The sequence below is a fragment of the Wolbachia endosymbiont of Oryzaephilus surinamensis genome, assembly GCF_025617515.1.
Classification (GTDB): Bacteria; Pseudomonadota; Alphaproteobacteria; order Rickettsiales; family Anaplasmataceae; genus Wolbachia.
This window is the reverse complement of the sequence record NZ_CP092526.1, coordinates 1326443-1384113: the sequence shown is the minus strand read 5'-3', so window position 1 is coordinate 1384113 and position 57671 is coordinate 1326443. Positions and strand designations below refer to the sequence as shown.

The 57671-nt window shown below is 34.0% G+C and carries 55 protein-coding genes, 2 tRNA genes and 2 pseudogenes (2 of these 59 running past the window's edge); 34 read left to right on the top strand and 25 right to left on the bottom strand.

The features are described 5' to 3' along the window. The 5 genes from MJ631_RS06460 to MJ631_RS06440 all read left to right on the top strand — a co-directional run. Window positions 1-380, top strand: the final stretch of a protein-coding gene (locus MJ631_RS06460; protein ID WP_214303238.1) for a TrbL/VirB6 family protein. Its footprint begins 2521 nt before the window's first position; 380 of the gene's 2901 nt are visible here — the last part of the coding sequence; its start codon lies beyond the left edge, outside the window; it ends in the stop codon at window positions 378-380. An 81-nt stretch (window positions 381-461) separates the two neighbouring features. After that, a complete protein-coding gene (locus MJ631_RS06455) occupies window positions 462-3716 on the top strand; it encodes a TrbL/VirB6 family protein (protein WP_214303239.1) in 3255 nt (1084 codons plus the stop codon). Further along, on the top strand, window positions 3700-4329 hold the full coding sequence (locus tag MJ631_RS06450; protein WP_012481862.1) for a WD_0853 family protein: 630 nt from the start codon (window positions 3700-3702) through the stop codon (window positions 4327-4329). Before MJ631_RS06455 ends, MJ631_RS06450 begins: the two co-directional genes overlap by 17 nt. Before the next feature lie 104 nt (window positions 4330-4433). Further along, the gene (gene rsmD, locus MJ631_RS06445; RefSeq protein ID WP_007302024.1) at window positions 4434-4982 is read left to right on the top strand and encodes a 16S rRNA (guanine(966)-N(2))-methyltransferase RsmD; all 549 of its coding nucleotides are present in this window, start codon (window positions 4434-4436) and stop codon (window positions 4980-4982) included. An 87-nt stretch (window positions 4983-5069) separates the two neighbouring features. Continuing rightward, window positions 5070-5216, top strand: a complete 147-nt coding sequence (locus MJ631_RS06440; RefSeq protein WP_164819305.1) for a hypothetical protein — start codon at window positions 5070-5072, stop codon at window positions 5214-5216. A gap of 484 nt (window positions 5217-5700) precedes the next feature. On the opposite strand, the gene MJ631_RS06435 is transcribed toward MJ631_RS06440, so the two are convergent. Beyond that, window positions 5701-6231 carry a hypothetical protein gene (locus MJ631_RS06435; protein ID WP_214303240.1) on the bottom strand — a complete coding sequence of 177 codons (531 nt, stop codon included), beginning with the start codon at window positions 6229-6231 and terminating at the stop codon, window positions 5701-5703. 134 nt (window positions 6232-6365) lie between these two features. Between MJ631_RS06435 and MJ631_RS06430 the strand changes: the two genes are divergently transcribed. Together MJ631_RS06430 and MJ631_RS06425 are read left to right on the top strand one after the other, a co-directional pair. Next, entirely contained in the window at window positions 6366-6974 is a 609-nt protein-coding gene (locus MJ631_RS06430; RefSeq protein WP_007302021.1) for a superoxide dismutase, read from the top strand. A gap of 1 nt (window position 6975) precedes the next feature. Further along, the gene (locus MJ631_RS06425; protein ID WP_214303241.1) at window positions 6976-8250 is read left to right on the top strand and encodes a M16 family metallopeptidase; all 1275 of its coding nucleotides are present in this window, start codon (window positions 6976-6978) and stop codon (window positions 8248-8250) included. On the opposite strand, the gene MJ631_RS06420 is transcribed toward MJ631_RS06425, so the two are convergent. The 3 genes from MJ631_RS06420 to nuoE all read right to left on the bottom strand — a co-directional run bounded on the left by MJ631_RS06420 (window position 8247) and on the right by nuoE (window position 10380). Then, window positions 8247-8564, bottom strand: a complete 318-nt coding sequence (locus MJ631_RS06420) for a WD_0736 family protein (RefSeq protein ID WP_019236662.1) — start codon at window positions 8562-8564, stop codon at window positions 8247-8249. The two genes, MJ631_RS06425 and MJ631_RS06420, sit on opposite strands and share 4 nt — an antisense overlap. Before the next feature lie 103 nt (window positions 8565-8667). Further along, window positions 8668-9879: a tRNA guanosine(34) transglycosylase Tgt gene (tgt, locus tag MJ631_RS06415; RefSeq protein WP_007302018.1), complete on the bottom strand. Its 1212-nt coding sequence runs from the start codon at window positions 9877-9879 to the stop codon at window positions 8668-8670. Next, the gene (gene nuoE, locus MJ631_RS06410) at window positions 9880-10380 is read right to left on the bottom strand and encodes an NADH-quinone oxidoreductase subunit NuoE (RefSeq protein WP_007302017.1); all 501 of its coding nucleotides are present in this window, start codon (window positions 10378-10380) and stop codon (window positions 9880-9882) included. It lies immediately after the preceding gene. Between the two features lie 255 nt (window positions 10381-10635). Here nuoE and MJ631_RS06405 point away from each other — a divergent pair, with 255 nt between their 5' ends. Then, window positions 10636-12336 (top strand): hypothetical protein, encoded by a 1701-nt coding sequence (locus MJ631_RS06405; RefSeq protein ID WP_262986282.1) that lies wholly within the window; start codon window positions 10636-10638, stop codon window positions 12334-12336. A 497-nt stretch (window positions 12337-12833) separates the two neighbouring features. Here the strand turns inward: MJ631_RS06405 and MJ631_RS06400 are convergent, their stop codons facing one another. Continuing rightward, window positions 12834-13853 (bottom strand): IS110 family RNA-guided transposase, encoded by a 1020-nt coding sequence (locus MJ631_RS06400; protein ID WP_214303242.1) that lies wholly within the window; start codon window positions 13851-13853, stop codon window positions 12834-12836. Window positions 13854-14046: 193 nt separating this feature from the next. Here MJ631_RS06400 and mnmA point away from each other — a divergent pair, with 193 nt between their 5' ends. From mnmA to MJ631_RS06365, 7 genes are all read left to right on the top strand, one after another. After that, window positions 14047-15153 carry a tRNA 2-thiouridine(34) synthase MnmA gene (mnmA, locus tag MJ631_RS06395; protein ID WP_007302211.1) on the top strand — a complete coding sequence of 369 codons (1107 nt, stop codon included), beginning with the start codon at window positions 14047-14049 and terminating at the stop codon, window positions 15151-15153. Between the two features lie 112 nt (window positions 15154-15265). After that, window positions 15266-16564 (top strand): WD1261 family protein, encoded by a 1299-nt coding sequence (locus tag MJ631_RS06390; RefSeq protein WP_012481917.1) that lies wholly within the window; start codon window positions 15266-15268, stop codon window positions 16562-16564. An 80-nt stretch (window positions 16565-16644) separates the two neighbouring features. After that, window positions 16645-17151, top strand: coding sequence for an inorganic diphosphatase (ppa, locus tag MJ631_RS06385; protein ID WP_019236780.1), 507 nt, complete (start codon window positions 16645-16647; stop codon window positions 17149-17151). Window positions 17152-17481: 330 nt separating this feature from the next. Further along, window positions 17482-17572: transfer RNA gene (locus tag MJ631_RS06380), tRNA-Ser, on the top strand. A 118-nt stretch (window positions 17573-17690) separates the two neighbouring features. Beyond that, window positions 17691-18818, top strand: coding sequence for a SurA N-terminal domain-containing protein (locus MJ631_RS06375; RefSeq protein ID WP_052264888.1), 1128 nt, complete (start codon window positions 17691-17693; stop codon window positions 18816-18818). Between the two features lie 33 nt (window positions 18819-18851). Continuing rightward, window positions 18852-19481: a ferredoxin reductase domain-containing protein gene (locus tag MJ631_RS06370; protein ID WP_019236782.1), complete on the top strand. Its 630-nt coding sequence runs from the start codon at window positions 18852-18854 to the stop codon at window positions 19479-19481. Continuing rightward, window positions 19465-20016: a 5-formyltetrahydrofolate cyclo-ligase gene (locus tag MJ631_RS06365; protein WP_019236783.1), complete on the top strand. Its 552-nt coding sequence runs from the start codon at window positions 19465-19467 to the stop codon at window positions 20014-20016. The genes MJ631_RS06370 and MJ631_RS06365 overlap by 17 nt, the downstream gene beginning before the upstream one ends. A gap of 544 nt (window positions 20017-20560) precedes the next feature. On the opposite strand, the gene MJ631_RS06360 is transcribed toward MJ631_RS06365, so the two are convergent. After that, a complete protein-coding gene (locus MJ631_RS06360; RefSeq protein WP_214303180.1) occupies window positions 20561-21574 on the bottom strand; it encodes a hypothetical protein in 1014 nt (337 codons plus the stop codon). Between the two features lie 141 nt (window positions 21575-21715). Here MJ631_RS06360 and elbB point away from each other — a divergent pair, with 141 nt between their 5' ends. The 9 genes from elbB to dapA all read left to right on the top strand — a co-directional run bounded on the left by elbB (window position 21716) and on the right by dapA (window position 28479). Continuing rightward, on the top strand, window positions 21716-22414 hold the full coding sequence (elbB, locus tag MJ631_RS06355) for an isoprenoid biosynthesis glyoxalase ElbB (protein WP_214303179.1): 699 nt from the start codon (window positions 21716-21718) through the stop codon (window positions 22412-22414). A 129-nt stretch (window positions 22415-22543) separates the two neighbouring features. After that, complete coding sequence (locus MJ631_RS06350) at window positions 22544-22852, top strand: hypothetical protein (RefSeq protein WP_052264887.1); 309 nt, start codon at window positions 22544-22546, stop codon at window positions 22850-22852. 58 nt (window positions 22853-22910) lie between these two features. Further along, window positions 22911-23837 carry a 4-hydroxy-3-methylbut-2-enyl diphosphate reductase gene (gene ispH / locus MJ631_RS06345; RefSeq protein ID WP_007302221.1) on the top strand — a complete coding sequence of 309 codons (927 nt, stop codon included), beginning with the start codon at window positions 22911-22913 and terminating at the stop codon, window positions 23835-23837. A 270-nt stretch (window positions 23838-24107) separates the two neighbouring features. Continuing rightward, window positions 24108-25547, top strand: a complete 1440-nt coding sequence (locus tag MJ631_RS06340; RefSeq protein ID WP_179943893.1) for a hypothetical protein — start codon at window positions 24108-24110, stop codon at window positions 25545-25547. Between the two features lie 4 nt (window positions 25548-25551). Further along, the gene (locus MJ631_RS06335) at window positions 25552-26160 is read left to right on the top strand and encodes a hypothetical protein (RefSeq protein WP_010406999.1); all 609 of its coding nucleotides are present in this window, start codon (window positions 25552-25554) and stop codon (window positions 26158-26160) included. Next, window positions 26157-26945, top strand: coding sequence for a hypothetical protein (locus MJ631_RS06330; RefSeq protein ID WP_052264933.1), 789 nt, complete (start codon window positions 26157-26159; stop codon window positions 26943-26945). The genes MJ631_RS06335 and MJ631_RS06330 overlap by 4 nt, the downstream gene beginning before the upstream one ends. A 12-nt stretch (window positions 26946-26957) precedes the next feature. Further along, window positions 26958-27031, top strand: a tRNA-Arg gene (locus MJ631_RS06325). A gap of 68 nt (window positions 27032-27099) precedes the next feature. Further along, a complete protein-coding gene (ssb, locus tag MJ631_RS06320) occupies window positions 27100-27582 on the top strand; it encodes a single-stranded DNA-binding protein (protein ID WP_006014313.1) in 483 nt (160 codons plus the stop codon). 9 nt (window positions 27583-27591) lie between these two features. Then, complete coding sequence (gene dapA / locus MJ631_RS06315) at window positions 27592-28479, top strand: 4-hydroxy-tetrahydrodipicolinate synthase (RefSeq protein ID WP_214303177.1); 888 nt, start codon at window positions 27592-27594, stop codon at window positions 28477-28479. Window positions 28480-28558: 79 nt separating this feature from the next. On the opposite strand, the gene MJ631_RS06310 is transcribed toward dapA, so the two are convergent. Both MJ631_RS06310 and MJ631_RS06305 read right to left on the bottom strand, forming a co-directional pair. Beyond that, on the bottom strand, window positions 28559-29125 hold the full coding sequence (locus MJ631_RS06310) for a hypothetical protein (RefSeq protein ID WP_214303176.1): 567 nt from the start codon (window positions 29123-29125) through the stop codon (window positions 28559-28561). Between the two features lie 611 nt (window positions 29126-29736). After that, window positions 29737-30714 (bottom strand): quinone oxidoreductase family protein, encoded by a 978-nt coding sequence (locus MJ631_RS06305; protein WP_007302226.1) that lies wholly within the window; start codon window positions 30712-30714, stop codon window positions 29737-29739. A gap of 119 nt (window positions 30715-30833) precedes the next feature. On the opposite strand from MJ631_RS06305, the gene MJ631_RS06300 reads away from it, so the two are divergent. Beyond that, window positions 30834-31535 carry an ankyrin repeat domain-containing protein gene (locus MJ631_RS06300; protein WP_214303448.1) on the top strand — a complete coding sequence of 234 codons (702 nt, stop codon included), beginning with the start codon at window positions 30834-30836 and terminating at the stop codon, window positions 31533-31535. Window positions 31536-31581: 46 nt separating this feature from the next. Here MJ631_RS06300 and MJ631_RS06295 read toward each other — a convergent pair whose 3' ends face one another. The 3 genes from MJ631_RS06295 to MJ631_RS06285 all read right to left on the bottom strand — a co-directional run bounded on the left by MJ631_RS06295 (window position 31582) and on the right by MJ631_RS06285 (window position 34231). Further along, window positions 31582-32118 (bottom strand): cytochrome c oxidase assembly protein, encoded by a 537-nt coding sequence (locus MJ631_RS06295; RefSeq protein ID WP_214303175.1) that lies wholly within the window; start codon window positions 32116-32118, stop codon window positions 31582-31584. Further along, window positions 32119-32841 carry a Bax inhibitor-1/YccA family protein gene (locus MJ631_RS06290; protein WP_214303174.1) on the bottom strand — a complete coding sequence of 241 codons (723 nt, stop codon included), beginning with the start codon at window positions 32839-32841 and terminating at the stop codon, window positions 32119-32121. It abuts the gene before it with no gap. Between the two features lie 208 nt (window positions 32842-33049). Then, window positions 33050-34231: a cysteine desulfurase family protein gene (locus MJ631_RS06285; RefSeq protein WP_262986280.1), complete on the bottom strand. Its 1182-nt coding sequence runs from the start codon at window positions 34229-34231 to the stop codon at window positions 33050-33052. A gap of 135 nt (window positions 34232-34366) precedes the next feature. On the opposite strand from MJ631_RS06285, the gene MJ631_RS06280 reads away from it, so the two are divergent. Next, entirely contained in the window at window positions 34367-35065 is a 699-nt protein-coding gene (locus tag MJ631_RS06280) for an alpha/beta hydrolase (protein ID WP_214303173.1), read from the top strand. A 247-nt stretch (window positions 35066-35312) separates the two neighbouring features. Here MJ631_RS06280 and MJ631_RS06275 read toward each other — a convergent pair whose 3' ends face one another. Both MJ631_RS06275 and MJ631_RS06270 read right to left on the bottom strand, forming a co-directional pair. Next, the gene (locus tag MJ631_RS06275; RefSeq protein WP_214303172.1) at window positions 35313-35987 is read right to left on the bottom strand and encodes an ABC transporter ATP-binding protein; all 675 of its coding nucleotides are present in this window, start codon (window positions 35985-35987) and stop codon (window positions 35313-35315) included. Window positions 35988-36013: 26 nt separating this feature from the next. After that, entirely contained in the window at window positions 36014-36460 is a 447-nt protein-coding gene (locus tag MJ631_RS06270; RefSeq protein ID WP_019236790.1) for a HesB/IscA family protein, read from the bottom strand. 47 nt (window positions 36461-36507) lie between these two features. Between MJ631_RS06270 and MJ631_RS06265 the strand changes: the two genes are divergently transcribed. Together MJ631_RS06265 and ribD are read left to right on the top strand one after the other, a co-directional pair. Beyond that, complete coding sequence (locus MJ631_RS06265; protein ID WP_214303171.1) at window positions 36508-37689, top strand: deoxyguanosinetriphosphate triphosphohydrolase; 1182 nt, start codon at window positions 36508-36510, stop codon at window positions 37687-37689. Then, the gene (gene ribD, locus MJ631_RS06260; protein WP_149168718.1) at window positions 37689-38939 is read left to right on the top strand and encodes a bifunctional diaminohydroxyphosphoribosylaminopyrimidine deaminase/5-amino-6-(5-phosphoribosylamino)uracil reductase RibD; all 1251 of its coding nucleotides are present in this window, start codon (window positions 37689-37691) and stop codon (window positions 38937-38939) included. Before MJ631_RS06265 ends, ribD begins: the two co-directional genes overlap by 1 nt. Window positions 38940-38993: 54 nt before the next feature. Here ribD and MJ631_RS06255 read toward each other — a convergent pair whose 3' ends face one another. Next, the gene (locus MJ631_RS06255) at window positions 38994-39671 is read right to left on the bottom strand and encodes a hypothetical protein (protein ID WP_214303170.1); all 678 of its coding nucleotides are present in this window, start codon (window positions 39669-39671) and stop codon (window positions 38994-38996) included. A 134-nt stretch (window positions 39672-39805) separates the two neighbouring features. Between MJ631_RS06255 and truB the strand changes: the two genes are divergently transcribed. From truB to pnp, 3 genes are read left to right on the top strand one after another with little or no spacing between them, the layout of a single operon-like run. Next, a complete protein-coding gene (gene truB / locus MJ631_RS06250; protein WP_214303169.1) occupies window positions 39806-40867 on the top strand; it encodes a tRNA pseudouridine(55) synthase TruB in 1062 nt (353 codons plus the stop codon). Between the two features lie 7 nt (window positions 40868-40874). After that, a complete protein-coding gene (gene rpsO, locus MJ631_RS06245) occupies window positions 40875-41147 on the top strand; it encodes a 30S ribosomal protein S15 (protein WP_007302237.1) in 273 nt (90 codons plus the stop codon). A gap of 14 nt (window positions 41148-41161) precedes the next feature. Then, a complete protein-coding gene (gene pnp / locus MJ631_RS06240) occupies window positions 41162-43438 on the top strand; it encodes a polyribonucleotide nucleotidyltransferase (protein WP_262986279.1) in 2277 nt (758 codons plus the stop codon). A gap of 100 nt (window positions 43439-43538) precedes the next feature. On the opposite strand, the gene rpe is transcribed toward pnp, so the two are convergent. The 6 genes from rpe to MJ631_RS06210 form a co-directional block, all read right to left on the bottom strand. Beyond that, a complete protein-coding gene (gene rpe, locus MJ631_RS06235; protein ID WP_262986278.1) occupies window positions 43539-44213 on the bottom strand; it encodes a ribulose-phosphate 3-epimerase in 675 nt (224 codons plus the stop codon). Between the two features lie 153 nt (window positions 44214-44366). Further along, a complete protein-coding gene (locus MJ631_RS06230; RefSeq protein ID WP_007302240.1) occupies window positions 44367-45842 on the bottom strand; it encodes an N-acetylmuramoyl-L-alanine amidase in 1476 nt (491 codons plus the stop codon). A 74-nt stretch (window positions 45843-45916) separates the two neighbouring features. Beyond that, entirely contained in the window at window positions 45917-46744 is an 828-nt protein-coding gene (locus tag MJ631_RS06225; protein WP_012481925.1) for an EndoU domain-containing protein, read from the bottom strand. A gap of 49 nt (window positions 46745-46793) precedes the next feature. Next, window positions 46794-47981: a phosphoglycerate kinase gene (locus MJ631_RS06220; protein WP_179943647.1), complete on the bottom strand. Its 1188-nt coding sequence runs from the start codon at window positions 47979-47981 to the stop codon at window positions 46794-46796. A gap of 79 nt (window positions 47982-48060) precedes the next feature. Then, window positions 48061-49338 carry a serine hydroxymethyltransferase gene (gene glyA, locus MJ631_RS06215; RefSeq protein ID WP_214303168.1) on the bottom strand — a complete coding sequence of 426 codons (1278 nt, stop codon included), beginning with the start codon at window positions 49336-49338 and terminating at the stop codon, window positions 48061-48063. After that, window positions 49310-50545, bottom strand: coding sequence for an MFS transporter (locus tag MJ631_RS06210; protein WP_007302244.1), 1236 nt, complete (start codon window positions 50543-50545; stop codon window positions 49310-49312). The genes glyA and MJ631_RS06210 overlap by 29 nt, the downstream gene beginning before the upstream one ends. A 388-nt stretch (window positions 50546-50933) precedes the next feature. Between MJ631_RS06210 and MJ631_RS06205 the strand changes: the two genes are divergently transcribed. Continuing rightward, the gene (locus MJ631_RS06205) at window positions 50934-51446 is read left to right on the top strand and encodes a hypothetical protein (protein ID WP_214303167.1); all 513 of its coding nucleotides are present in this window, start codon (window positions 50934-50936) and stop codon (window positions 51444-51446) included. A 16-nt stretch (window positions 51447-51462) separates the two neighbouring features. On the opposite strand, the gene MJ631_RS06200 is transcribed toward MJ631_RS06205, so the two are convergent. The 3 genes from MJ631_RS06200 to hemE form a co-directional block, all read right to left on the bottom strand. Further along, complete coding sequence (locus MJ631_RS06200) at window positions 51463-51780, bottom strand: DMT family transporter (RefSeq protein ID WP_010403511.1); 318 nt, start codon at window positions 51778-51780, stop codon at window positions 51463-51465. 48 nt (window positions 51781-51828) lie between these two features. Next, a complete protein-coding gene (locus tag MJ631_RS06195) occupies window positions 51829-53022 on the bottom strand; it encodes a pyridoxal phosphate-dependent aminotransferase (RefSeq protein ID WP_017531947.1) in 1194 nt (397 codons plus the stop codon). 438 nt (window positions 53023-53460) lie between these two features. After that, window positions 53461-54477, bottom strand: coding sequence for a uroporphyrinogen decarboxylase (gene hemE, locus MJ631_RS06190; RefSeq protein WP_007302249.1), 1017 nt, complete (start codon window positions 54475-54477; stop codon window positions 53461-53463). A gap of 402 nt (window positions 54478-54879) precedes the next feature. Here hemE and MJ631_RS06185 point away from each other — a divergent pair. After that, window positions 54880-55248 (top strand): annotated as a pseudogene (locus MJ631_RS06185) (hypothetical protein); the annotation flags it as partial. A gap of 94 nt (window positions 55249-55342) precedes the next feature. Here MJ631_RS06185 and MJ631_RS06180 read toward each other — a convergent pair. Further along, window positions 55343-57097: a reverse transcriptase domain-containing protein gene (locus MJ631_RS06180; RefSeq protein ID WP_214303292.1), complete on the bottom strand. Its 1755-nt coding sequence runs from the start codon at window positions 57095-57097 to the stop codon at window positions 55343-55345. A 255-nt stretch (window positions 57098-57352) separates the two neighbouring features. After that, window positions 57353-57484 (bottom strand): hypothetical protein, encoded by a 132-nt coding sequence (locus MJ631_RS06175; protein ID WP_255521118.1) that lies wholly within the window; start codon window positions 57482-57484, stop codon window positions 57353-57355. A 63-nt stretch (window positions 57485-57547) separates the two neighbouring features. Here MJ631_RS06175 and MJ631_RS06170 point away from each other — a divergent pair. Then, window positions 57548-57671: pseudogene (locus tag MJ631_RS06170) on the top strand (transporter associated domain-containing protein) (its annotated part continues 326 nt past the right edge of the window); the annotation flags it as partial.

Below are 57671 nucleotides of genomic sequence, written 5' to 3'. Positions count from 1 at the left end.
TAGATCTAATCCAGGCATTTATATATCTCATCATTGCTAGTGCAATGGAAGCTTTTGTTTCTATATCAGAAACTATGGCGCAGGCGTTGTTCAGCTCTGGTTATGGAGTTGCTCAAAGTGTTAGTCATATTTCTAGGAGCGCATCACAAGCTATGCTGTCAACTGTTGGCCTTGATGATAGAACCCAAAATATGATACATAACATCAAGCAGGGAATGAGTAAAGATCGTAGCAAAATTGAAGCTAAATTGCCTGATACACCAAAGCAAGCAGATGGGAAAGGGAGTGCTGGCAGAGAAATGAGCAAATCTGAAACACTAAGCCAGCCAGATAAGCAAAAGGATTCTGATAAAACAAAAGGACAAGTCAAGGAAGATTGATGAGATATATGGAGTAACTAATTAAAAAGATATTTGAAGTAAGGTTTTAGAAATTTATTCTGTATTGGAAAAAGTTTAGGTATGCAATCACGCTTAGGCAAATGTTGGTTTAGGTTATTAATTTTGGTAATCTGTGTTCTGGTTACAGGTTGTAGTAAGAATGATATGCCTTTTCCAAGATGTATATCTGCTGATTATTTTGGTCCTGAACCCATTGCAATTGGTGCTCATTTTCCAATCGGTCATGATGCGTTTTTTCCAGAAGGTGAAAGTGGAGAACCTATTGATCCTGAAACCGGAGAAATCAATTATGGTTTTCACCCTAATCAAGTAGTGAAGTGGAAGGATACCGGCCTTGAAACCAATGGAGATAGTTTAGTAGTACGAGTAAATGGTGCATGGACATCTTGGAGCAATAGTAATAAGAAGAAATCTCAAAGTAGTTATAGTTTGGAAAGTTTGGAGCAGTTAAAATATGCAACCAAATTTGAAAGAGGGAAAGGTGACAACAGTCTGCCTGACTTTCACTTAGTTTGTAATGATTATAAACCTAGCATACAAAAATTTTCAAGTAAGCCTAAAGAAAGTTGCACTGTAAAGTGCAAGTGCATTAATGAAGATGATAGCGCAAATACAGTATCACGTGGTGCTCCATGTTGGTTTACTAACGGCCATGGTGCTTATCTTTTATTTAAAAGGCCTAGCGATTCTAGTCCTAACGAAAATTTAAAATCCATGCGTAACCCTGAGTCTCCTACTGTACATCTAGGTTACAATTCCGTAGCGGAAGATGGAAGTGGGCTTTTTACTTTAGACAGAGATAACACCACATTACAGGACAGGAGTTGTAATACGGTGAGGTTAGAAAAAGGATGGAAAATATATGTAAAGATATTAGATAGATATTATCTAGATAATGCAGGTGGCTACTCTTTTGAATTTTTGAGCGGAGTGCAGAAACCAAGTAACTTTGGATTTTTTGATTACATTTATAACTATCTAAAATGTGTATTATTGATTAACGAAAATTGTAAAAAGCATTTTGATAGCAATGATCCTGCAGCTGCACAGGCGATGTTCGAAAATATAGCTGAAAAAAGTACGAGCTTTCACAATTTTGTTCTTTCCTTGCTTGTTCTATTTATAGTGATTTCATCGCTTCTTTATCTTTTTGGAATGATAAGAGAAACTAAGCATGATATGCTCATCAGAATGATGAAAATCACTCTAGTAATAGTGCTTATATCTCCTGGAAGTTTTAGATTTTTCTATGATCATTTTCTTGTTTTATTTGTTAAAGGTCTTGAACAATTGATAAGCATAATTACTAATTTTGCTCCCAACATGAACACCGGAGGTAATTCAAACGTTGCTCAAGGAAATGAAGCTAAATTGTTTAGCTTCATGGAGGATATGTTTAATAAGTTTTTTGCTTACTCTGTTTGGAAAAAGTTTGCAGCATTTTTACATTATCAAATGTGGGCAAGTCTCCTTATGATACCGGCAATTTTTATAGGGATTGTCTTATATTTCCTGCTGTGTATGTATGCTTACATAATATTCCTTTCTGGTTTTATGGGTATAGCTTTTCTTGTAGCTATAATGCCGCTATTCCTAATCTCTATTTTATTTTCACCACTGAAAAGTCTATTTGAGGGTTGGATAAAATTCTGTATTAGTTTCTGTTTGCAATCAATTATGATATTTACCCTGCTGTCATTACTTGCTGCGATGATAATGAATACCTTTTATAAACAGTTAGGCTTTACTGTGTGCTATAATAAATGGCTTGAAATAAAGTTATGTGCTCCAAAATGGGTATTTGGTGGTTTTTGTATAATTGATAAAGAATACTTTAGCTGGACTCCAGGGCAAATTTTTGTACCTTATGCTATTGGAGAGGCTTCTACATTGAACGTAGATAAGAATATAGAAGGTATAGAAAAACTAAGCAGAATAGGTGGTACAGTAAAGTTTACTGGTGGCGCTGGATATATCCCTCTTCCACCAGATTACATTAATAAAGGTTTTCGTTATATAGATTATCCTTTCTTTAATCCAATTCCTGGAACTAAAGATAATCCAGCAGACCACTATATTGCGGAAAGTGATATGATAGTTAGTAATGGCTGTAGTGCAAAAGATCTAGTACGCTTAACAAATAGTTTATCTCATGCATCAGAGAGGGCTGACATTATATTACTGATCAACAATATAGAGAAAAGGATAGGTGATGTTAGTGAAATAATAAAACGCTACTGTCAAGATATAAATAAATGCAATAGTTATAGGGAAATAATTAATGAAATAAGATCTTTAGTGCGGAGTGCGATAAAAAAACAAGGTTGTAGAATACTGAAACTTCATGATTTATATAAGGATCCCAACAGTGAATACTGTCAGAAATGTAAAGATTGTGAGGATTGCAAAAATTATAAAGAAAATAGTGATTACCAAAGGGTGCAAGACATACAGAGAGGTTATTTAATCAACGCAGGAGAGATCTTTGTATTGTTCTTGCTTTCGTTTTTGATGTTTTCTTTGAAGGAGTTTGTACAACAGATGGGCTCAAGCATTGCCGGTGGTGGGTTTGGTGTTTACAATATATCTAGTATGTATCAAGCATCACCTGTGACTGGTTTAATGCAGGGATTAAAACAACAGATGCAAGATAAAATTGGTGGAGGGCTAGAGTCTTTAGGTAATTGGGCTACTCATGTACCGGACAGATTAGCTGGAGGTACAGCTAATTTGCTAGGTAGAATACCAGGAGTTGGGGGTGTGCTGAAATATGCTATTAATGTGCCACGTAAGCTTGTAGGTGCTACTATTGAAGCAACAAAATTTGCAACATCACCTAAAAATGATGTTGATAAGCTTGAGGAAAAAATCTACAGGGCGTTTGGAATTGATAAAGAAGATATTGCACATAGAAGAATTGATAAATATTTAGAATATTATAAAGGATATGTAGGATCACATTTGGGCTATACAATAGAAGATGCTATGAAGTTTACTTGGGAACATGGTCTCGACTCTATAGGAATTAACCCTGCTACAGGAGAAAAGGATGGTTACCAGCATAATCTACTCTATAGAGCAAAAACATATAGACGGGAATTTCTTGAGAAGCTTCATGACTACACTATTGGCCGCAAGAGAGAACCAGAAGAAGATGAATCATCAAAAGAAAATAAGCCTAATCAATCAAATCGAAAATTAGGTACGGAACCAGAAACCCTAAAAAACACTACAGAAGCTATACGTGCCGGAGAAGATAGAGAGCGTCAAGATAATGAAAGGAATGAGAACATAGAGAATGATGAAGAATCGTAATTTCAAAGGGCTAAGTTATTATGGTCTTCAGCAAGACGAAGATGGTAATATCAAGTTAAACGATTACAATGATGTTTTAAATGCGCGCAGAGCGAGGGTAGATTTGTTACTAGATAGCACTAAGCAAGGTGATGTTAGTCTTTCAAAGCTAAATAAAGCTCTGAATGAGAGACTTATAGATGATAAAGGGCTATCGTCAGAATTTGACAAAGAAGACAAAGAAATTGCACAGAAGGAGCTTAAGATGTTCTCTATTTTAGACGATCTTGATAATCTTGCAAACATTGAAAGTGAAGATCTATTAGAGGTTAGTTTGTTACTATCAGATCTTAGTTTTATAGAGAGAAATATTGTGTTGAATGCCGATCAGAGTTCTGATCTAATAGGGTTCAAAAATCTATTTATAGAAAAAAAAGCATCTGGTGAGGAATATAGTGATGAAGAGTATCACAATTTCCTCGATAGTATAGAGAAAATCAATACTTTAATTAAGTTAGAGTTAGAAAGTAGAATTGAAGGGATGGGTCATGATGAAAAAAACAACCATGATGATTTACAAGACGAGATTGGTCGTGCAATCAGTATAGAAAATAAATCAAAGAAAAGCGATTGATCTTGCGTTCCTCCACAAGCAAACTTCTTTCTATTAGACTGCTGAAGCTATGTTGACATTAAATGTGTATTATAAATAATTAGTTAACTTCGAACTTGTTTTATATGTTACGTGTTATTGCGGGTAAATATCGTGGAAGAAAAATAACTACAGGCAAGAATTTAGCTGCACGGCCCACTATGAGTAGTGTCCGAGAAGCAATATTTAGTATACTTTCTTCAAGAAAACCTATTTATAACCTAAATGTACTTGATTTATTCTGCGGAAGTGGCTCTTTTTCATTTGAAGCACTTTCTCGAGGTGCTAAACATGCATTCATGGTAGATTCAGATTATTACAATTTGCAACTGCCTAAAAAAACAGCAGAAGATTTTGGAATTACGAACGATATCACGTTAATTTGTTGCAATGCTAACGGATTACCAAGACCTATTTCAAAGTGCGATATAGTTTTTATGGACCCACCTTATAATATCAATCTGGTTAACTCAACTTTAGACGAGTTAGCTCACTCAGGCTGGTTAAATGATAATGCGTTAATAATTCTAGAAATGAGGAAAAATGAAGGTTTTGAGTGCAATAAAAACTTCAATATAATTGTGGAGCGTACCTACGGTATTGCAAAAATAATTTTTCTTTCTTCACTCACTTGAATTTCTTTTGTAAACATCTATAGCTAAGCTAAGTAAGATTTTTCCGAGGACTGAAAGAAAAAATCAATTCGTTTTGGTGGGAATACGGTGTGTAACAGCAAATCAATACGAGTTGATATACTAGAAGAAGCAGTATGGAAAGAAATGAAGATGGTACTCAAAGAACCAGAGGCAATGACTAAGGAATATCAGCTCAGACTCGTAAAACATGAAAGTACGCAAGCAAAGGATTAACTTGAAAAGCGTGCAAGTAAAATAGAACAAGGTATAGAAAAATTAGCTTATGTATATGCAAGGGGTCATATAACGAAGGAAAAGTATGACTTAGAAGTTGAGAGCATGGAAAAGGAGTTAAAGGAATCAGAGATCAAAGGGAAGAAGCTATCGATGAAAAGAGTCTACAGAGAGAATTAGATTTTATCACAAACAGTGTAGAAAGTTTTTCCTCTGAGAGAGCTTAATCAAGCAGACTATGAAACTAAACTTGATATAATAAGAAAGTTAGTTCAACGCATTGAAATTGACGATGATAACGTACATATAGTGTTTCGATTGAAAGAACTTACTCTCGAAAGGCAAAAAAAAGTGTTCAACATTGTATCGGGATGCCAGTGTCAGCTACTTGCATGACATCCTCTTGCTTCTATAGGTGTCTTTATCTCGTCTACTTTATTTTGCCACACAGATACAATGGTTTCACATGCACTTGGTAGGCTATCTATTTTGACAAAGAAGGACTACCAACACCTTCAGCGTTTGCATCACTAAACTTACTTGCTACTTTATCAATAGTCCAAACGAGTGGCGTAACAACGAGCGCAGCAGCCCAAATAACAGCACTAACAACATAACTCAAAACTGTGTTAACAAATTGAGCTAATGCACTACTATGGACACGTGCCTTACCTGACAACATGGATGAATAATCTATCAACGATTTTGTACTGTACTTAAGATCACAACCATCTGTTACTTTCGCTAACCCTTTTGCCGGCCAATATGATAGATACGCCAATGCTAGATATAAAGGTTGTAGGGCTATATTAGCTAATGTATAAGTAGTAAGATAAGTCAGAGAATGACACCTCAAACTACCAAAAGCTACATTTTTCACTGGCTCAATAACACTATTAATATAATAAACGGACTTATAGAAACTATTTTGTGGAACTTCGTTACCTTCAACGCTTTTTCTAGGAATATCTCCGAACTTAGCATATCTACTAAAATTCTTGAATAAACTTGACATATTACCCCTCTAAAAATAAAAAATAATTACCTTGTCAGTATAGTTCATTTTAGAATAACTGCAATAAACATCTTACAAATTATGTGTTGCGCAAAAGCACATATTAACATACCATCGAAAATAAAGAGGTCAGCATGAGTTTTACTTTACCTGAGTTGCCATATGATAAAGCAGCTTTAGAACCTTACATATCTGCAAATACATTGAATTTTCATTATGATAAGCACCATAAGGGATATTTAAATAAACTCAACGAACTGGTTGAAAACACAGATTATCAACATATGGAAATTGAGGAATTAGTAACGAAAGTTCATGGAAATAATAATACAGTTCCTATTTTTAACAATGTAGCACAAGTTTGGAATCACACTTTTTATTGGAATTCAATGAAAAAAAATGGTGGTGGTAAACCTAAAGATGATGGTCTTCTAGCAAAAAAAATTCAAGATGATATTGGTGGCTTTGACAAATTTTGTGAAGAATTTTCAAATTATGGAGTAAGCCAATTTGGTAGTGGATGGGTGTGGTTAGTGCTTGAAAAAGGAAAACTCAAAATCACTAAAACTCCAAATGCGGATCTACCGCTAATTTATGGCCAGGTGCCACTACTTACTATGGATGTATGGGAGCATGCATACTATTTGGATTGCCAAAATCGCAGAATTGACTACATAAAAGTTTTTCTTGATCATTTGATCAATTGGGATTTTGTAGAAGAGAATTTAAAGAAGAATATATAAGATGAATATACCACAAGTAACAAAACTAGATAATGGTCTGCGCATAATAACTGAGAGAGTGCATGAAGTTGATTCCGTAGCTTTAAATATACGAGTTGGTGTTGGCAGTAGAGCTGAAAGTGCAAGTCAAAATGGAATATCTCATTTCCTAGAGCACATGGCTTTCAAAGGAACAAAGACAAGAACTGCTTTTGAAATTGCAAAAGCTTTTGACGATATAGGTGGAGCCTTCAATGCCTGCACCGGTAGAGAAAGCACCAGTTATTATGCAAAGGTTCTTAAAAAAGATATAAAAACTGGCATTGATATATTAATAGATATATTAATGAATTCTACATTTCCAGAGGATGAATTGGAACGCGAAAAGGGTGTTGTAATACAAGAGATTTTTCAAACCAATGATTCACCAAGTGATATCATTTTTGATAAGTATTTTGAAGCAGCTTATAAAGATCAACCATTTGGTAGATCAATCCTGGGCACGCAAGATACTGTCAAATCTTTTACTCGAGAAGATCTGAATAACTACATAAAGGAGCATTACTTTGGCGGAAATATGATATTTGCTGCTGCAGGAAATGTTGAGCATGAGGAAGTTGTTCAATTAATCAAAGACTTTCTCTTAAAGATTCATTCAAAAGAGCTGAAAAAAAGCCAGAATGCAGGTTATACCAGTGGTGAGTATCGAGAGCATCGTAAATTAGATCAGGTGCACTTGTTAATTGGGCTACCTAGTGTTTCTCGTGATGATAATAAATATCACACATTTAAAGTGCTTGATTCTATACTGGGAAGTGGCATGTCATCACGCCTGTTTCAGGAAGTAAGAGAAAAGCAGGGTCTTGCTTACTCCATTTACTCATTCAACTCTAGCTATGCTGATACGGGAATGCTTTCGATTTTTGCTGGTACAGATAGTAGTAATCTAGATAAGCTTTTAAAATCCATAACGACAGAGCTAAAGAAATTGTCTACAGATGATTTAAAGGAAGAAGAAGTAAATAGAGTAAAAGAACGAGTAAAATCTCAAATTTTAATGTCACGCGAAAGTGTTAGCTCACGTGCTGAAACATTAGGACACTACTACGGTAACTATAATAAATACATCAGTAAAAATGAATTAATAGAAAAAATTAGTGCTGTTACTATTTACGATATAAAAAAAGCAGCAGAAGAATTGCTATCTCAGCATGAGAGAATTACTTTAGCTGCGATTGGAGAAATTAAGTCACTGCCAAGTTACGATAAAGTTGTTTCTATGCTTAGTGTACTTTAATTATGTTGCTTATGCTCACTAAAAAGTTCAATGAATGGTTGCAAAATCCTTTCTATAAAAAGTTTCCTTTCTGGTTCATCGCGTATACCACTAATTATTTTATTGAAAGCTTTTTCGCTGTTTTGTAAAAATAAATAGCTTTCTACTGATTGCACAATAGACAAGGCAGTTAAAACTCCTCCTATCACTAAACAAGAAGCTATAGCAGGTACAGTACCCACTGCAATTCCAGTTGCGATTAATGATAAACCAGCTAAGAGTGTAAAGGCTGAAACGCAAAACGCTATTTGATGTTTTTCTTTATTTTTAACCATAAATGCCTCACAAAATTATATTTTTAGTATACCCGTATATATACGGTACTGTCAAGTTTTTAAAGAAGATTAAAAAATGCAACGCACATGTACAAAATATGAACTAGGTATATAGTTCACAATGCAGCGGTATTTCACTAATCCAATTATTTTTTTCCTGATCTAGCCTATCATTCAATATTGCTTGTCTTATTGATTCCATCAACTTATTCATGAAGAAAACATTGTGAATGGTAACGAGTGTATAAGCCAGCAACTCTTTAGCTTTCAGTAGATGGTGTATATAGGCTCTTGAATGTTTTCTGCAAGTAAAGCACAAACAGTCATTTTCAATTGGGTTATCATCTAGTTCGAATCGTTGATTTCGCAAATTAATATGCTCTTTACGCTTTGAAGAAATAGAATCTCTGTTTTTTACTTTAACAAGCGCGCCACCATGTCTTGCGAGGCGAGTTGGATGCACGCAATCAAATGTATCAACTCCAAGCTCTACTCCACGAAAAATGTCTACAATTCCACCAATACCAAGCAAATGAGTAGGCCTATCTTTTTTTAAATGTTCCATAGTAAAGGAAACTACATCATACATCTGCTCTTTACTTTGACCAAGTGATCCACCTATTGCTTGACCAAAAAATGGCAAATCGTTGATAAAATCACAACTTTCTCTACGCAAATCTTGATACACTCCGCCTTGACTAATTCCATAAAGCGCCTGTTTGCCATCATTATTTTTTTCAAACTTATTTAAAGAACGTTCAGCCCATCTATGGCTCATGAGCATTGATTTTCTTGTGTATTCTTTACTGACATGGAATGGAGTACATTCATCTAAAACTAGGATTAAATCTGCACCTAATTTTTGTTGAATTTGTATCGACTTTTCAGGAGTTAGACAATAAGTTTTACCATTTATGTAAGAACGAAAAATTGCCCCATCCTCGTTAATTTTGATCAGAGTTTTTTGCTTCTGTCTTATTCCCTTTATTTCTTCCGAAACTGACCCGTGCCCTAAACTAAATATCTGGTATCCACCAGAATCAGTGAGCATTGGCCCACTCCATCCCATCATCTTGTGCAAGCCACCAAGCTTTGCCACAGTATCCTCTCCCGGTTGGAGCATTAGGTGATAGGTGTTGGAAAGTATTATCTGAGTACCTGCTTCTCTGATTCTCTCGATATCTGCAGCTTTAATAGCAGCTTTGGTTGCACAAAATATAAATGCTGGTGTTTCTATACTTCCATTTGGAGTTTTGATCGTTCCAACTCTTGCAGAACCTGATTGCTTAGTTATCCTAAACGAGAACTTTTCCATCTATTTACTTGAAAGTTCTGCTATGATATTTTCCACTTTTTCAGGAGTGAGGTTTTCATAAAAGTCATTATTGATCTGCACCACAGGGGCATTAACGCATGCACCAAGACATTCAACTTCCTTTAAAGTAAATAGATTATCTTTAGTAGTTTCACCGATATTGATTCCTAGTTTCTTTTTAAAGGTATTTAACACTTCTTCGCTATTGCACAACCAGCAAGGAGTTGTTCTACAAATTTGTATGAGATATTTACCTACTGGTTTTAAATTATACATGGTATAAAAATTTGCCACTTCATACACGCGAATATGTGGAATATGAAGCATGTCAGCAACGTAGCGCATGGCAGATTCAGGAACCCATCCGCATTGTTCTTGAACCAGGTATAGTAAAGGCATGACGGCACTACCTTCTCTACCTTTAGGATACATCTCTATAGACTTTTTCGCTTTTCTGAGGTTGTCTGATGTAAAACTAAACTGCTCTTCTTTCTCTTTCATCTAATAAAGTTCGTGTAAATCTCAACAAATTATACTTGAAGAGTTAACAATTGCAATTGTTGGTTTTTTGAGCTCTACAATATTATATCTGTAGAGTGGGTGCATTCAATTTGTGAATTCTTTACTGCTACTCATTTTCCATATTTCGCTTTGCAGATTATAAAGGTATTAATTTCTTAATTTTAGTTAAAATTTTATTGACGTTACATATAGAAATAATCATAATAGCGTTTTATTAAAATTTTAAATATAATTATGTCTATATTAAGTAGATTATTTAGAGTTAATACAACTACACTGAAAGTTAAAGAAGCGATAGGTTTTAACCCAGTAAACGTAGGGTTGATTGAAGGAAATGGAGTTACTTATGGACTCAGCTATCAAGATAACGGCAATGGAAGCAGTAGAGTAAAGTTACTTATTAGTCCATTATATCAATCGAAAACATACGAGTGTGATACATGTGTCAACGTAGCAAATGAATTCAAGGGCCAATTATCTCCCACACTAATAGAAAATTCAGCTGAAGTAGATAAAGTTGGAGTTATTTTTCCTACAGAAGAAACTAACAAAGAAAGAAAGTGCATCAAAGGCTTAACATTCAACACTTACGAAATCAAGCATTCAACTAATGCTCCCTTAGTTGAATACGTAGGAAAAGTAAAATTATACAAGAACATTGATATAAATAATCTTGCAAATGAAGACAATAGTTACTTTCAACCAAAAGCAGTAAAAGTTGATCATGGTAATATTGTTGTAATTGCTCATAACTTAAAGGATCAAGCTTTAGTTTCTTGGTATTTACAATCAGACACGAATGGAAAATTTAAGATTCTGCGTGAAAAAAACGGTCTTACAGAAAGAAAATTATTCAAATTTGACAATCCAGGGCAATTAGTACTAGATGAAAATACGATGCTTTATGCACAGATGAGCAAAGAGATTATTGGGAAGCCAGAAGTAAGAACAAATATCTTTAAATTCGACTTGATTGACGTGGCTCAGAAGCTGAAAGATAGAAAAGAAGATGAATGTTTGCTTAAGAAAAATTGTCAAATAGATAAAGCATCATTTATTATCTCTAATCCAGGTGAAATAAATTTTCTACAGTACGTAAAACGAACTGAAGGCGATGATCAGGTTGCTTTTCTTGCGAAAAAACAATCTTCTAATACGCAAGAATTGCATTTAGCAAGGCTTGCTAAGAAAGGACCAAAATCAAATTTTACTGTTTGTGAATGTGAAGATCCTATAGAACAATTGTATGTTAAAGACAATGGCCAAGGAGGTTTTATCGTCACTGCGGTAAGTGGAGAGAGTATTATAACTTTTAATAGAGAGAGCTCTGGAAAATCTTCTGAAGCAACGATAATACCGACAAGCAGTATCAAAGCTCTCAGTGATTTTGTTAATATCATTAACGGCCAATTGATGCCTAGTATTATTTCCAGCAGTACTGTGGCTCCTATAACTGTTACAGAGACGGTTGTGACTTCTAAGAAAACGACGACTGCTGCAATTACTAGCACAACAGAAACCGACACTGTAAAGACTACCAAATTAACAACAGAAGCATCAACTATCATTGTACCAACTTCCACAATGAGTAAATCTTCAACAGAGTCAACAACTCAGGCAAGTACAGTAACAGTGGAGTCAACAACAGTAGCATCAACTACCACTGCACCTACTTCTACAACGAGTAGGCCTTCAACAGAGTCAACAATTCAAACAAGTACAGTAACAGTGGGGCCAACAACAGTAGCAAAAACAACTACTACTCCACAAGCGACCACAGTTGCTACAACGTCAACTAGTGTGCCTTCGGAAACTGAGACAAGTACTGTAAAATCTACAGCAGCGACTGTTGAGTCAACTTTTACAGCAAGCAGTACTACGATGAGTAAGCCTTTAACAGAATTAACAACTAAGATGAGTTCTCTAATTGCATAAAAGTCAACAATAATTTTTTGTATCATGAAAAATATTTTTTGATGTAAAATTCAGCTCTAATACAACCTTTTATTTATTATTGTATTATCTTATTCAATCAAAAGAGGTTTTATTGGCAATAAAAACATCAACACTAATTTCCAATTAATCTCTTTTAAACTATGTAGCCAATGAATATGTGGATAAATACGTCCACACAAACTTAAAGTATTTATCCACATATTCATTAAGCTTATAAAAACTAAGGTATCATTCTTTTCCTCTATAGTCTTAATGATTTTACATAAGTTAAAAGTAGCATGCTTCCATTGTTCTCTCCGCGGTCTAATATGGCTAATTCATATTGTAGCCAAGCCGCACTATACTTGTTAGGCGGAAGTGGACGGCAACATGTACGCCACGAAGTCTATGCTTCAACTTATCCTCTTGCTTATCCCTTCCATCGGCATTGCTATCTTTACTTTCAGTAAAATTATTGTTTTATACTTCTTTAGTGTTTATTGATAGCAAAACTCTTTTCTATCGATTAGCATCTTATGCATAATCACGGCTAATTTTCTTGCTACTGCAACAATTGCTTTTTTCATGCCCTTTTTCTTTTTAAGCTTCAATCCCCAGCTTCTTAATTTAAATGTCCTTTTACATTTTACCAGTAAGACCTGCGCGGCTTCATATAACATATTCCTACAGTCCACTGGTCCCATTTTTGATATACTTCCGTGTCGATCAATCTCACCAGAAGCGTACTGTCTTGGACTTAATCCCATATAGGCTCCAACTGTATAAGATGTTTCAAACCTATGCAGATCATCTATTGCAGCTTTATATGTCATTGCTACTATAATACCAACTCCTGGAACAGTAGTTAATAATTTACAATCCTCATCTTTTTTGCTTTGTTCTGAGAGCATTTTATCAAGTTTTCTTATTGATTCTTCTATTATTTCTAAACTATGTACTAATGATTCAATTGAGGTTTGGCTAATTTCATCTAGATTATTAACCATTTCTTGCACTTTTAAAGCAAAGTTTGCAGAACTAAGACGTTGATTAACTTTTATCCCGTATATTTTCAGTAATCCCCTTATTGTTCCCGCAATTTGCTCTCTGCAACGTATTAATTGTCTTCTGCTTCCAAGTATTATTTTAACCTGACAAGCTTCGTCTGATTTTACTAATACCTCCTTAAATAGCCCAACTCTCATCATTTGTGCTATGCCTCTTGCATCATTTTTATCATTCTTATTGATTCTCGCAGATAATGCTGCTGCCATATGCCTTGCATCTACACAAGTTACTGGTAATCCAAGATTCCTCAACTCTTTGCACATCGATATTGATAATTGCCCGCTTTCTATTCCTATGGACTCGTATTTTTTGTTTTGACCAAGCAGAAACTCAGCTATTGCACTGCTTTCACTTGCAACAACCCCTTCTTTAACAATTTTTCCTTTCTCATCAATGATACTAATAAAAGTTTCTTTGAGTGAGACATCTAACCCGCTATAATGTTTCATGAGACTACTCCTACTGTAAAAGTTTAAATTATTCTTGAAGAACTAATTCATTGAATTTGTTACTTCGTGCTAAAATAATGGAGTATGTCTCTCCATCATTCAATAGCAATTACAGTATGTATGCTGTTTCGATGAAATTGTGTAATAGAAACTGGATTCCAGTGCTTGACACAGGTTTGTGTTTATAAATTATATGCTAAAAGAATTTGAAATTGAACCTTTATTAAAAGATAAAGCTCCGCATCAAACTAAGGCTATTGTTGCAATGTCCGGGGGAGTTGATAGCTCCGTTGCTGCAGCACTGCTGTATAACCTTGGGTACGAAGTGATAGGTGTGACTCTTCAGCTCTATGGCAGTGATGGTAATGCGAGAAAGGGTGCATGCTGCGCTGGACAGGATATTTATGATGCCAAATACGTGGCTGAAAGTGTTGGCTTTCCCCACTATATTTTAAACTACGAGGAAATATTCAAAAAGGAAGTAATAGAGGATTTTGCAAATACCTATATGCGTGGAGAAACTCCCATACCGTGCGTAAGGTGTAACCAAACAGTAAAATTTCGCGATCTATTGCAAGTTACAAAAAATCTTGGTGCGGATGTGCTCGTAACAGGACATTACGTAAGAAGATTAGAAGAAAATGGTGAGGTAAAGTTGTGCAGAAGTATTGATAAAAGTAAAGATCAAAGTTATTTTTTGTTTGCAACTACTGAGGAGCAGTTAAAGCTTTTGCGATTTCCATTAGGTGGGTTCTATAAAAGTGATATAAGAAAATTAGCAAAGTATTTTGGCTTACAAATTTCTGAAAAGCCGGATAGTCAAGATATATGCTTTGTTTCCGAAAGCTATAGTAAAACAATAGCTAAATTAGCTCCACAATCTGTGCAGAAAGGTAAAATAGTAGATATTCATGGAAAAGTGCTAGGTGAGCACAGCGGCATAGTAAATTTTACAGTGGGACAGAGAAGAGGCCTCTGCATCGCACACAATGAGCCTCTTTACGTGATAAAAATTAATACAGAAAATAATGAAGTTGTAGTAGGCCCGATCAATGCTCTAATGCAAAAAAAGATATTGGTCAAAGAGTTAAATTGGTTAGAACAACCAAAAGAAGGCATGGAAGTAACTGTGAAGCTTAGGTCATCACATGCAGGAAGCTCAGCGACAATATATTCAACTGACGAAAAGAACAAAGCCTGTGTAATTTTAAACGACGATTACTTTGGCATCAGTCCAGGTCAAGCCTGTGTAGCATATAAGGGCGAACAAGTTATAGGTGGAGGTTGGATATGCTCCTAACTTGGTGGTTTAATTTTTTAATGCAGAATGTAAACATACAATAAAATTTATTGCTGTTTTATCCTATATTCTTTATACTATAAAGATAATTATTATATTGTGGACTAGAGGGATGGTTAAAGAAGTTGAAGAGTTAATAAAAATTGTTGGTAAGGGCAATTTACTAGAAGCCGCATTTATTCGTTTGGGCAGTTTTCAACATGCTGACTTACATCATTGCATGGATTGCAGAAATCATATAGGTCTATTCGAATTCATTAATAAAAAAGAACAAGAGCCATTAGATAAATATTTTAACTTAAAATTTAGTCTACAAGGATTGTTTTTAATTTATGTTCAAGCTTATAGAGTTCTTGCAGAAAATGCTCAGTTCAATACTCAAGAAGTAATTGATAAAATATATGCTGCAGTTGAAAGTAAAAAAATACCTACTCTTTGTGACACTTCGAAGAAACTGCTAAGGGAAATTGTAGATCAAGTAGAATTGACAGAAGATCAAAAAAAACTAAAGCTTTTTAATATTCTAGCAAATCCGAAAGGTGAAGCTCTATTTAACAATAATGATGACTTTGAGAAACAAGTACTCAATAATATTAAAAAGTTACTCAAAATAAGCTATGCAAATGAATTTGATAAAGAGTTTAGCTTATGTAAAGAGGTAATAAATCATTATTACTCGATTCACAGTATAAAAATAGATAAAGACATAGCATTACTATTTTCTAGTTATGGTATATTTTCTACATGTACTGGAAATGGAGATATTTTATCACTCAATCAATATATTAATGAGAAAGCTAGAGTAATCAACACACCACTGTATTACAGTTACATCTTACAGTTAATAAAGGTATTAAGAAAAATTGAGTTACCGTATAGAAATGGATTCACCAAGTATACACTTAATTATAGAGGTATAAGTGAATTGAACGGGACATTTACAGCTGCAAGAGAGCAAGACAGTCAAGATTCTCTATATCCTAAAAATATCAAACGTACTCTAGAGCAACTACTAAAAAACCAAAATAGTGATGCATTTGAACAATTAGTAACAAACCCTGAGAATACGTATTACTCAGTGCCACAAAGTGAATGCAGACTAAACTCTAGTATCAGTAACAAAAAAAACAAAAATCATAAAAACACATTTTGTAAATTAGCTTTAGGTATGTTTATATTGTCTATTGGATTATATACTGCTGATTATTTCTTTATGGAGCAAAAGTTATTCAACTCAATAACAAATATTTTGCCACAAAATAATCTCATCAATTTCATAGTTGCTGCAGTACTTACTATCGTAATAGTATATGCTTTATTTCAACTACTAAAATCACCTCAAGAACCGCCACATTCAACGATCAATGATACAACTATTAACAGTTTTGCAAATGGTCCTATTCAATCATGAATCTCTACTTATGAATGATAAATGTAGCACTTTTAAAGTGTATGCTATATAATATCTTCTCTTGAATAACGAGGTAATCCATGGATTTAAGCAAAGTAACAACAAAACCAGATGAAATAAATGTAGTAATTGAAATAAGTGCAAATGCTGAGCCTGTAAAGTATGAATTTAATAAAGAGCTTGGGTTGTTACAAGTTGACAGATTTTTGTCTACCTCAATGACTTATCCTTGCAATTATGGGTTTATACCAAATACCTGCGCAGGTGATGGTGACCCTGCGGATGTTTTGGTGCTAACTCAATTTCCTTTAGCGCCTGGAGTTTTGATATCGGTGCGTCCAGTAGGTGCATTACTTACCAAAGACGAGAAAGGAGAGGATGAAAAAATATTAGCTGTACCTATCTCCAGTGTTGATAGCTATTATGACAATATAAAAAACTATTCTGATTTATCTAAAAACTTACTAGATAAAATAGCTCATTTCTTTTCTCATTATAAAGATTTAGAAAAGGGAAAAACGGTGACAGTTGGAGAATGGGCTAATGTGGAAAAAGCAAAAGAAATCATTGAAAAAAGTAGAAATTAGTTTGCGTTGATTTAGCCTTAAATTACAGTTATTCGGAAAAATGTTGTTGTTTTTAATGGGTAAATATTGGTATCCGTTCAGGATAGCGGTAAGGTAGTATAACCATAGAGTAAAAGTGAGTTTACAACAAATGGTGTCATCCCAGTGCTTGACACTGGGATCCAGTCCTTTCGCACAAAAAACGTTGTAAAGTAACTTGGTTGGATCCCAGTGTCAGCTACTCTGATGACAAGACAGGTTTCAATATTTGCATGCATCTGGACAGATACAAATATTGCAATTAAAAGCATTAGACAGGCAGTAAAGGTCTTGATATTATAGTAATAATTTGGAAGGGTGGCCGAGCGGCTGAAGGCGGCGGTTTGCTAAACCGTTATACGATTGAAAAGTCGTATCGAGGGTTCGAATCCCTCTCCTTCCGTATATTATTGTTTAGGTATTCATTACAGTAATTTCACCCTCTTTTTTAATTATTAAAAAGTTAGCTAGCGTTTATTCAGTATTTATTATAGAATTAGTTATTAGCTAAATAATTTTATATGCATAAAATACTAATTTTGATATTAATAATGCTGCCGCTTAGGTTACTTGCAACTGAGATTGAAATTGTTGCAGATGTAAATGGTGAGCCAATTTCAAATTTAGATATCGAAAGACGTATAAACTTCATAAATTCATTGCTTGGCACTCAGAAGATTAATCAAAAAGAGGTAAAATCTCAAATTCTAAGACAGTTAATAGACGAAATTATCATTGTCAGCGAAGCACAGAAGATGAATATAGAATTGAGTAACGAGGAGTTAAATAATGCTGTCACGTTATTCTTAACTCAAAGTTTAAAACTTAAGGCTGATGAAGTTGATCAATACGTAAAAAAGCATAATATAGATCTCAATACCCTAAAAAAACAAATAAAGTGTCAGCTGCTGTGGAACAAGATTATTGAAGTAGGAGTTGTACCGCTTATTAATATCAGCGATCAAGAAGTGGATGATGCAAGAAAGCAAAAAGAGAAGTCTGATTACCTTATTACGTTTCAGGAGTTCATAATTCCCGATCAGAAGATAGCTGAAGACTTAGTAAAAAAATTACGTACCAGTAATAATCCAGAATCTTCAATAAAGATGCGCAAAGCAACAGTTAATTTAAGTCAGCTAAAAGGTACTCTCAAGGACGTTTTGGAAAGATTAGAAATCAGTGATGTAGCAGGTCCGGTTAGTTTAAGCGAAGGTTACTCTGTTATAAAAGTCATAGATAAGGTACAGCTCGATCATACACTGCTGAAAAGTACTTTAAAACTGAAACAGGTTGTAGTTGAAGGTTCAGAAAGTTTACTCTCTAGTTTTAAGGAGCAAAAGGTCAGTTGTTTAAATTTTGACAAGTTAGCAGATGATTTCAAGTTGCCAAGCGTAAAAGAGTTTGAAATAAAAATGCGAAATTTAAATCCTGATTTACAGATTTTATTTAGTAAAACAAATATGAATGAAATAGTAGAATTAAGAGAAAATAGCACTGCAAAGTTGATGATGTTATGTGATATCAAAAATAATGCAATGGATATAGAAGCAATCAAACAGGAAATGTATCAACAAAAGATTATGATACAAAGCAACCTGTTATTGGATAATATGCGTAAAAATGCAGCTGTTAGTTATCAGTTTAATTGAAGTTAGAGAGGTTTTCTACTCCATAAAAAGTTTATGAAGAATATAATGCTCATTGGCGGTGGAGTTGGAAATGCAGTGTTATTTTCGATAGGGAAGGCATGTCTTGAAAACAATCATAAGGTTTTATATTTCGCTGGCTATAAAAAATTAAGTGATGTATTTAAACGAGCACTGATAGAACGTGCATCAAGTGCAGTAATTTGGGCATGTGAAGAAGGATTGATAGAAACAAGCAGAGAACAGGATAAATCCTTTCATGGTAATATAGTTGATGCAATAATCTCATATCAGCAAGGAAAGTTAGGTAAAATTACTATTAGTTTAAACACTATAGATAAAATCATCACTATTGGTTCTGATAAAATGATGAAAGCTATAAATGAAGCTAGAAAAACAATTTTAAAGCCATATCTAAAACCAAAACACATAGCAATATCATCAGTTAACTCTCCTATGCAGTGCATGATGAAAGAAATCTGCGCTCAATGTATTCAGCAACACATAAATAAGGAAACAGGAGAAATAAGTTTTGTTTATAGTTGCAGTAATCAAGACCAGGATATGGAGCTTGTTGACTTTGATTTTTTAAGTGAGCGCTTGAAGCAAAATAGTTTACAAGAAAAGCTCACTGCAAAATGGATAGAACATGTTCAAAGACACTAAACAGCACAAAGAGGAACTAAGGAAGCAATATAGAACCATAAGAAAAGATGTTGATGAAAGTTATTCCAGTTATGCAGCAAGTTCCCTTATTAATCTCTTTAATCAGAACTTAAGCTACGTTAAAGGTAAAACAATAGCAGCGTACATTCCAACAGACGGAGAAATTAATGTTGTGCCTTTGATGCATCGTTTACTCGATTTAGATTATAAAGTAGCAGTCCCTAATAAAAACAAGTTATTAAAATTTGAGGAATGGAATAAAGCAGATGAAGATATAATCCCCGATACAATCATTACTCCTGTTATTGCTTTTGATGATCATTTTAATAGGTTAGGTTTTGGCGGTGGTTGGTATGATGAAATGATAAAAAAATTACGGCCACTTGGAAAAATATTTATAGGTGTAGCCTATGAGAAGCAATATTGTAAAAATTTACCTGTGGAAAAACACGATCAAAAATTGGATATTATAATTACTGAGATGTGTGTTAGACTTGAAAGCAGGTTGCTCAAGAAAACGGATAGAAAGGAGTAGCATAGTCTACCTCTTTCTGATAGTAATTGCTTATCTGTTTAGATGCATGCAAATATTGAAACCTGTCTTGTCATCAGAGTAGCTGACACTGGGATCCAACTAAGTTACTTTACAACGTTTTTTGCACAAAAGGACTGGATTCTAGTGTCACGCGCTAGAATGACATCAACTTTTAAATTCCAGTTATGCAAGAAATCTATTCATTTGAAACTTGTTTGAGAAACGTAGCTATAAAAACCGCAGGTACCAGTTGGTTTTTATTAGCTAAAGTAAAGGTCAAATATCTGGAATTCTGGACATAAAATCCCCCTGTAAAAAAGATTAGAAAAAAATGCAGTGCACATACGACAGATATACACTGAAGAATACATTTTTAATAAGTTTGATTAAAAAGTCTGCAGACTAAAGATAGATTTTGAGCTCTTAAAATATCTCTATTTGTAATTATAATGAGATTTAAAATATGCGGAAGTAATTTTTTGTGTCCGCTTAGCAGGGTGGCAAAATAAGATAGACAGATACATTAAAACGCTCTTCAAATGTATCAATTCACTCCTTTCCTTTCTTCACTAACTCGTTCAGAACTTGGATTCTTCACTTCAGAATTTGGCTCCATTTGTTTAACTTTATCACCAACTATTTTTTCCACTTTCTCTATTTTATTATTACCACTGTCCATAATTGCAGGTAGAAAATCTTCCATCAAATTTAGCAATTTCTGTATATCTTCCTCATGAGTACTGAGGCCTTTTTCCAGAAGTCTGATCATATCAGCTTCTGAAAAATTTTGAATAGTTCCATTCTTTACTAACTCTTGTATAGCAGATCGTTGCTCTTCATTTTTAAGCATTTTTATGATCCTTATTTTATTCTGGGCCTCTTTTGATTCTTCAGCGTTTGCAGGGTATACCATATCATAAATGAACTCTTTCTGTAATCTAGAGAAGTTAGTCTTTTCCCAAGTCAATTCATCGATCACATCTTTCACAAAACTTTTCACTGCTTTTCCGCATTCAATTGCACCCTCTTTTACTTTACCAATAATTTTATCTGCATTTTCTTTTATTTCATCTCTATGCTGATATATGGCATAACCAATAGCAGCTATAGCCGCTATTGCTAAAAGCCCTAACAACGCTATTCCACCACCCAACAATGCACCAGCCACTCCCCCTATTGCTAATGTACCTACTAATGCACCTGTCAATGTTGTAAATGCTGCTCCACTTATAACTCCTTGAACTAACAGTTGGTTGCCTAAAGCTTCAAGTTTTTCCTCCATTACTAGATTTTTACCAACTTGCTCAGCTAGTTTTTTGAATTTTTCTCTTCCTGATAATTTTTTTGACACAGCTGTAAAAAATTTTTCGCTTTTCTCATTTTCTAATAAACTGATTATGTCTGCCTTTTTAGTTGAATCTAAATTTTTCAGATCTTCATTTTGATCCAAAAACTTTCTTGCTTCTTCCTGTAAAGCTTTATCTCCTTGAATAATTTCAAATATACCTTGAGCAAGGTACTCGCTGTTACCAGTATCTACTGCACCACCTTGTACCATATTCAATTCCCATCAATTATAAATATGCCTAATTATATATACTAATTATTAATTATATTATAATTGACATAAAATAATTACTCCTTTCCAAATATGGAATTTGTATTACAATACCTAGATTATATGAAATCAAGGTATTTTATGGGTGAGAAAAAATTAAGAGCCGCTGTGGTTTTATCAGGATGCGGCCACCTCGATGGCACAGAGGTGAGAGAAGCAGTTTTAAGTTTGCTTGTGCTTGATCAGCAGGAAGTTGAAGTCACGTGCTTTGCTCCTGATGTTGATATCACACAAGTTATGAATCACAAAACAAAAGAAGCAGTAAAAGAAAAAAGGAATGTACTTGTAGAATCAGCAAGAATTGCAAGAGGTGAGATAAATGATTTAAGAGAAGCTAAAGCTGAAAATTTTGACATGCTAGTCGTACCTGGTGGATATGGAGTTGCGAAAAATTTATCTGACTTAGCTGAAAATAAAACAGTAATGCCTGAGTTTGAAAGATTAGTCTCAGAGTTCTTTGTTGCAAAAAAGCCAATAGGAACTATATGTATATCTCCAGCCATTATTGTTTTAATTTTAAGTAGCAAAATAGGTAAAGAAGAAAGTAAGATTAAGGTAACTATAGGAGACGACAAAGACCAGTTGATAGAGAAGCTCGGCGGCGAACATATAACATGCGATACAAAGCTATCAATAGAAGACGAAAAGCATAATATATTTTCCTGCTCTGCTTATATGCGTAGTGACGAAAGTACACACTCTGTATATCAAGGAATAAAACACATGATTGACAGTATGGTGAAAAAAATTAATAAAAAAACCAAACAACCATTTCTCTAAAGTGTAGTTTCTTATACAATTAATTATGTCTGTTGCATTATTGTTGTAGCCAAAGTAATCTGTAATTGCTTATTAATGATAAGCTATATTTAGTATGTAAGTTTAGTTCTTTTTTTTATAGATATAAATATGTCAGATCTTTTTTATATTGAAAGTGAGTGTTGTGTAGATGGTCAGTGTGATACTTATGCAGGAGAAGTGAGTATTAATGATGTCATGTTGGGCAAGTTTAGTCTAAATTCACACAGTGGGAAAAAAGCCATGGTAAATATAGACATCGTTACATTCGATATCCATATTGCTATGGATGGCCAAGATGGAAAGACAATAAAAAGAGACCTCAAGAGTCCTGAATTTACAATTAAAGATGACGGTTCCTGGTATATTAACAAGAGTCTTGGTAGTGATAAATTTGAAATTATAGTAAAGCAGTCATGATATGAAACATAGTGAGCGGAGCTTACTTTTTAGCAATGTTTACATACTTACTTAAAAAATGGAGATTATCTTAGCTGAACCACGCGGTTTCTGTGCAGGGGTTAAAAGAGCTGTAGACATATTAGCAATCACTTTAGAGAAATACAAAAATGAACGCCAAGTTTATGTACTACACGAAATCGTTCATAATAAATATATAGTAGAGGGCTTTAAGAAACAAGGAGTGGTTTTTGTAAGCAGCATAGAAGACATTAAAGACAATAGAGGAATATTGATCTTCAGTGCACATGGAGTGTCGAAAAGTATAGAGGATGAGGCAAAAAGAAAGGGTGTTCAAGTGATTGATGCAACATGTCCATTAGTTAGCAAAGTACATAAAGAGGCAAAAAGGTATGAGGATAGTGGTAAAGAATTAATTCTAATTGGACATGAAAATCATCCAGAAGTTAAAGGAATTATAGGAAGAGTAAGTAATCCTATATCTCTAGTGCAAACTATGCAAGACGTATACAATTTACAAATCAAAGATCCAGATAATTTATCTTATGTAACACAAACCACGTTAAGTATTGACGATACCAAAGAAATTATTGCTACACTGAAGCTCAGATTTCCAAGCATTACAGGCCCCGACTTAAAAGATATATGCTATGCAACACAAAATAGGCAGAACGCTGTTAAAAAATTGGCTAAAATTACAGACGTAGTGTTAATTGTAGGAAGCAAAAACAGTTCAAATTCAAACCGTTTATTAGACCTGTGCATTTCCACAGGAAAAAGAGCCTATTTGATTGATAATTATAAATGTATGAACAAAAATTGGTTGCAGGGCGCAGAAAAAATAGGAATTACTGCAGGTGCTTCTGCTCCTGATATATTAGTTGATGAGCTAGTAAATTACTTAAAAATAAATATGAATACAAAAGTTTCAGTCATGCCAGATGGATTCACTGAAAATGTTCAGTTCAAGTATACTAAATGGTAATGTGCAACAACGTGCGTCAAATCAAGTCTTTAGCTCAATTCAATTTTCAGTCTGTTGGAGAATAAAATATCAAGCTGAGATATAATTAATCCTCGTTTGTCAGGTTAAGTTGTGTCTAGCACAAATATAAAAAACCTTCATCATACAAAAGGGTTAATATTACTACTAATTTTATCAAAAACTTATAATATAAGTAATATTGTCATCTAATGTTTAATGAATTTCAATAAATTACCTTTTTAATTCTAGATGAGTATACACTTTGTTAATATGTTTGGGTCAAAACCCAAAAGTAAGTTTATGCTTTCTATAGGAAAAGAAGGCACAATGTTACTATATTTTAAAAATGATACTTTAAATAAAAGATATTTTGCTAAGGACAAAAATAATAAAGCTGTTTCTGACTTAATTTCATGTCTTTCATCAGATAAAAAAGCACCCTTATATCTGGTTCTCAATCACACTGATCAGAACTATTTGCTACAGTCTATCCCAAGAGTAAATAGGATTAGTGCTTATCTATCAGCAAAAACAAAAGTAGAGCATTTTGCTCATAATAACGATATAAATTCTATTCTCTTGGTCGAAAAGCCGAATAAATTTAATCAAAACTGGTGGTATCTATTTGTTTCATCAAAAGCAAATCATTTAATAGAATATTGGTTGGACGTGTTTGTTGAAATAGGCTCTAACTTTAAAGGAATATTAATGTTTCCTATAGAACTAGTCAGTATAGCAAAAAAGATTCTACACAAAGATCCTAGTAACTGGAAAATTATAGTTGCTGCAACTAAAACAGGTGGCTATAGACAAGTGGTTCTTAAAGAGAACAAAATGATATTTACACGTTTAATACCATTTACTAATGATAATTTACCAGGAATCATTGCTGGTGAAATATATCAGGAAGTGAAAAATACAATTCAATCTTTAACTAAGTTTGGATTTGAAAAAAATGACCCTGTCGACCTCTGCATTATAGTATCAGAAGCTATTAAATCTAGTTTATCAGTTATAAATTTTTCAGAGAATAGTGTGAACATATTGACTCCATATGAGCTGGGTAAACTATTGGGGGCAGAATTAGCTATAAGCGAAAAAGATAGCTTTTGTGATACTACAATTTTGTTTCACAGCTTTAAGAATAAGCCAATAAATATTTTTAACACAAAAGAAACTAAAGAATTTTATCTATTTAATTATCTTTATTTAAATTCTCCTCAAATTTTTCTATACCTACTCTTGGTTTTAGTTGTAATTAACGCCTTTTGTTTGCAAAATTTGTATTCAAATTTTAATGTTGCTGATAATTTATCTGCAACGCGGAGTGCTTTAAATAACAAACTAATAAAACTTAGCCAAATCTATAATGTAAAAAAGATAGATGAAGTTTACGATTTTATTAATATAAATAATATTTTATCAAAAATAGAGTACTCTCCCCTTACACAAATTAAGTATGCAGAAAAGTTAAAAGTACCAGGTGTAGAGCTTCAATCGTTTGAGTGGAATTATAATGAGGCAAAAAGTTATATTACCACAACTTTAAGGTTTAATTTTCAATCTGGTAAAGACATTTCTTATCAATACGAGAAACTACAGAAAAATTTAAACGATAATTTCCGTACTCATGATATTAGTATCTCTAGCTTACCTACTACTAAAGAGAAAAATCTATCTATTGATGTTGAAATAGGAGAGGCAATGTAGATTGATGACTATCTCTCAACTAAAAAGAAAAGCTACAATTCAGTGCATATATTACTTATTGTTATCTATTGTATTAATAGGGTTATCAACGTGTTTTATTATCTATAACAAAAAGGTTTATAATAAAAATCAAACTGCAGCTGAGGAAATACGCTCTATTAATTTACAGATCATTGAAATTCAAAAGAAAGAAGTCGTTCTAAATAAAAACCTAGATTTATGGAAAAGAATTTCTTCTTCAAACTTACATAGTAGCAGATACATTACAAATTTAAATTTTGAGCTTAACAAGCTATATAAAAAACACTACATGTTAGAACCTGAAATATCAATTTCTATACCTGAAGAAGCTGAACTCCACAATAAAAGTGAACATACAAAAGTAATAAGAAGTGAAGTGGTTCTAAGTTTAAGCTCAATTAGCGATAAGCATATTTTTTTATTTCTACAGTCTATTCCAAATCTTCCTGGTTATGTTATGATCAGATCTCTTACCTTGAATAAGCAGAGAAATATAGATGCTAAAGTTATAAACCAGATTTTAAGTGGTAATATGATAGAGATAGTGAGAGCTAGTATAGTTTTTGATTGGTATACCATATTAAGTAGATGAATATAAAGTTGTTTTTTATTTTTACGCTGCTGTTTTTTAATGTTAGTGCATATTGCAATTGCGAAGATCTTGTAGAAAATATAGGGATTTGTAAAAAATATTCTTGCCAACAGCATATTAGTAATGAAGATTTTATTGAGCATAAAATATTAGGGTTAAATAGTGAAAATTTATGTGTATATATAGAAAGACAAGGCAATGATGAAATGGTCTGTCATCATTCTAATGATGGAATGATTATAGAAAAGAAGTACTTAAAAAGTATTTTAAAAGTTGGAAATCAAGAAATAAATGACTTCATTGATATAGCAAATTTGCGTGCGAAGGAGTGTTTTTTTATCAACAATTATTATATAGATCGAGACGATATAATAAAAGAGGCAGCAGAGAGTACTTTATCGCAATATGGTAGCATAAAAAGCATTTTTTTTGATGAAGAGCAGGTTAATAGAATAGTTAGTGAGATGGAAAAGTTTAACTTACAGTCTTCAGGAGTTACAGAGGAAGAAAATTTCAATTGTAAAGTAGTCAGTTTAGATTCAATTTTATACTTTTCCCCCGATACATGGAAAATATGGGTAAATGGAAAGTTGTTTATAAATACTAAGGATTTAAAAGTGCACTCAGTAACTGAAAATTATGTAACTTTTTCATGGGCTGTAAACCAAAAGATAACAAAAGAACGGATAAGCAATTCTAAAAATGTACATTTTGGACATGGAGGTATTATGTTTACGCTTTATCCAGAACAAAAATTTGATTTAGATAGTTTATCTATTAAATAATCTAATACATCTGCGCTTGTAGCTCAGTTGGATAGAGCGTTGCCCTCCGGAGGCAAAGGTCGCGGGTTCGAATCCCTCCAAGCGCGTTTTTAATTAAATTTGACAATAATACTCTCACATAAGATAATAAAGAGATTTATTTTAAAGCATAATTATGTCTAGTGGTACTATAAATAAAGTCATATTAGTTGGTAATCTAGGAAAAGATCCTGAAATTAGGACTACACAAAATGGAAAAGAGATGGCAAGTTTTTCGATAGCCACATCTGAAAGTTGGACTGACAAATTTTCTGGTACGCGCTCTGAAAAGACAGAATGGCATAATATTGTAATTTTTAGTGAAGGATTAGTAAAAATTGTTAAGGATTTTGCGCGCAAAGGTAGTAAAGTTTACGTTGAAGGTTCTCTGAGAACTAGAAAATGGACTGACCAAAATGGTAGCGAAAGGTATACGACAGAGGTGGTGCTATATAACTTTAATAGTGCCCTTACCCTTTTAGATTCACGAAACAGTATGTCAAACTCTGATTACAAGCCAAGTGAATACAAACAAAATGAAACAGAACAAAAAGATAAACACGGAAGTTTTGACAACGATATAAAAGACGAACTAATCGATGATGAAATACCATTTTAATAACTTCAATTGAAATCTACATTTTTATGGACTGCTTGTGTTACTCCTTTTAATTGCAGTGGAGATAGTATAGATTACCAAAGCTTGCAGCGTTTACTAACAATGCAAGCTGAAACTGAAAATGGTGTAGTGTTGCTAGGTAGCACAGGTGAAAGCTTATCACTTACTGATTCTGAAAAGCGCACATTAGTTGAATTTGTATGTGAGCTAAAATTAAATACGAAAATTATAATTGGTGTACCAGGAGTGAATCTATATCAGACTCTTGAATGGCTTGATTTTTGCAAGGGTATGCCTATTCATGGCTATCTAATGACAACTCCCATTTATGCAAAGCCTGGAATCATGGGGCAAACTTTATGGTTTGAAAAGCTGCTTGAAAAAGCACATGTGCCAGCCATGCTTTACAATATTCCATCAAGAGCAGGAGTGAGTCTTCACGCTGAAACTGTACGCAACTTATCCAGCCACGAAAAATTTTGGGCTATCAAAGATTCAAGTGGCACCGTTGATACTTTAACTCAGTATAAGAAAGTTGCACCAAATATTGAGGTGTTTTGTGGGGACGATAATATGATATTTGATATGGCTGCTAAGGGTGCGGCTGGTCTGGTTTCTGTTGCTGCCAATGTTTGGCCAAGTGTAGTACATGAATATGTTAAGCAATGCATGAGCGGCAAGAACCCTCAAGCAGACAGTTGGCAACAAGCTTGCAAAGCTCTATTTACTGCCAGCAATCCAATACCTACTAAAGCACTTTTGCATGACATTGGGCTCATAGAACACAAAACTGTCCGCCTACCACTCAGCACAGAAGATTTGCCTTCTATTGAAACATTGAAGCAAGCTAATAAAATGATTCTTGGATGGGAAAATCAACTAGCTATGCAGGATTAGGAATTAAGCTGATAATTCAATTATACTTAACACAAAAAAATGGGCTAAATCCTCTTCAAAAACTTCTATCTATCGTCTCTTAAAATACTCTCCTGCACACATCCCCATCAACAATTTTCACATCACTATCAACTGAGCTACCTGGCTGTTTATTTCCTTTGTATATCTCCCCATCAACGGAACTACCTGGCTGTCTATTTCCTTCTGGAAAAAAGCACTCAATTGCTTTATCAATTAAGAAACTTAAAGGAATACAAGCAATCACACTCACTACAAAAGTTAAAGCACCTATAGCTGCTGGTGATGTAAAGCCAAGAGCAACCAATCCTGCTCCTATCCCAAATCTAACACCAGTACACGCAATTGCTTGCACTATTTCTTTTGAAGAGTCCTTAAAGCCCGAAGTTGAGAGTTTTGCTATTAAAGCTATTGCATATAACGATGATAATAGAAACCCAACACCAACCATTCCACCTGCAACAAGAGGTGACAAACCAGAAATAGAGCTTATAGCGTAATTTGTAAAAATTCCATCAATAGCTCCTAAGCCTGCTACTATCCCCCCCACTATTCCACAGGATATCCCTGCTATTGCCATTTCATATATCAGATTTGATTTAAATTCTTGATCTTGGAAACCACTCATAACCTTATCTCTTTAATTAAAACTTATATAAAGGCTAACATACTAACACATTATAGTCAATACTTCTATGTTATTCTTTTTGGAGTTTTTAATTGACTTTCAGCACACTTTAGCCTTATATGTATGGTCCCAGAGTGTAATGGTATATAAAATATGAGAACAAAATGCCATTAAAGGAGAACTTATGATTACTGGATATATCAGAACAACAGAGACAATTCATAAAGCAATGTAAACTTTCTAAGTACTAACTCTAAAACTATTGTAAAACAGAAAAAAGCATTCATTTAAAAGAAAAATAACAGCTCCATATACTATTGAAGTGATAATACTTATAATGTTAGATGTGACACCAAATCTAATTTGAAATATAACTTATTTACTCAGCTTCTTTTGAAACTACTGTGAACATAATATCTATAGATAAAACATTGCATTACCACGCCACTAACGAGTAGCAGAATGACAAGTTTTTCAAACTAGTCCGGTATAAAAATCTCAGTCAGTTTAGCTACAGCTGTATGCTTTTAACTCTCCCAAAAAGAAAATTAACCATGTGAAATTCTTGTTGATATGACTTAATGAATAATTATTTTAGGTTACTAAGTTATTTAAGAAACTTTGATAATATTTAGCCCACTTACTTTTCTATTTTCCATGTCACGATGAGCCTCTATTATTTCATCAAATTTATATTTTTTATTAATTCGTACAATTAAAAGTTTTTTTCTTATCATTTCAAAAATTTCCATTGCAGTAAGCACTAACGTAAGTCTATTGTGCTTGTAGTGATATATCGAAGTTCCAGCTGCAAATAACGAACGCGAACTAAGTAAAGAGAAATTAATAGGAGCATTACCTGATATCTGCCCATAGGAAACATATATGCCAAACTTACCTAAAGATTCAAAAGAGAGCTTGCTTGTAGCGTAACCTATAGGGTCATACACCGCACCTACTCCTCTATTTTTCGTAATCTCCATGATTTTAGAAACGAAGTCTTTATCATTGTAGTTTATTGCGTATGTGCAGCCACTTTGTAAAGCTATCTTCATTTTTTCGTCAGAGCTTATAGAACCTATCACTATACCTTTTTTATCCTTTGCCCATTGGCATATTATTTGCCCCAAACCACCATTAGCTCCATGAACTAGTACAAAAGCACCAGGCCTGATTTTATAAGATTGATTAACTAAATAGTGAGCTGTCATACCTTTAAACAATACTGCAGCAGCAACTTCATCAGGTATATCATTCGGAATTTTTATCAAATATTTCTGGTGTACAATGCGCTTTTCACAATATGCCCCTGGAGGAGCTGTGCAATATCCAACTCTATCTCCAACCTTAAGTCCATCACTAATTTTTTTACCAAGCTTTTCAACAACTCCTACTGCCTCTACTCCAAGTACTGATGGCAGATCTTTAATTTTGCGTGTACCTTTTCTGTGTTCTAAATCATAACGATTTAAGCCGATAGTTGTATGACGTATTAAGACTTCCTCATCTTTTGGCTCACCTATGCTCTTATCTACAAATTCTAATACTTCTGGCCCCCCAGTTTTTTTAATTTGTATAGCTCTAACCATGATAAATGTAAGACAAAAACTTTAATTATGTTATCTAGCAATTAATATTTTGCAAAATGTTATTTAGAGTTTATACACTACATAAGCGTATTGTTAATAGTTTTGAGGCACAAATTATCATGAACAGAGAAATTTGGCTTTATGGTGTTTTATTCAATGTGTTGTGCAAAGTGGATGAAGATAATGATTTGGATGTTAACAATGTAATAAAAAAAATAAAAGAAAGGTTAGAATATAGAATACAAAAATCAGATAAAAAAAGAGATTATTGTAAATATTTATATACTTCTTGGGAAAAAAAAGGATTTGATATTAATCACCAATTTGACTTGAAAGATTATGATGGCTTTCCAATAGATAGTCTTTTTTCTATTGCCATTAATTATAAATTATACACTTTAACAAATTTAGCGCAAGTTTTAATAAAAGCAGGAGCTAATGTGCAAAATGAAAAAGGATATTTACATGCCTGCGTTTTGGCTCGTTCTCCAGATATATTAAAAGCTCTCATAAAAGCGGGAGTAAATGATAACCCAAATGAAAACTATGGTGGAAATACCGCTTTAGACTATGTTGCTAAATTATATGGTAGAGATAAGTCAACGAAATCCAAGGATTGCTGTAAAATTCTAATTGAGCATACATTAGAAAAAAAACCTCACAGTAAAATGCCAGACTCTATAAAAAGTAATAAAGAGTTAACTGAGTACTGGAATGCCTGTAAAGCAAATAGTGAAGAATGGGAATTCGCAATACCAAAAACCGCAATACAAGTACTTAGTGTGCAAAAAACAAATAAGTGCTTCTGCCCAATTAAATAGATCTGTTGCATAACTATTATTTAAATCAACAATAGTCAAAGGTTTGTTATTTAAGCTTAAAAAACGTATATGATAGTGTTATTTCACTTAAATCTTTTGTACTATTGTCACGCATTATTTCAGGGTCTACGTAAAAGGATACGGGCATAGCCGCTTTTTGTTTTGGTAGCAGCATTTGCTCTTCAAAACAAAAGCATGCAACTTTATTGAAATATTTACCTGCTTTAAAAGGTGTGACATTATACACTGCCATTCCAAAAGAAGGCTGATCAGATAAATTTTTTGCATAATAAAATACTAAACTTTGTTGCCCTATATTTGTATCGATGTAGTTAGTTTCTGATTTAAATTCCCAAGGCAGACCGGACATTACATCAGCATTAAGGTGAACCCTGATTTTTTGGTCAGTTGCATTTATTGTTGCATTAGTTACTTTTCTCGTTGTGCCACCATATCCAGTAGCTTTACAAAAGATGCTATACAACGGTACTGAAGCATATGCAATACACAGCATCAATACCACTAAAGATATTAGGAGGAAAACTATAGAACTTTTATTGTTTCCCCTTAAAAAGGAAATCATCTAATCCTTATTGTTGAACAAGTTAAGTAACCTGAGTAAATTGAGGAATATGTTGATAAAGTCAAAATAAAGGTTAGTTGCACCAAGTATAGCTAGTTTAGTCATTGCGACTTCTGAACCATCATTATATCTATAATAAACATCTTTAATTCTCTGAGCATCGTACGCGGTCATTAAAGTAAACACTATTACTGACACAAATGATATTGCAAAATAGAGTGGACTACTCCCAAGGAACAGATTAACTATAGATGCAATGATTAATCCCCAGATTCCCATAATCAAAAAAGAACCCATACTGGTCAGATCTTTTTTTGTAGTATTACCATACAAAGCCATAGAACCAAACATGATCGATGTAATGAAAAATGCTCTCGCTATATTTTCTGCAGTATAAATTATAAAAATATGAGATAAAGAAATTCCCATTAAAACTGAGAATAGAAAAAATACAGTAAGTGTTGACTGAGCACTTAGGTTTTGAAGCCTAAAAGACATATAAAACACCAATGCAACTGGAGATAGCATTACCACAAGCGATAGAACAGGATTGGAATAAATCACCTGGAAAAGACCAGAAAACACTGTTAAAAACGCAACAAGCCCTGTAACACCTAAAGCTAAAGCCATATAATTGTATACTTTAGTTAGGTAACTCCTGAGTCCAGCACTATAATAAACGCCCTGAGAGCGAATATCCTGTTCGTTTTTCATATAAGACATATGTAACTCCTTATTATCTCTTGATGATATATTATAATACAATACAGCGTTTTTATCAAGTATAAAATGACATACTACAATTGAATGGTGTGGTATGCAATTAGAGAATTTCTTCCATAACTATAAGCAAATCGGTTTTCAGCAGCATTTAACTATTATAACAACCTCTGGCAATAGAAATTACTTTCACCATTCCCTCTATCATGATTTAAGGGGAATGGTGAAAGTAGTTTTTGCATTTACTTAAGGCATTCTTCTTATAGATGCTATACCAACAATCCACTATTTTTTCTATGTCTTGCGGTTTAATCTCTGGACTTATACTGATTCTAATTGAACACTCTGCTTGCTCTTTTGTTGCTCCCATTGCAAGCAAAACATGAGAAGGCCCAACTTTTCCAGAAGAGCATGCAGAACCATTGCTGACTGCAATATTATTTAAGTCAAAATGCATGAGCTGCAGATCATTCTTTACCCTCGGCATATAAATAAAACTTGTATTTGGCAATCTTTCAGAATTTCTGCCAAAGATCTTGATATCACTGACAAGACTTAATAATTCACACTCCAATTGATCACGCAGCTTCTCCACTTCATTCATTTTTGATAGAAGATCTGGAATGTTTTGCAATGCAGCAGAAAGACCTGCAATTGCAACAATGTTTTCTGTACCACCACGCAATCCTTTTTCTTGCCCACCACCTATTATAGTAGGTTCTATTACAAGCTTTTTGTCAAATATTAAAACTCCACTACCTGCTATACCACCAAATTTGTGAGCAGATAAAGTAAGTAAATCCACTTCTAAATCTTTCATATTTAATTCGATTTTCCCAACACTTTGAGCAGCGTCAGTGTGACAGATTGCCCCGAATTTATGTGCCATTTTAGCTATTTCCTTAACAGGCTGGATAACTCCAGTTTCGTTATTAGCCATCATCACTGAAATTATTACTTTATTCCCTTCAAGTTCGCTTAGAATTTTTTCTAGCTCTAAAAAGTCAACAATACCCTCTTGATTAACGGGTATTATATGTGGATTATATGCAGAATTAAGAATTGAAGGATGCTCTGTAGCTGAAATTACATGCAGATAGCCTTTCATTCCTCTCATGACGAGGTTGTTTGCTTCAGTTGCACCAGACGTAAAAACTATTTCTTTATCATCTGGAATGCTAAGAGCATCACGTACGTTATCTCTTACCTCTTTAAGAATCTTCCTCGCTTCTTGTCCTCTTTTATGCAGCGATGATGGATTTAGTGTTTGTTTCGACAAAATCTCAAGTATACTTTTTTTTACATTTTTACTCACTGGAGCAGTTGCATTATAATCAGCATACACGCAACTACTTTCTTCCAGAGAGAATAAACTCACAGGCTTATTTGTCACTTACCATTAACCAATTATGTATGTTAACTTTAACACGATAAAAAATTTATTGCAAAAACAGTGAAATTAATACATAATTAATAAATAATTTACATTATCAAGCCCTGTCAAAACAGGTTTTTATTAGGAGCAATCATGGTAGAAGTCTTTTTAAATAATGCAACAAAAAAGATAGAAGGTAGATATCATCAAAGCAAAGATACCAATGCACCAGTTGTGCTAATTTTACATCATCACCCTCAATATGGTGGTAGTATGGATAGTAAGATTATACATACTATATATGAATCTTTTATCGATAATAACTTTTCTGCATTGACAATTAATTTTCGTGGTGTCGGAAAATCTACCGGAACTTTTGATAAGGGTATAGGAGAATTAACTGATGCTGCAGTAGCTATTGATTGGCTTCAGGAGCATAACTCTAACAACGTTCCAATTTGGATAGTCGGTTTTTCTTTTGGAGCATGGGTAGCTATGCAGTTGACAATGCGCCGTCCAGAGATAGTAAGTTTTGTTGCCCTTTCTCTTCCAGCAACTAAGTACGATTTCTCTTTTCTCTCTCCTTGCCCAGTTCCTGGACTTATAATACAAAGTAATAATGATACAATTTCAGAAGAAAGCGATGTAACAGAATTAGCACAAAGGTTAATAAATTCGGTAAAAAATAACCATATGGAATACCATATAGTAGACGATACTAACCACTTTTTAAGGGATAAAGAAGAGGAAGTAGCTCAAATTATAGATAATTATATAAAACTACGTTTAAACAGTGCAGCTACTTCTCCTCAGAAAGCTAAAAAAGAGATAAGGGTAAAAGAATATGCCTAACTTTACAAATGAGAGAAATGAATGTATTAATACAAATAAAAAAAGTCTTGTTATGTTTAGGCAATTATTATTTCTCGTTTTAGCAATGTTTATGCTGTCAGGATGCTTTCTAAGTAAACAGCGTAAGTTAAAGAGTCCGTGTATAAAAAATAATGAAAGCATTTCATGCGAATTATACTCCGTTAATGACCATTGGTTAAATAAGTACAAGTTATAGGTAGCTTTGTATTGTACTTGTTTCTTCCATTTACAGCTTTACTAATGATCGGTTTTTTAACTGAAAAATGTGATCTGCTTTTTCTGCAAGGATATAGTTGTGTGTTACTATAAGCATAGAGCTGTTATTTTCCTTTACATATGAATGTAACAGCAAAAATACATTCAAAGAATTTGTTGGGTCTAAATTTCCCGTTGGCTCATCTGCAAGTAAAAGCTTTGGAGAGTTTACAATGCTTCTTGCAATTGCAACCCTCTGCCTTTCTCCACCAGAAATTTCAGATACCATACTACTTGCTTTATTTTCCAGACCAAATTTTTCTAATATTGCTTGCGATTTTTTTTTTGCTTCAGCTTTGCTTCTTCTTGCAATAAGCTGAGGAAGCATAACGTTTTCCAACACTGATAACTCTTGTAATAAATAGTGAAATTGATAAACAAAGCTAAGAAAATTTCTTCTTACATGAGTTTTATATTTATTGCTGGCTTGCGTACAATTTACTCCATCTATTGTCACTACACCTAAAGTTGGCTTATCCAATAGGCCTGCAATTTGCAATATAGTTGTTTTTCCTGATCCTGAACTGCCGATCAATGCAACTACTTGCCCTCTTGTAAGACTCAGATTGATATCTTCTACAATAGCAGGACTTTTTTTGAAGCTCTTACTCACAGAAGCTAGCTCTAGTGCTACATCACTGTCCATATTATAAAAAGATCCAGGAGGGAGAATTAGACCGAGAAACTGTTACCACACCCACATCGAGACTTAGCGAGAGCATTCTTGATTTGAAAACCAGAACCACTTAGATCTTCAGTATAATCTATAGTTGAATTATTTAAAAATTTCGCTGAACAATTATCAACCATTAACACAGGGTTTCCATTCTCATCATTAATTACTATATCTTTACCTTTTTCACTAAAACTGGAGTGGCTTCTATAATCCTCGCTATCTTCGTCATCGTCAAAATCGTCGTCTTCATCATCGTCAAAATCGTCACCCAAAGACATCTTCTTATTTATTTGATCCATAAGAAAATTATACTTGAAGCCAGAGCATCCACCACCTGAAACTGCAACCCGCAAAACAGAACTCTCATCTCCTTCCTGTTCTACAAGGGAGTGGATTTTCCTTAATGCATTGTCAGTTAAGCTAATATTGTAATCTGTTGACATAACAACCACCGTTCATTATTGATAACCTATTATAGTAGAAATTTTACATGTCAAACAATAATTTTCTATTAAGTTACGCATGCTTTCCAAATAAAACAAAAGGAAGAAATTTCAAAGAGCCAGAAGACAAAAATCGCAGCTGCTTTCAGCGTGATAGGGACCGCATTATTCACTCTAATGCGTTTAGGAAATTGGGGTACAAAACACAAGTTTTTATCAATTATGAGCATGACTACTATCGCACTCGGCTAACTCATAGCCTTGAAGTTGCACAAATTGCAAGATCCATTGCTCGTAGACTTGGCTTAGATGAGGACATCACTGAATGCATAGCGCTTGCACATGACCTTGGTCATCCTCCATTTGGTCACACAGGTGAGGATGCTCTAGTTCAAGTTGATAAGGAGAAGTATAAGTTTGATCATAATGTTCAAGCTATAAGGATTTTAACTTATCTTGAACAAAAACATGCTGACTTTAATGGCATGAATCTAAGTTGGGAAGTGATTGAAGGTGTTGCAAAGCATAACGGTCCCTTGCTTGGTCAAAACGCGGAGTCTTCTACAAATAATCAGCTGCTATTAAAATATAATGAAAAATATGATCTAAAACTTGAAGAATTTTCAAGCATTGAAGCACAAGTTGCTTCGATTGCTGATGACATCGCTTATAGTGTTCATGATCTTGATGATGCACTCAGGGCAAATTTAGTAATAACCGAAGATTTGCTCGATGTTCCTTTAATTGGCAAAATGTTCAAAGAAGTAAAAAGCGAACATTCAGAATTGGCTCAAAGCAAACTCATACATGAATCACTGAGTAGAACTATAGGAATTATGATAAATGATGTCGTTTTTCAGACTGAAAGAAATATTAAAGACTACAAAATAAAAAGCGTAGAAGATGTAAGGAGCTTAAATAATATGCTAGTCACATTTTCACCAGAAGTTGCAAATGCCACAAAAGAGATGAAAAAATTCAACATGGAAAAAATATACAGAAGTTATAAACTGACCAGAACAATGAACAAAGCAAAACGTATAGTACAGGAGCTTTTTCAATGCTTTTATGAAAACCCAGGGTTATTACCTATAGAGTGGAACAAACTTGCTTGTGAATCTCAGCGTTCAGTAATAATATGTGATTATATCTCAGGTATGACAGATAGATTTGCCATACACGAGCACAGAAGAATTTTTGATACCTCATACGAAATGACTTCTTTCTAATGACTGATGATTATTTCATGTCGATCGCATTAAAACTTGCAGAAAAAAGTCTTGGAAGTGTTGCACCAAATCCCGCTGTTGGATGTATCATTGTAAAAAACGGTATGGTGATCGGTGAAGGCTACACAGGAATCGGTGGACGTCCACATGCAGAAGTAGTTGCTTTGCAAAATGCTAAAGATTTAACTCATGGTGCAACTATGTACGTCACTCTTGAACCATGCTGCCACTTTGGAGTTACAGAACCTTGCACTGCAGAAATCATAAAATCAGGAATAAAAAGAGTAGTAATTGCAGCAATTGATCCAGATAGTAGAGTTTCAGGTGGAGGAATTAAAGCTCTGAAAGAAGCAGGAATTGAAGTTGAGCAAGGTATTATGCAAAAAGAGGCAGAAGTATTGAATGTCGGTTTTTTCACCACTAAAGAATTTCATAGACCATTCATAGCTTGCAAAATCGCAACAACTCTTGACGGAAAAATCGCAACATTTACAGGTGATAGCAAATGGATAACAAGTGAAGATACGAGAAATTGGGTACATGAGCTCAGAGCAAAATATGATGCAATTATGATTGGCAGTAGTACCCTTATCAATGACGATCCTCTCTTAACTTGCAGATTACCAGGACTCGAAGACAGGTCGCCAATAAGGCTAATTATCGATAGCCAAGGGAAATTGAAGGAAGAGCATAATATTGCAAAAACTGCAGACAAAATAACAACTTGGGTGATTACAAACAGAGAAATAGAGAAAAAAATAAAAAACATTAATTATTTGATAGTCAATTCAAATCACAAACCTCCTGTTATTCCAGATGTTACCCCAACACACTCTCCTGTCATTCCAATACCTTCTCCTGTCATCCCAGTGCCCAGACACTGGGATCCAGAAAACTTCAAGCAATTGCATAATGAAAACTGGTCACGCGCTGGAATGACATCGGAGCCTGACATTATCGATAAAGTCTGCCTAAAAGACATGGCATCAAAACTTGTTTCAGAAATTGGCATAACAAGGTTATTAGTTGAAGGTGGAGGAATATTAATTACAGAGCTATTAAAGCATAATTTGATTGATAGATTAATAATCTGTCGCAGTGGTAAAATTCTAGGCAATGATGCCACTCCTTTTATAGGAGATCTAGGGATTCAATCCATAAACAACTGCCATAAATTCAAAAAAGTAAAGATAATAGAGTTCAGTGAGGATGTAGTTGAGGTGTGGGATAGATCTTACGTACCTAAATGATAGAGAAAAGAAGTAGAGATAACTCTACCTCTTTTTTTCTCGATTTAAAACTGCTTACTTCTGAGCAATTTTTGATAGAGCTGCATTTACTGCAACCTCTCCTAATTTAGCTTGAACTTCATTCTTTAAAGCTTCAAGATCTTTATCACCTACCGCAACTGTTAATGACTTAGAATCAGGAGCCATAGCTAACCTTTCTTTCATTTCAGCAAGCTGACCTTCACCATCTACGCTAATTAATTCCAATTTATAGTTATCATTATCGTTAGCAACAGCAACGTGTTTAAATTTAACTTCAACTGATTTATTTTTTAGCAACACATTCAGAGTTACTTCATCACCAACATTTTTACCATTTGTTAATGCTTCATAATCATCTTTTGAAAGTTTCAGATTTAATTTCTGATTTTCTTCAACAACTTCACCACTCTTTACCATATCACCAAGAAGAACAAAGAAATCTGTATCTTTAACATTCACTCCTATTTCTTCATTCTTATGCATTTGCTGATATGAAGCATAAGCTGCTGCGGCAAAATATACAGCGACAATAAACAGAACTGCAATTCCAGCAGGGCTAGCAATAAGTGCTAAAGACGCAGGTCCAGCAATTACTTTAGTAGCAATCAATAATGTTGTTATTGCTGCTGCTAAAGATGCAGTTGCAACTGTACTTTCAATACTCATTTTTGTTATGGGTGCTATATTTTTCAATTTCCATATAGTAGTCATAATTACTTCCTCCTTAATTAAGGTTAATAAAAAGTTAATTGTATATTAACAATGCACACTAGTCAAGCATTTTTATTAACAACTTAATATTTTATCTACTTTCTAAATTGTTACTAATTATGTAAGATTGATACATGGTAAATGGCTGGCTGAATCTTGATAAACCAACAGGAATGAGTTCTGCACAAGCTGTAACTCAAATTAAAAGGATTTTTGGAATAAAAAAAGCCGGACATTTGGGAACACTTGATCCTTTGGCTTCAGGTATATTACCGATCGCTCTTGGTGAAGCAACAAAAACTATACCGTATTTATCTTGTGACTTAAAGGCATACAATTTCACAATAAAATGGGGAAAACAAACAACTACGGATGATTTGGGTGGTGATATCATTAGAACTAGCGATATAAAACCCGAATATAACCAAATAAACTGTGCGATTAAGGATTTTATTGGTGAGATAACACAAACTCCTCCTCAATTTTCAGCAGTGAAAATCAAGGGAGCAAGAGCATATAAATTAGCAAGAAGTGGGCAAAAGGTAAATATAAAGCCCCGGCAAGTCAAAATACATGAACTGAAGCTGATATTCTTGGACACTATAAATAATAGTGCTGATTTTTCTATGATCTGCGGTAGCGGCGTATATGTAAGATCAATTGCAAGAGATCTTGGAGTCACATTAAATTGCTTTGGACACATTACAAAATTAAGAAGAACGATGGTAGGTGATTTTAAGGAAGATGAATCAGTGACAATTGAGCAACTTACTAAAAAAAACACAACAACTTACTCTCCCCAGTGCTTGACACTGGATACAAATACTTACAAATCATGTAATGGACAAAAGATTCTAGGAGCATATGTCAAAAACAATGTTCGTGATGCAATAAGCTTGATCCCAGTGCTTGACACTGGGATGACATCGGAGGGTGGGATGACAGAAGATGATGGAGGTAATACAAAAGGCTTCATCATTCCCATTGAATCGGCTTTAAAATCGATGTTCAAAGTTGAAATTTCCTTAGAGGAAGCGGAGAAAATCAGAAAAGGTCAAGAAATTATATTAAATAACTTGCGTAATTTAAAGAATTATGATACTTTTTGTACGATAGTGGGTAATGTACCTATTGCAATTTGCAGTTTTACTCATGGTTGTGTGAAGCCTATTCGTGTTTTTAATATTTTGAAATGAGGTTTAGATGTCAATAACATCCCAAAAGAAAAAAAGTTTGATTAGTACATATGCAATTAAAGAAGATGATACAGGTTCATCTTTTGTACAGTGTGCAATTTTAACCGAGAGGATCAGTAATTTAACTGAGCATTTTAAAGCGCATAAGCATGACCATAATTCTAAGCGCGGTTTACTTATATTGATAGGTAGAAGGCGCAAGCACTTAAATTATATAAAACGTAAATTTGGTAATGAAGCCTATCAAGAGTTAATAGAGAAGTTAGGCATTAGAAAATAATCGAGGAATTTTGTATGTTTGAAATTATAAAAAAATCTATAGATTGGGAGGGGCGTACCTTATCTTTAGAAACTGGGAAAATAGCACGTCAAGCTGATGGTTCAGTAGTTGTAAATTATGGAGATACTTCTATCTTAGTCACTGTTGTACGAAAAAAGAAGGAAGAAAGTGTTGATTTTCTCCCTTTAAATGTGCAGTTTATTGCAAAAAGTTATGCCATGGGTAAGATTCCTGGTGGTTTTTTTAAAAGAGAAGGAAAACCATCTGATAGAGAAACTTTAATTTCAAGAGTAATAGATAGAAGTATAAGGCCGTTATTTCCTGAAGGTTTTCATGATGAAATTAGTGTAGTATGTAATCTGTTAACTTACGATACGGTCAATTCTCCTGAAGTACCAGCATTGATAGGTACCGTCGCAGCTCTTGCAATTTCTGGTGTTCCTTTCCACTTTACTATAGCTGGAGTCATGGTCGGTTGTGATGAAAATAACAATTATATACTCAATCCTTCCGTTCAAGAGATGAAAGCGAGCAACTTGGATCTGTTTTTGTCTGGTGATGAAAATTCGATCTTAATGGTCGAATCGGAAGTCAAAGAGCTCTCTGAAGAAAATGTTTTAAACGCAATAAAATTTGGTCATGAACACCTTCAACCTGTTATTAAGCTCATAAAAGAATTTGCTGATACAGTTGGCAATAAACCTGAAAGCTTTGCTCCTGTTGATATATCAGATATAACTCAAGAACTTGAAAAATATCGAAAAGACTTTGAAGAAGCATATTCAAAAACAGTAAAACAAGAGCGAGTCCAAGCTCTAGAAGTAGTCAGGAATAATATATTGAATACTCTTAAAGAGGCTGGAAAAGACGAAAAGTTAATTACTTATGCAGTAAAAAGCTTTGAAAGATCTTTAGTGCGTGAAATGATTAGAAGGAAAAGTGTGAGAATAGACAGCCGTAAGTATGATGAAATACGCCAGATAGAAATTGAGGCTGACATTCTACCCAAGACTCACGGTTCTGCGCTATTTACAAGGGGTAGCACTCAGGCACTAGTTGTTACTGCTCTTGGTACTACACAAGATGAGCAAATTGTGGATGACATTGAAGGGGATAGACGTGAACATTTTATGTTGCATTATAATTTTCCTCCATTTGCTGTTGGAGAGGCTTCTGCTATACGCGCACCAGGAAGGAGAGAAATTGGTCATGGTAAACTTGCTTGGAAAGCAATTCATCCTGTTTTACCTGATAAATCTGAATTTCCTTATACAATAAGGGTAGTATCTGAGATTATGGAATCTGATGGTTCTTCTTCTATGGCAACAGTTTGTGGAACTTCCATTGCATTAATGGATACAGGTGTGCCAATAAAGGCTCCCGTTGCAGGAATTGCTATGGGTCTCATCAAAGACAAAAATGAGCATATAATACTTTCTGATATACTGGGCGATGAAGACTATCTTGGTGATATGGACTTCAAAGTAGCAGGAACTAGCGAAGGGATTACAGCACTGCAGATGGATATGAAAATTCCTGGTATAAGCTTTGAAATTGTTGAAAAATCTTTAGAACAAGCAAAAGTCGGAAGATTACATATCTTAGAAAAAATGAATGCAGTAATTTCAGAACATCGTAAGGATATAAAAGATCATGTACCAAGAGTGTTATCGTTTTATATAGATAAAGATAAAATTTCTGCAGCTATTGGTACTAAAGGAAAAAATATACGCAGTGTATGTGAAAGAAGTAATGCAAAAATTGAAATAGGGGATGACGGTAAAGTTTCTGTTTTTGCCATTAGTAGTACTGAAGCTGAAGCTGCAAAGAATATGATGATTGATTCAATAACAGAGCTAGAACAAGGTTCTATAATTGATGCTAAAGTTGTAAAGATAGAGAAGTCTATTGTAGAGCTAGAACTTCTTAATGGAAGAAAAGGAAAAATGCATATAAGCGAGGTAGCTAATCAACATGTAGAGTCCATTGAGGATATACTTAAACAGGGTGATACCTTCAAAGCTTTGATAATTGACTTTGAAAAAGGTGGATGTCCAAAATTATCAAGACGTCGTGTTGATCAAGAAACAGGTGAATTTTTTGAAGGTAAGCTTTACAATGAAGAAAGGAGAGATGGTTTAAATAATAGGGATAATTATTATAACAACTCGTTTAATAAAAAACCTGAAGATAATTATCATAGTAATAGACCTACTCGTCCTCGTTCTGGTTTTAGTAATAGAAGCAGACCAAAATTTGGTAATAATGACTTGTCATCAGGTTTCTATTGAGGTTGAACTTACTTTCTATTATCTCAGTGTCGAAACACTGGGATAATAGGAATTTTTAAAACTGACAAGATAACAAAAATGGTTTGTGTTATCTGTAGGGTTATAACGAAAGATTTTTAAGATCGTTTACAGTCTTTTTCATGTCTTCAGCTTTAAATATTGCTGATCCAGCAACTAATATATTTGCACCTGCTTTTATTATATCAGCTGCGTTAGAAAAGTTAACTCCACCATCTACTGAAACTTGTGTTTTAAGATTACGGTCCTGTATCATTTTCCTCACAGTAGATATCTTACTCAACTGCGAATGAATAAACTCCTGTCCTCCAAATCCAGGATTGACTGTCATAATTAGCACAATATCTAGCTCATCTATTATATACTCAAGCACGCTTGGAGAAGTTGAAGGAACAATTGAAGCTCCAACTTGTATTATTTTTTTTGTATTGTTTTTATATGATTTTATCTTTCTTACTAGCCTCTCAAGATGTATCTCTGCTTCTGCATGTATAGTGATAATATCAGCACCAGCATTTATAAAACTTTCAATATGGTCACCAGGAGATTTAATCATTAAGTGCACATCAAAAGGAAGGTTGCTATATTTACGTATCGCATAGATAACATTCGGACCTATTGTAATATTTGGAACAAAATTTCCATCCATAACGTCTATGTGTATATAATCTACATTCAAGTCGCTAATTCTTTTTACTTCCTCCCCTAATTTTGCAAAGTCTGCTGAAAGTATAGAAGGTGCAATTTTAATACCCATAGAATACTTTTTACCAAAAATAAAAAAAGTAACTTATTTTTTAAACTCTGTCATCCCAATACTATATTAATCTCATTTAGAAATTTTTGTATACTTCCAGATGCATGTGCCTTTATTTTTCTCTGCCCATGCATCTGGTCATTGTAATACTCATTAGACTTCTTTCTTCGCCTTTTCTAAATATTCCAACACAGTTTCATGTAGCGCAGTCCAAGACATTTGCCTTTCCATATTCGGTATAAATTTTTGTTTCCAAGTGTCCTTAAATTCTTGAAACCATTGCTTTTCAAAATTTTGGAAATCAGATAAAATTTTCGACCTAAACTCATTAATCAAATTCGAGACTTCTATAGCCTTTTCAGGGCTTATAGACTTAAAAGATAATATTTCATTCTTTAAAATATCTAGCTTTTCAAATGAATTAAGTCTAAATGGAATATAAAGTGAAGATCTTATATTGTATCTTAGATAAGAGTCATAATATAGCTTAATCTTGTACATGAGCATAGCAAATGCATCAGAAGAAATATTATTTTCATATTCTGCAAGAGAAGATAATAAATGCTTATAATCCTCTTCATTCAAAAATGGTGGCTTTAAGCTTAATTGAGTTTTATCACTTAAAGATAAGAATTCACTAAAAATAAGATTTCTATACTTAACTAAAAATTCAGGCAAAATATCTTCTTGTTCTAATTTTAGAGGCAAGTCTTTTCTAATCTCTTTCGGCAAGTGGTGCATTGAAAACTGATTGATAACCCACGCAAAATTTTCATCAAACTCATTTGAGTAATTAGCATTATTGTCAGGAAAAATCATATTACCTTCCCTATCATTCCAAGGCAGTATTTTATAAAAAAAACCGTTTAACCTTTTTTTTAATTTCAAAATATTTTCACTCTTATCACCTACCTTATACAAAACCTCATTTACTTTTTGTTCTGCGTCTTGAGGACTGATTCTATCACCTATATGCAATCCAATACCACTTTTCTCTAATAACTCCCAATCAAATAACTTATGTGGATCAGGCTTACGCATTGCGTAACCTTCAATTGCTGAGTTGTACACTATAGTGCCTATCTCAGCGTGACTAAATATCATATCTTTTCTAATCTTAAAGCGCTTCATGAGGTACAAAATCAGATCTTTGACAGATTTCATTTGCTCTTCTGGAAAAGGCTCAAGCCCTGTGTTTACAATCTCTATACCTATAGAATAATCATTCAGTTTTCGTAGCTCTTCAACCACATTATCTACTTGAACTTTCGCATAACTTATACCAGCATGCCATGCTCGTTTTTCAAGTGGAACCATCAGAGTAATGCTACCATCTCTATCAACAATAAGCTGTACTGATATCCCTGAAGAATTTAATGCGTATTTTGTACTTTTTAATGTTGGTGATTCGGTATGGTGCACCACCACCATCAACACTTTTTTGCCTTCTCTATCATCATAATTTAAACTCGGTGCAGGATCTAAAAATATTGGATTTTTTAATGATGTTTTCAAATCTTGAAAATCGTTCTCAATATCACTTAAACAAGATTGTTGTCCATATAAAAGAGGCGCTACAAGCAGCAACAGAAATAAAACAGACAAACATTTTTTTACTATAAGTTTCATGTAGCTCTACAAATTGCCCTTAATATAACTAAATTAGCATAACACACATAAAATGTTTACTTTTTTTCAGCCAATCAAGACTTGCTACAGCTACAATTAATACTCTTATCATTACATTTTGGTGTTAAGTCAGGATAGAATGTGAGTATAGCGTCTTTCTTTCTCACAAACACTGATTGATAATTGTCATCTTCCATTTTATACAGACACATTCCATCTTTTCCCAGCTCCTTAAACGCCTTAGTTGCAGAAACTAAAATATCATCAGCATGAAGGTTATACGCGTACCCACTTGGGCACTTAACTTTCACTTCTCCATCCTTACCTAGATATTTCATTCCAAATGTGTAAACAGGTGGCTTAATATCTAATTTATTGCACAGAGATTCATTATCCCAAATCGCACCCGCCCACTTATTTTCTTGAGCCTCAACATATCTACCTACAAAATGCATACCACCTAGCCCCAATCTATCTGGTTCACCACAAAAAATATGCCCAAACCCTATAGTTTCTTTTTCAGTTCCGCTATTTGTAAACCAAATCTTAGTCAATTCATCTTTAAACAACCCCAAGTCTGCACTAGGTGTAATCACCTGATGATCAAGCTTATCGTATATCCTTTTCACCACTTCTTGATGCTGCGGACAATCAAGCAAAATTCTGAAATCTTCTTCATCAGGCTGTGTTCCCCAATCTCCACAAACCCTTAACACTCCTCTATCAAAATCAGTCAACTCTGGAAGTGGTGGAATATAGTCTGGATCTGAAGAATCTGTTTTGAAAAACGGCTCAAAGCCAATTTGTGAATTTGCATCATTGAGATAATGCTCCTTAATGTAAAAAACAAATCCTATTACTGGTATTATTAAGCACAAGATTAACTTAGCTATTTTCGACATAATCATATTCATAAAGAAGCTAGGGTATAAGCAACAACTTAAAAAAGTTTTAATCTAATGTTGATCGCAGTCCTGGCATCTCATCACCACTTAGCCAACTTAAAAACGCTCCCCCACCAGTTGAAATATATGTAAAATCTTTATCGGCAAGACCTGCAGTATTTATTGCAGATAGACTATCTCCTCCTCCTATTACACTGGTTAATTTTCCTTCGTGTGTCAAATCACTTACTACTCTCATCACCTCTACTGTACCATTTGCAAAAGCTGAATGTTCAAAAACACCAATAGGTCCGTTCCACAGCAGAGTTTTACTGCTTGCTATTATACCGCTTATTGTGCTTAAAGTTTGAGGTCCGATATCTAAAATTATATCACCGTCCAAAATGGATTCAATTTTTCTTAAAACGCCAGTGCTATAATCAGAATTTACTGCAACCAAAACGTCTTCTGGCACAACTATTTTGCAATTGTTTTTATTTGCCGTCTCAACAATATCGTGCAGAAGATCATCAACGCCATTTTGAAAAAAAGACTTGCCTATATTAACTTTATTAAATAACAAAAAATTATTAGCAATTGCGCCGCCCAGAATAAGGTAATCAACCTTTTCTGCTAGCTTTATAAGCATTTTTATTTTAGTTGATATTTTAGCTCCACCAACTATCGCAGTAATAGGTTTAGCGTCAAACGATATAGCTTGCTCAAGATACTTTAGCTCATCTTGCAAGCAAAATCCTGCATAAGAAGGTAAAAATTCCGTAATGCGTGAAATAGAAGCGTGAGCTCTGTGAGAGCAAGAAAACGCATCATTTATATATATATCTGCTAGAGATGCTAATTGTTTAGCAAAATTTGAATCATTCTGCTCTTCTTCTTTATAAAACCTCAGATTCTCTAGTAATATTATATCTCCTCCATCCATCGCATTTATTGCTCTTTGTACTCTCTCACCAATACAATCATCAATAAATTTCACTTCTTTGCTTAGCAGCCGCGATAAAGTTTCAACTACGTTTTTTAGCGATAAGTTACTGTCTTTGGCTTTTGGACGCCCAAAATGTGAGATAACAATAACTTTTGCACCCGCATTTGCCAAATACTGAATGGTAGGTAGCGCTCTCAAAATACGAGTGGCATCACAAATTCTTCCATTTTTTATAGGAACATTGAAGTCAACCCTGAGCAGAACATTTTTATTGTGAAAATCACAACTCTCTATGCTAGGTACATTTATCATAAAATTAAAGAGCTATAAAATCACTATACAATAGTTTAATCCAAAGTAAAGGAAGGAAATTCCAATGCTAAATAAATTAATAAATAGGAAAATTACTACAAATACTTTCAACTTTATTTTTCACTGCTTTTTCAACATCAGGGCTATTTCCATCAATTAATCCCTGAATTATTTCATTTATCAGATCAGCTATCTCTTTAAAATCTTTTTTCTCAAGTCCGCGTGTTGTCTCAGCAGCGGTACCAAAACGGAGCCCTGAAGTAATGGTTGGTTTTTCTGTGTCAAACGGCACGGAGTTTTTATTGCAGGTAATGCCAGCTCTTTCAAGGCTATTCACAACGTCTTTTCCAGTCAATTTCCGTGATCTTAAATCAACTAGCACTATATGAGAGTCAGTGCCACCGGTTATAATGTTCAGCCCATGCCCTTGCAGCGCTTGAGCTAACACTTTCGCATTTTCCACAACTTTTTTACTATAAGTTTTAAACTCTGGCGCTAATGCTTCCTTAAATGCAACAGCTTTTGCAGCTATCACATGCATAAGTGGCCCACCTTGCAATCCTGGAAAAACTGCAGACTGAATTTTTTTATGTAACGCTTCATCATTTGTCATTACCACTCCACCACGAGGACCACGTAGAGTCTTGTGAGTTGTAGAAGTTATAATATGCGCATATTCAGCAGGTGATGGGTAACAACCTGCAGCAATAAGCCCTGAATAGTGAGCAATATCTGCAAGCAGATATGCACCAACTTTATTCGCAATTTCACGAAAGCGCTCGAAATCTATTTTTCTTGGATAAGCAGAAGCACCAGCAATAATTAATTTTGGTTTATGCTCCAGCGCTAGCCTTTCCACCTCATCCATATCAAGCAGGTAAGTGTCTCTATTAACTGTATACTGAATCGACTTAAACCACTTACCAGAAAGGTTTGGTGCTGCACCATGAGTTAAATGTCCACCGCAGTTCAGTGACAATCCAAGTATTGTATCACCCGGAGCAAGCAGTGAAGCAAACACTGCTTGATTTGCCTGAGAACCAGAATGAGGTTGAACATTTGCAAATTTAACACCAAATAGCTTACAAAGCCTTTCTATAGCCAGATTTTCAACTTCATCTACATACTCACAGCCACAGTAATATCTTTTACCAGGATAACCTTCTGCATATTTATTAGTCAGAAAAGAACCCTGTACTTCCATCACTGCTTTACTTGCAAAATTCTCCGATGCAATCAATTGCAACTGCGATCTTTGACGCTGCAGTTCCTTCTCTATAGAGAGATAAACTTCATTATCAAAAGACTTTAAATTATTTTCAGAGTTACAAATCCTTTCTGAAGCAATTGTCATAAGACCTTTTCCTTAACCACATAAATCCAAAAACAGCCAAAAGCAAACATACAGGAATAATTGATATTGCTTTTACTAGTAACTCAGTACCATACACAGGATTTCCTTGTATTACCGTTCCATTCCAACATAAGTCTATTATTTTTGCAATTCCAGTATGAAAAAAATAGCCAAAAACCATAACTATCATGTTTGATACAGCTGTGGCTAAGCCTACCAAGTTATTGTTTACATAACTTATTGCCTTGTAAATAGTAATTACCTGATACCCAGATGCAAAGCCGATAACAAGAAGTGTAGGTAATGCAATATATAAACCGCCAAATTGTGTAAAAAGCAAGAGGAAGCTAGCGATCATTGCAAAAGAACACGCAATAATCACCTCGTAATGTTTGTCTGGATACTTCTCCAGTAAATAAGCGAGAAAGAATGATCCAGCTCCCATACCTATAAACATGAGAGAGGAAAGTGAAGATGCCAAATCTCCGGTCATTTGATATGCTTCACATAAGAACGCTTTTGCCCAACCATCAGCAAAACCTTCTAGTGGCCCAACCATCAAGCCCCCAAAAAAGCTGATTAGAATGATATGTTTATTGAAAAGTACAGTTTTTAAATCTTGAAGTATGTTGTCATTTCTACTCTCCTCTATGTTAGAATTTGGCGTTATTAAGAATAAAAGTAGGGCGAGCAAGCAACCAAACGCTGAGAAAGTGTATATAACATAATTCCAACCAAATTTATTGAGCAAGAAGTCTAGAGGTAATCCACCATAAATAGCTCCCAGTAACCCTATTATTATAGATAAGCTAGCCATCCTTGCTGATTTTTCTTGTGAAAAATACATGCTTGCAACTTTGAAAAGCCCAATTGCTGAAGCAGATGACCCAACTCCAACAATCATTCTACCAAGTATTGAGTAATACCACTGATCAAAGCATATTAGCGGCAATGTTCCAGCAAATGTTAAGACAATACACGCAGGTAAAACAAACTTTGGCCCAAATCTATCAAGGGCAAGACCAACAGGTATGTGAGCAAGCGTATAGCCTATATAATATAGCCCACCAAATTGACCAACATCTGTAATACTTATGTTAAATTTTGTTATTAATTCAGGCGCGATTATATTTGGAATTACACGCAATATATACTGGTATGCATAAAATAGTGATGCTAGCAACCATATGAAAAAGTTTCTCTGCAATCCTAATATTACCTAAAAAACAGAATTATAGGTATTTTATCAGCAAGGAGCAACACTTTTGTAAATAGCTACTCTAATCCGAGTATCTTTCTTAAAAGAGACCTTTTAGCATATCTATAACTGGTTCATGGATAAGGTATATGAAAAAAATTATACCACAGATGATAAGGATTTTTATAATTTTACCCTTGTTCATCTTAAGCTTTATTTTTTTTACTATAAGTTTTAGTTTTGTTACAAAATTCATTTTACTTACGCTTTTATTTCGTGATACCGATTATACTTTAAATAATATAATTTTTAATGAAATTCAGTATCAGAAACGCTGTAGTTAACTAAATATTAACCTTTTTGTGTGTAAAATATAATATAAAAGCAAGGTGAGTGAATGAACATAGGTACAATAGACAATACGCTACAAAACTACATAACAAAATACATTGAACAAACATTTGCCGCACACACAGGCAATAGATACGACAAGTTATACAGGGAACTTTTAAGTAGCGCAGAAGAAATAATAAAACTTACTGTAAACGAAGCAAAACAATATGATAAAAGCCTAGAAGAACTACATAACAATTCAATATTTCACGATAAGAAATTTATTCAAGCTGTTGCTAAACACCAGATATTAGAATTTCTGAATACTCATCCAAAGAAGAAAGAAATCGTTGCAGAATTTAAAAATGAACATCATATCAACGAAAGCGATTTAAAAATTTTAAAGGAAGGAAAAGATTTAATGAATAAAATAAACGATATTAACTTAATTCAACAAAATGAGAAAAATGAAACATTGAACATCAGAAAGGTACTTGCTAAATCAATAGGAATGCCCTCTTCAAGAACCGAAAAATCCAAGGCAACTTTAGTAGAAAGTCCTGAGATGGTAAAATAGACGTACTTAACTTTTCCTAATTGGAAAATACTTTTAATCCTATAATACCCAGCACTACCAAAGCAAGGGAAAATAAACGCCCAAAATTTACTGGGTCATTAAAAAACATTATTCCTATTATCGCTGCACCTATAGAGCCTATACCAGTCCAAACTGCATAAGATGTTCCAAGGGGGATAGACTTCATTGCTAACGATAGCCAGTAAAGACTTACAGAACCGCTAACTAAAATAATTACTACAGGTATAACACGAGTAAAGCCATTGCTATATTTCAGTGCTGTGGTCCATATTATTTCAACCAAACCAGCTAATAGCAAATATACCCACGCCATAAATCAACTCTATCTTACTGAAATATTATACATAAGAATATTAAAAAGTTAACTTAGCATTTCACATGCTTTAATAATACTATTACATCCAATTTCTAATTGTTCCTGAGAGGTTGCATAAGAAATTCTGATAAAATTTTTCAGACCAAACGCAATTCCTGGAACAACAGCAACTAAATGGTCTTCCAACAAATATTCAGCAAAATCAAGATCACTATTTATTACTTTACCACTTTTCGTGCTCTTACCCAATAAACCTTCACATGCGACAAACAAATAGAATGCACCTTGTGGAATAGATGCTGACAATCCTGAAGCAGAATTTAGCTTTTTTACTACAAAATCTCTACGATCCTTAAAGATTTTTGTTCTTTCTTTCAAAAAACTATGATCACCGTTTAACGCTTCAACTGCTGCTGCTTGTGCTATCGAGTTTGGGTTAGAAGTACTTTGAGACTGCAGTGTAGAAATAGCTTTTATCACATCACTCCTGCCTGCAATATAGCCTATTCTCCAGCCCGTCATTGCATAGGCTTTTGATACTCCATTGACCACAAAAACTCTATCATAAAGTTTTGGCTCAACCTGAGCAATGGTAAAAAACTTTTCGTCGTATACTATGTGCTCATAAATATCATCTGTAACAACATTCACATGTGGATGTTTAAGCAATACTTGCGCTATGCTTTTCAATTCATCATATGTATAGACAATTCCTGCTGGATTATTTGGTGAGTTGAGAATTAACCACTTAGTTTTCTCAGTTATATTGCTTTCCAGTAACTCCGGTATCAGCTTAAAGTTTTGTTTGCACTCTACAACAACTGGCAGTCCACCAAAAAGACTTACCATATCAACATATGAAACCCAATAAGGAGCTGGTATTATAGCTTCATCCCCAGGGTTAATTGTTGCCATGAACAAATTGAATAACACCTGCTTAGCACCAGCACCAACACAGATTTGGCTAAGTGTGTATTCTAGAATGTTATCCCTTTTTAACTTATTGATTATCGCCTCTTTAAGCTCACGCGTTCCATCAACAGCAGTATATTTAGTTTTGCCTTCATTTATCGATTGAATAGCTGCCTTTTTTATATGATCTGGAGTGTCAAAATCCGGCTCTCCCGCAGCTAAAACGCAAATTTTCTTTCCTTCGCTTTTTAATCTGTTTGCCTTATCGGTCACAGCGATTGTAGGCGATGGTTTTATCAGAGACATCCTCTTTGCAAGGTCTGACATAATCTCACTAAAGTTAAATAAAAATGATAAACTCTACACAACAAAAAAGCTAGAAGTTTTATTATTTTACATAAAGGTTGGTATTTTTGTACTCTTAAATATATTAACTATAGATATTAAAAAGCTTAATAAATTTAAAAAGGCAAATAAATCCCCGTATAGCGAGTTTTGACCCTATAATAATGTAAATTGGCATTGTAATAATGTGCTAACGCTTAAAATAAGCGCGATTTGGCTGAATGTAGAAAAAATAAAAAAGACATGCAGCCGCTATAATTTTTTGTAACCTGCCAATAGATATCTGAGTTTTTTTACTGAATTTTGTCGTTGAGCCCAAAAACAAGGATAAATACTCTTATTGCCATAATAAGGAAAGTGTAAAGATTTGTCAAGTAAGGTTTTCATTCCACCCTCATAAAGGCTTTTCATACAAGAGTTTTAGTAGTTTCTTACTAGGTCCACTAATGCAGCAATATTTTCAACCGGAGTATCAGGAAGCACTCCATGTCCAAGATTAAATATAAAAGGTAACCCTCTAAAACAATCTATTATACGCTTTGCTTCTTCAATTGCTTCTGCCTTATTGTAGGCCAAAAGACTAGGATTAAGGTTCCCTTGCAGAGGAATTTTTAGATTTGCTTTCGCCCATTCTATTGGAACATTATAATCTATACTTACTGCAGATACACCTGTTTTCTCATAGTAATCCTTATAAAGATTTCCAGCAGAGCGTGGAAAACCTATTATAGGAAAATCAGGAAACTTATTCTTTATTGCTGAAACAATTTCCTTTGTTGGCTTGATTACATACCTTTCAAACAGTTCTCCCTGCAATATACCAGCATTGCTGTCGAATAACTGAATAACATCTGCTCCAAACTCTATCTGTTTGATTAGATAAATAATTGTCGCTTCTGTTATTTTTTTAATTACTTCTTCTAGTTCTAGGGAACAGAAATGTAATACTTTAGAAAAAGTTTTACTACTACCACCCTCTATGATGTAGGAAGCTACCGTCCACGGCCCTCCAGCAAAGCCTATAAGGGACTTTTCCTCTGATAATTGGCTTCTTACTTTCCTGATGGCATTTAAGATTGGAAAGGTTTTAGTTTCAAATTCTTGTGAATTTTTTAACTCCTCAGAGCTTTTCACAGGTTTTATTATTGGACCCACACCGCGAACAAAATTCACATCACAACCTAAAACGTCAGCTATTATTAAAATGTCTGAAAAAATTATGGCTGCGTCCATATCAAATCTTTTTATTGGCTGTAGCGTCAGCTCTACCACTAAATCTATGCTATAGCATATCTCCATGAAATTACTCGTTTTTTCTACGGCTTTGCGATACTCAGGAAGAGATCTACCAGCCTGGCGCATTAACCAAATAGGTACTTTTTCATTTGGCTTATTCTGCTTAATAATTCTTACTATCGCTGGTTTGTTGCTTTCCAATCTATTTTATCTACTTTTTTCTATACTAAAGTATAGTAGTAATAATAGTTCTATCAATAAATTGTTATTAACTTAAAATTCAGTAAAAATTATTGTTACTTAACTTGTGGATAAATATGTTAATAACTTCTATATACTATTGATTTTGCCTTGTAATTTATGTGTATAAGTAAGATATTTATAATGTTAGTAATTTTCTTTTACGGAAAATACTTTACTATCATGTATTGTTACACAATTATGTATATGTCGTTGAGAAAGTTGTTGATCAATTGTTAGTATTTTATATTAACAAATAATTCACAAATTAATTTGACATTATTCACATGCTTATTAAACATTTAATAACAGTTTTCTTGATAGACCTTATCTAAAGATATTTTCACCATTAAAGGGAATAAATTGAATAAGAAAAGAACTTTAGTAGAAAAAATAGCATACAAAATTTTTTTCTTTCTCTTCAACAAAACTTCTGTGTTAAAAAAATGTGCGACTGAGGCATTAATGGGTGATCTGTCAGGTCTTGACATACTTAATAGTCTATTAAAATTCCGTGATTGTAGTATCATGGATATAATGACTCCACGTAAGGAGATATGTGCAATAGACATTGAATCGAGCAAGGATGAGGTAATAAAGAAGGTGAAAAACACTTACCATGCTAAGATACCAACTTATAAGAATAACTTTGACAACGTAATAGGCTTTTTTTACGTAAAAGATATCATTTTCAATAAGAATAAAGATTTTAATCTGAGAAATATTATACAGTTATCTAAGTGGGAAAAGTCGCCTCTCCCCACTCGACTTCAGAACCGTACGTGAGACTTTCGCCTCATACGGCTCCTCTATAATTTGGTGCTTGTCATGCACACTTTCTATGTAATTCATCGTGACAATGTCCATGTAACAAGGATAAATTCTTTTTCATATTATTACGTCTGTTTCGGTCAATATGATGTGTTTCTAAGATATCATCATTTTTAAACCAAAGTTGACAATGACCACATTTACCTTGTTGTAACTTCAACAATTTTATTACTCTTGGTAGTTTATCTGGTATCTTCCTTAAACGATTACCCCAATAAACCCAATCGCCATCATATGGAGACTTGGTTCCTTTCACTTTGACATGCCTTTTAATAGCATGATCTCCGTGCTTAATAAGAAGAACTTTGTTATTTGTCATAAATCGCCAATTATCGTTTTTATACTTTTTAAAGTATTTATTTTTAATCCAGTATTTTCCTTTGGTTGGGTGCCTGTAGACTGCCCACTTCCAGATGTTTCTAAACATTACACTGTCAATAAACCTAAAGGTCTTGTTTGACACAACCGAAGAATAATATTTGCTCCACCCTCTAGTAATTGGGTTAAGCTGTCTTATTACTGTTTCTTGTGTTGATCCTCTTAATCCTCTAATCTTATGTTTTATAGTGAGTGTATGCTGTTTTCTGGATTCACGACTTGGTTTGACTAATAATTTATAACCCCTCTTATTATTTTTCGTAGAGTAATGCCTTATTGAGAAACCAAGAAAATTAAATCCTGGCTTTTCTCCATTTTGAGTATGAGAAATCTTTGTTTTTGAAGGTTTCAATTCTAGTCCAATGGTTTTGAGCCATTCTTCAACTATCATTTTTGCCTTCAGAATGATTTCCTTACTCTCATGTATGATGATAAAGTCATCTGCGTAGAAAATTACACTTAATGAGCTTTTTGCTTCTCTACTGCTTGCAACACCACATTTCATCTTCCTATATTGAAGAAGTTCACTCCATAACGTTTCTTTGATATATTGTTCTAATCCATTTAATGCAACACAAGCAAGTAACGGTGAGATCGTCCCTCCTTGAATTGTACCACGTTTTGTGGATTCAAATTTTCTGTTTTCCATTACTCCAGCTCTTAACCATCCTTTTATAATTCTTCTAAAGGTTGGTGTAGTGTTAAGTTTTTCCAACAGAGCATTTTGATTAATATTATCAAAACATCCAGAAATATCAGCATCTAAACAGTACGCTGTTTTCCAATTCAGTGAATTAAATATGGCTTCAATAGCATCATGACATGACCTACCAGGTCTAAAACCATACATGTTCGGTTCAAATCCTACCTCCCACTCTGGCTCTAGTGCCATTTTCATAAGTGTTTCTTTTGCCCTATCTGAGATAGTAAGTATACCAAGAGGGCGATATTCTATTGGTTTTCCAGGTTTTGGAATCCAAACACGTTTTGATGGTTTCGCTTTTTCTCTAACATTTAAAGAATATGCTAATTGCAATCTTTCTTTATGATTAAGATTTGCTTTTCCATCAATACCTGCAGTTTTCTTCCCTCTGTTATCTTGAGTTACTTTTCTGACAGCAAGTAGTTTTGCACTTATTGAATTGAGTAATAATCTTTGAAGTTTATGTACCTTCTTCTTATCATTACATATTGCAGCTTGGTAAATTCGCTTTTGTAGCTTAAATACAAATTTCTCAACTTTACGCCAAGGAATTGTATTCCATTCATACCTAACAAATTGTTGGTCTATAACATATTTACTACTATTCACAACTTTACCCTCCAAATTATAGTGTCCACGTCTGCATATCCCAAATATTACTTTGGGCATTAGCTTCTTGGACAATCCCTCCAATGTAAGTGCTTATGGCTGGCTGCCTACTTACATTCAAATGAATATAAGAGCACCTATATGGTTATCCCGTTTCACGATTTTGTTTCGTGTTAGACTTAGGTTCTTACTTTTTACCGGAAGCTGAGAACATCTATAATCAAAGACATCTAACTTTAATTCCTCGTATGCTTCATACCATTTTGGTCTATGCGTAAAACAACCTTAATTTCGCATATTCAATATAACGACAATTCAATCATAAGTTTCTCTTGTAACCATATCTAACTCTGTTTGCAGGAGTTTGCTATAAGGTTTAGCATTACCTGCTTTTATCTCATGCTTGCATCCTAAAGGTTGCCATTCTTTAAAATGTGAGACATACATTATCCCTGATGTCTAGGGAAGATGGAATCTAACCATCACAAAATCGCAACTTCGGGTCGCACAAATGTAATATTTGTCCCAGCCTCAATGAAAGCAACAAATCTTTTTGTTAGAATGAAATCTTCCAAGTCATATTTAGCTATTGTACTGGATGAATATGGCGGAACTGATGGTTTAATTTCGATAA

Bases quoted from the DNA above. Each gene is read 5' to 3' on its own strand.
- MJ631_RS06455 (WP_214303239.1), top strand. From the start codon at position 462: ATGCAATCACGCTTAGGCAAATGTTGGTTTAGGTTATTAATTTTGGTA.
- MJ631_RS06450 (WP_012481862.1), top strand. From the start codon at position 3,700: ATGATGAAGAATCGTAATTTCAAAGGGCTAAGTTATTATGGTCTTCAG.
- rsmD (WP_007302024.1), top strand. From the start codon at position 4,434: ATGTTACGTGTTATTGCGGGTAAATATCGTGGAAGAAAAATAACTACA.
- MJ631_RS06435 (WP_214303240.1), bottom strand. From the start codon at position 6,231: ATGTCAAGTTTATTCAAGAATTTTAGTAGATATGCTAAGTTCGGAGAT.
- MJ631_RS06430 (WP_007302021.1), top strand. From the start codon at position 6,366: ATGAGTTTTACTTTACCTGAGTTGCCATATGATAAAGCAGCTTTAGAA.
- MJ631_RS06425 (WP_214303241.1), top strand. From the start codon at position 6,976: ATGAATATACCACAAGTAACAAAACTAGATAATGGTCTGCGCATAATA.
- MJ631_RS06420 (WP_019236662.1), bottom strand. From the start codon at position 8,564: ATGGTTAAAAATAAAGAAAAACATCAAATAGCGTTTTGCGTTTCAGCC.
- tgt (WP_007302018.1), bottom strand. From the start codon at position 9,879: ATGGAAAAGTTCTCGTTTAGGATAACTAAGCAATCAGGTTCTGCAAGA.
- nuoE (WP_007302017.1), bottom strand. From the start codon at position 10,380: ATGAAAGAGAAAGAAGAGCAGTTTAGTTTTACATCAGACAACCTCAGA.
- MJ631_RS06405 (WP_262986282.1), top strand. From the start codon at position 10,636: ATGTCTATATTAAGTAGATTATTTAGAGTTAATACAACTACACTGAAA.
- MJ631_RS06400 (WP_214303242.1), bottom strand. From the start codon at position 13,853: ATGAAACATTATAGCGGGTTAGATGTCTCACTCAAAGAAACTTTTATT.
- mnmA (WP_007302211.1), top strand. From the start codon at position 14,047: ATGCTAAAAGAATTTGAAATTGAACCTTTATTAAAAGATAAAGCTCCG.
- MJ631_RS06390 (WP_012481917.1), top strand. From the start codon at position 15,266: ATGGTTAAAGAAGTTGAAGAGTTAATAAAAATTGTTGGTAAGGGCAAT.
- ppa (WP_019236780.1), top strand. From the start codon at position 16,645: ATGGATTTAAGCAAAGTAACAACAAAACCAGATGAAATAAATGTAGTA.
- MJ631_RS06375 (WP_052264888.1), top strand. From the start codon at position 17,691: ATGCATAAAATACTAATTTTGATATTAATAATGCTGCCGCTTAGGTTA.
- MJ631_RS06370 (WP_019236782.1), top strand. From the start codon at position 18,852: ATGAAGAATATAATGCTCATTGGCGGTGGAGTTGGAAATGCAGTGTTA.
- MJ631_RS06365 (WP_019236783.1), top strand. From the start codon at position 19,465: ATGTTCAAAGACACTAAACAGCACAAAGAGGAACTAAGGAAGCAATAT.
- MJ631_RS06360 (WP_214303180.1), bottom strand. From the start codon at position 21,574: ATGGTACAAGGTGGTGCAGTAGATACTGGTAACAGCGAGTACCTTGCT.
- elbB (WP_214303179.1), top strand. From the start codon at position 21,716: ATGGGTGAGAAAAAATTAAGAGCCGCTGTGGTTTTATCAGGATGCGGC.
- MJ631_RS06350 (WP_052264887.1), top strand. From the start codon at position 22,544: ATGTCAGATCTTTTTTATATTGAAAGTGAGTGTTGTGTAGATGGTCAG.
- ispH (WP_007302221.1), top strand. From the start codon at position 22,911: ATGGAGATTATCTTAGCTGAACCACGCGGTTTCTGTGCAGGGGTTAAA.
- MJ631_RS06340 (WP_179943893.1), top strand. From the start codon at position 24,108: ATGTTTGGGTCAAAACCCAAAAGTAAGTTTATGCTTTCTATAGGAAAA.
- MJ631_RS06335 (WP_010406999.1), top strand. From the start codon at position 25,552: ATGACTATCTCTCAACTAAAAAGAAAAGCTACAATTCAGTGCATATAT.
- MJ631_RS06330 (WP_052264933.1), top strand. From the start codon at position 26,157: ATGAATATAAAGTTGTTTTTTATTTTTACGCTGCTGTTTTTTAATGTT.
- ssb (WP_006014313.1), top strand. From the start codon at position 27,100: ATGTCTAGTGGTACTATAAATAAAGTCATATTAGTTGGTAATCTAGGA.
- MJ631_RS06310 (WP_214303176.1), bottom strand. From the start codon at position 29,125: ATGAGTGGTTTCCAAGATCAAGAATTTAAATCAAATCTGATATATGAA.
- MJ631_RS06305 (WP_007302226.1), bottom strand. From the start codon at position 30,714: ATGGTTAGAGCTATACAAATTAAAAAAACTGGGGGGCCAGAAGTATTA.
- MJ631_RS06300 (WP_214303448.1), top strand. From the start codon at position 30,834: ATGAACAGAGAAATTTGGCTTTATGGTGTTTTATTCAATGTGTTGTGC.
- MJ631_RS06295 (WP_214303175.1), bottom strand. From the start codon at position 32,118: ATGATTTCCTTTTTAAGGGGAAACAATAAAAGTTCTATAGTTTTCCTC.
- MJ631_RS06290 (WP_214303174.1), bottom strand. From the start codon at position 32,841: ATGTCTTATATGAAAAACGAACAGGATATTCGCTCTCAGGGCGTTTAT.
- MJ631_RS06280 (WP_214303173.1), top strand. From the start codon at position 34,367: ATGGTAGAAGTCTTTTTAAATAATGCAACAAAAAAGATAGAAGGTAGA.
- MJ631_RS06275 (WP_214303172.1), bottom strand. From the start codon at position 35,987: ATGGACAGTGATGTAGCACTAGAGCTAGCTTCTGTGAGTAAGAGCTTC.
- MJ631_RS06270 (WP_019236790.1), bottom strand. From the start codon at position 36,460: ATGTCAACAGATTACAATATTAGCTTAACTGACAATGCATTAAGGAAA.
- MJ631_RS06265 (WP_214303171.1), top strand. From the start codon at position 36,508: ATGTCAAACAATAATTTTCTATTAAGTTACGCATGCTTTCCAAATAAA.
- ribD (WP_149168718.1), top strand. From the start codon at position 37,689: ATGACTGATGATTATTTCATGTCGATCGCATTAAAACTTGCAGAAAAA.
- MJ631_RS06255 (WP_214303170.1), bottom strand. From the start codon at position 39,671: ATGACTACTATATGGAAATTGAAAAATATAGCACCCATAACAAAAATG.
- truB (WP_214303169.1), top strand. From the start codon at position 39,806: ATGGTAAATGGCTGGCTGAATCTTGATAAACCAACAGGAATGAGTTCT.
- rpsO (WP_007302237.1), top strand. From the start codon at position 40,875: ATGTCAATAACATCCCAAAAGAAAAAAAGTTTGATTAGTACATATGCA.
- pnp (WP_262986279.1), top strand. From the start codon at position 41,162: ATGTTTGAAATTATAAAAAAATCTATAGATTGGGAGGGGCGTACCTTA.
- rpe (WP_262986278.1), bottom strand. From the start codon at position 44,213: ATGGGTATTAAAATTGCACCTTCTATACTTTCAGCAGACTTTGCAAAA.
- MJ631_RS06230 (WP_007302240.1), bottom strand. From the start codon at position 45,842: ATGAAACTTATAGTAAAAAAATGTTTGTCTGTTTTATTTCTGTTGCTG.
- MJ631_RS06225 (WP_012481925.1), bottom strand. From the start codon at position 46,744: ATGTCGAAAATAGCTAAGTTAATCTTGTGCTTAATAATACCAGTAATA.
- glyA (WP_214303168.1), bottom strand. From the start codon at position 49,338: ATGACAATTGCTTCAGAAAGGATTTGTAACTCTGAAAATAATTTAAAG.
- MJ631_RS06205 (WP_214303167.1), top strand. From the start codon at position 50,934: ATGAACATAGGTACAATAGACAATACGCTACAAAACTACATAACAAAA.
- MJ631_RS06200 (WP_010403511.1), bottom strand. From the start codon at position 51,780: ATGGCGTGGGTATATTTGCTATTAGCTGGTTTGGTTGAAATAATATGG.
- MJ631_RS06195 (WP_017531947.1), bottom strand. From the start codon at position 53,022: ATGTCAGACCTTGCAAAGAGGATGTCTCTGATAAAACCATCGCCTACA.
- MJ631_RS06180 (WP_214303292.1), bottom strand. From the start codon at position 57,097: ATGCCCAAAGTAATATTTGGGATATGCAGACGTGGACACTATAATTTG.
- MJ631_RS06175 (WP_255521118.1), bottom strand. From the start codon at position 57,484: ATGTATGTCTCACATTTTAAAGAATGGCAACCTTTAGGATGCAAGCAT.